Genomic DNA, 55,696 nt, shown 5'->3' on the forward strand with positions numbered 1-55,696 from the left:
GGGGGGGGGGGTGTGTGGGTTGGGGGGGGGTGGGTGGGGGGGGGGGGGGGGGTGTGTGGGGGGGGGGGGGGGGTGGGGGGGGGGGGGGGGGGCCGCCCCCCCCCCGACAGGTCCTACTGGTGGGCCTTCCAGTCGGCCTGCGCCGTGTTCAGCTGGTCGGCCAACGTGTCCAGGAAGTCCTTCGCGCTCATCTTGCCGAGGAGCACCTTCTGGAAGTTGGGCTCGTTGTCGGCCTTGGAGATGGTGTTCCAGTCGGGCAGGTAGTAGGGCAGTTGCACGATCTTGGTGCTGCTGCCGTTCAGTGCCTCCGCGGCCAGCCGGGTCGGCTCGGCCCGCTGGATCCACTGGTCCTTGGCGGCGTCGGTGTTCGCCGGCACCTGCCCCGCGGACTCGTTGAACCTGGAGTTCTCCGCCGCCGAGACGGCGAACTCGATGAACTTCCAGGCGGCCGCCTTGTTCTTGCCGGACTTGAAGAGGCTCAGACCGTCGACCGGGTTGGACACCTGCACGCGCGTGCCGTCGTCCTGGGTGGGGTTCGGGATGCCGCGGAACGCATCCGCGCCCAGCGCCTTCAGGTGGTCCTGGTAGGAGCCGAGGTTGTGGCTCAGCATGCCGATGGTGCCGCTGTCCCACTGCGCGACCATCTTGGTGAAGTCGTTGTTGACGTCGGCGGAGGGCGTGACCTTCTTGTACAGGGCGACGTATTTCGCCAGGGCCGCCACGTTCTTCGGGTCGTTGACGGTGGACCTCTCGCCGTTCCAGAACGAGGTGATGCCGGACTGTCCGTACGCGGCGTCCAGTGCCGGCGCGATGGATCCCTCACCGCCGCGGATGGTGAAGCCGAACTTGTTCTTCCCCTGGTCGCTGAGCTTCCCGGCGGCGTCGTAGAACTTCGACCAGGTGGTCGGCGCGTCCAGCCCGGCCGCCTCGAACAGGTCGGTGCGGTACCAGAGCGTGCCGTTGTTGGCGGAGGTCGGCACCTGGTAGAGCGTGTCTCCGCCGCCCGCGGCCCGGCTCACGTCGAGGAGGTTCTCGCTCAGCCTCCCCTTCAGTGGGCTCTTCCCGAGCCGGCTGTCCAGCGGCTCCAGCGCACCCTGGACGGCGACCTCGGCGAGCATCGCGGTGCCCACGCCGCCGACGTCGGGCAGCCCGCCGCCCTGGATCGCGGTGTCGTACTTGGACTGGGCGCTCGCCGCCGGGATCCCGACGTAGTCGACCTTGATGTCGGGGTACTTCTTCTCGAAGTCCGCGATGATCTGCTTCCAGATGTCCGTGCGGACACCGCCGTTGTTGTCCCAGAAGGTGATCTCGCCCTTGCCGGAACCCTCGGTGCCCTTGTCCCCCGCGCTGCCGCTGCCGTCGTCGCCGCAGGCGGTGGCGGTCAGCGCGAGCACCGACCCGAGCGCGACCGCCACGGCCGTGCGCCGGCCGCCACGGCTGCCGGTCCACGACCGGCCGGTCCTCGGTGTGCTGTTCCTCAGGGAGCTGGTCTTCATCGGTCGGCTCTCTTCTTCCGGTTCCAACAGGGCTGTGCGGTGGACGAGTTGTTCTGGACGGTCGGCACACGGCTGCTTCCGGAAGGGGCGTGCCCTTCCCTCCGCATCCGGCAAGCGCTTGCTACGGAGGTGCGTCATTGCGGCTCCCAACAGGCGGACGGACGACAGGAAGTGACTCTCAGCGGGTCGCGGTGACCCGGAACCGGGTGAACGTGGCGGCGCCGGCGTGCCCCCCGCCGTCCGGCGCGAGAGCGAAGAGCCCGAGCAGGGCGCCGACCCAGCGCCAGGGCGTCGCGGCGAAGACCTGCCCCGAGGGCTGCCTGCCGCCGCCGACGTCGCAGGAGAAGCGGCAGCGGGCGCCGGCACCGATCTCGATCCACAGCCGGGCCCGGCCGTCCGGCGCCTCGCACGCCGGGGCGGCGTCCCGCTCGGCCGTCCGCTGCTCCATGGGTGCGGCGGTCGCCCCGGGGGCGACCGGCTCGGCGAACCGGTGCACGAGCCGCACCGATCCGTCGGGCTCCCGCTGCAGCCCGATCCAGCGGTAGGCGTCGCCGAGCACCGCGAGCCCGGCGCGGGCACCCGGCTCCTCGCTGTCGAGACGCAGTGCGACCTCGACGGTGGCGGCCCCGCCGGGAAGCCGCTGGGTGAGGACGTGCGGCAGGGTGCGGAGGTCGTAGGGGTCGGGTACGTCGCACGGATCCTGCGGGTCGCGACGGTCGCGCACGCGGACGCAGCTGAGCCGGAGTCCGTCGCCGGAGTGCTGGGGCGCCCAGCCGTCCTGGGGATTGGCGGTCCACTGCCACTGACGTCCGAAGCGGCCTCCGGGGAAGTCGTCGTCGGTGGCGGGCGCGGACGGCGGCTGCGACGGCAGGTCCGGCTTCCGGTGGACGGCCACGGGGACGGCCGCGTCACCGAGGACGGGCCAGTCCTCGCCGCCGGCGCCGTCGCCGGCCCAGCGCATCGGCTGCAGATGGACCACTCGTCCGTAGGCGCCGCGCTGCTGGAAGTGCAGGAACCAGTCCTCGCCCGTCGCCGTGCGCACCCAGCCGCCCTGGTGCGGGCCGTTGACCGGGGTGTTCCCCTGCTCCAGCACCACCCTCTCCTCGTAGGGCCCGAAGAAGCCGCGTGAACGGAGGACGCCCTGCCAGCCGGTCTCGACTCCCCCGGCCGGCGCGAAGATCCAGAACCAGCCGTCGTGCCGGTAGGCCTTGGGGCCTTCGAGGGTGAACCAGCCGGGGATGCGGTCGGCGTCGACGATCACCTTGCCCTCGTCGAGCAGCCCGGTGCCGTCGGGACGCATCCGGTGTCCGGTGAGCCGGTTCTTCACGCCCGCGCGGGACTTGGCCCAGGCGTGCACGAGATACGCCTCGCCGCTCTCCTCGTCCCACAGGGGGCAGGCGTCGATGAGCCCCTTACCCTCCTTCACCAGGTGCGGAGGAGTCCAAGGGCCCCTGATCGCGGGCGCGTTGATCTGGAAGATGCCGTGGTCCGGATCGCCCCAGAAGATCCAGAAGCGGTCGTCGTGGTGACGCAGGGAGGGCGCCCACACCCCGCGGTCGTGCCGGGGCCGGCCGAACTCGGCGGCCGGTTCCAGGCGTTGGAGCGCGTGGCCGACGAGGGTCCAGTTGACCAGGTCGCGGGAGTGCAGCAGGGGCAGGCCGGGCGCGCGGCCGAAGCTGGACGCGGTGAGATAGAAGTCGTCGCCCACGCGGAGCACGTCGGGGTCGGACCAGTCGGCGTCGAGGACGGGGTTGCGGTAGGTGCCGTCACCCAGGTCGGCGGAGGGCAGGGCCATCAGGTGCTCACCGCCTTGCGCACCAGGGCCGCGGCTCCGGCCCGGTCGAGCGTGCCGTCGGCGACGACGGTGACGATCCGGCGTACGAGCGTGTCACCGGCCGCGACCGTGAGCCGGCTCCGGTGGGCGAGGGAGGAACCGACGCCCGGGTACTGGGCGGTGCGCACGAACCACGGGTCGCGGCGCGTCCCCACGGTCGCCCCGGCGAGGACCAGCGTCCAGCCGGCGCCGGCGAGCGCGAGCCACTCCGCGGGGCGGGCGTGCACGGCGTCCTCGCCCTCGGTGTCGGCGGTGAACACGCGCGGGGCGTCCGGTTCCTTGGGTGCCCGCCAGAAGAAGCCGCCGTATCCCGCGTCCGACCGTCCGTTGGTGGCCGGGCTGCCGAGGGAGAGCGCTCGCGCCGTGACGTTCGTGAGCGCGAAGGTGAAGTCCAACGCCCAGGCTGAGTCGGTGAGTTCGACGGCCAGGACCGTACGGCGTTCACTCATCAGCTCGGTGCCCGCGGCCGTCCAGCGCAGTTCCTCCACGAAGCCGCCGGGGCCGCTCTCCTGGAAGGAGGCGTGCCGCTGGGCGCCGTGGTTGTCGAGCTCGGTGGGTCCCTGGTCGCGGACGTAGGTGCGCCCGCCCCAGAAGTTGTGCCCCTCGACGTCGGGGACCGCGACCCCGACGCCGAGGTGGTGGGCGTGGTCGGCGGGACTCAGCTCGGTGACGGGCGTGCCGGCAAGGGTCGTGACGGGGTGGAGGTACGGGCGCGGGGAGAGCCGGGCGGGCAGTTCGGGCCGGGTGACATAGCGGCCGACGGGGCGGCCCGCGGCGCTCAGGACGAGCTCGGTGTCATTCATCCGGTGCTCACCTCTTTCGGGAGCGTCCAGGGGGCGCCCAGTTCGGAGTAGAGGGCGAGGGTGTCGGCTGCCGACGCGACGAGCGCGTCGATGCCGCGTACGGCACGGCGGTTCTCGCCGGGCAGCAGGTCCCAGGCGTCCGGCGGCAGCGCGACGGGCTCGGGCGCCCGCCGGACCGCTTCCAGGACCTTCATGAACGCGCCGGTCGACGCGGGCGGGACCAGGAGTTCGACGCCGTCCGTCAGATGTCCGACGAGGTTCTCCAGCAGGTCGGTACGGCCGTACACGATCTCCTCCGGGCCGTGCCCCGACCGCTGCACCAGGACCCGGTCCTGCTTGTACCAGAAGGTGATCCGGCCCCCCGTGCCGTGCACGACGACGTACGGTTCGCCCGGGTTCTCGGCGCAGAGCGTGGCCGCGACGGTGATGGCGCGCCCGGCGGTCGTCACACGCACGCACGAGGTGTCGTCGGACTCGATGTCGTTGGCGCGCAGCAGTTCCGTCACGACGCCGGTGACGTCCTCGGCCCGGGCCGAGCCGTCCAGGGCCAGGGCGGTGGCGACGGCGTGGGCCAGCGGGTTCGTCAGCACACCGTCGACCACGTCCGCACCGTCGAGCCGCCGCCTGCCCGCCCACGGCGCGCGCCGGTAGTACGCCTCGTCCCGGGCCCAGGCCCCCGCCGCGCCGATGCCGGTCACCCGGCCGAGCGCGCCCTGGGCGATCAGCTCCCGGACGGCGGGCACGGCGTGCGAGCCGAGTGACTGGAAGCCGATCTGGCAGGCGACGCCCGCGGCGGCGACGCCGTCGGCCATTCGCCGGAACTCGGCGTAGGACGGCGCGGGCGGCTTCTCCAGGAGCAGGTGGACACCGCGGCGCGCGGCGGTCAGCGCCAGGTCGGTGTGGGTGGGGATGGGCGTGCAGATCACCGCGATCGCGGCGCCGGTGACGTCGAGCAGGGCCCCGAGGTCGGCGGACTGCTCGACGTGCCGCCCGTCGAGTTCCTCCGTGCCGAGCGGGGTCAGCTCACACACGCCGGCCAGGCGTACGAGGCCCTCGCGCTGGAGCCGGCGGATGTTGTCCAGATGCCGGCGGCCGTGGCCGCGGGCACCGGCCAGGACGACGGGCAGCGGGAGTCCGGTGGCCCGCCGGGGCGCCGTGCCGCTCGCGGGCGTGCGCCGCTCCGTGTCTGCGTTCAACTGCCCGGTCCCGCCGGGCCGCGCCGCGGACGTCATCCCTTCACCGCCCCCGCGCTGAACCCGGTGATCAGCCACTTCTGGATGAACGCGAAGACGACGACCACGGGGACGGCGGCGATGATGCCGCCCGCGGCGAGCGCTCCCAGGTCGACACTGTCGGAGCTCATCAGGGTGTTGAGTCCCACCGGGATGGTCTGCTTGCTCTGGTCGCTGAGGAACATCAGGGCGAACAGGAAGTGGTTCCAGGCGTGCACGAAGGCGAACGAGCCGACGGCGATCAGTCCGGGTCGCAGCAGCGGCAGGACGACGATGCGAAAGGCGTCGAAGCGGTTGCAGCCGTCCACCCAGGCGGCCTCCTCCAGGGAGTACGGCACGTTCCGGATGAAACCGCTGATCAGGATCATCGACAGCGGCAGCTGGAAGACCGTCTCGGCGATGACCACGCTGGCCAGCGAGTTGATCATCTGGAGCTTGGCGAAGATCTGGAAGAGCGGGACCAGGAGCAGGGCGCCCGGTACGAACTGGGAGCAGAGCAGCGCCAGCAGGAAGCCGCGCTTGATCCTGAAGTCGAACCGGGCGAGCGCGTAGCCGCCGGCGAGCGCGACGAGGGTCGTCATCACCAGGGTGGCGACGGCGATGAGCACGCTGTTCTGGAAGTAGGTCCCGAAGCTGCGTTCGGTCCACACCTTGTCGAAGTGGTCGAAGGTCATGGGCCAGGGCACGAGCGAGGTCGAGCCGGCGGGGCGCAGCGCGAAGAGCAGGATCCAGTAGAAGGGGATCAGGGTGAAGAGGAGGTAGATGCCCAGCGGGACGTAGATGTGCCACCGGGGGACCTCGTCCCACGCGCGATGCCTGGTCCGCGCGTCGGGGCGGGGCGGCTCCTCCGCCGGCGGGGCGGGTGCGGCCGGGGCGATCGTCTCGGCGTCCTTGGTGATCACTTGTCCCCGCCTCCGAACTTGCTCAGCCGCAGATAGACGATCGAGCAGAACAGCAGAATCACGAACGCGACGGCGGTCAGGGCCGACGCGTAGCCGAAGTTGTGGGCGTCGACGCTGGTGTTGGCGATGTACAGCGGCAGGGTCGTCGTCTCCCCCGCGGGTCCGCCGCCGGTCAGGGTGTAGAGCAGGTCGACGTTGTTGAACTCCCACACCGCGCGCAACAGAGTGGACAGGATGATCGCGTCCTTGAGGTGCGGCAGGGTGATGTGCAGGAACTGCCGGACACGGCTCGCCCCGTCGACCTCGGCGGCCTCGTACAGGTCCTTGGAGACGGACTGGAGGTCGGCGAGGATCAGAATCGCGAAGAAGGGGACACCGCGCCACAGGTCGGCGACCACCGCCGCCGGGAAGACGGTGGCGGTGTCCGACAGCCAGCTCGTGCCGTACGAGCCGATGCCCGCGTCGGCGAGGTAACGGGTGATGCCCGTCTGGGAGTTGTAGAGCAGCACCCAGATCGCCGAGGTCAGCACCCCGGAGACGGCCCACGGCGAGAAGACCAGCGCCCGCCCGACGGCCCGTCCGACGAAGGTCTGGTTGACGATCAGCGCGAGTGCCAGGCCGAACAGCAGCTGGAGCCCCACCTCGACGACGACCCACTTCGCGCTGAAGGTGAGGGTGTCCCAGAACTGCGGGTCCGCGGTGAAGGCGTGCACGAAGTTGTCGAAGCCGGCGTATCCGTTGCGCCAGGGTTTGGTGGGGTTGTAGTTCTGCAGGCTGTAGTAGAAGACGCTGATGACGGGGTAGGCGATGAAGCCCAGCATCAGCAGCGCCGCCGGGGCGATCAGCAGATACGGGAGCCTGCGCGGGGTCGCGGAGGCACGGCGCCGCCGGGGTGGCGCAGGCGGTTTCGCCACGGCTGCGGCTTGGGCCATGACTGTTCTCCGTTCTGGCGGTGCCGTGGAGCGGTTGCCCGACCGACAGGAAGCGCTTGCTGTCTGCACAGAGGTCGGGCACCGCGGTCACGGTCTTCGGGATGTCGGCCGTTCGAGGTGCTGGGTCGTCCGAGGTGCTGGGCGGTTCGAGGTGCTGGGCGGTTCGAGATGCTGGGCGGTTCGGCGTGCCGGTTCGTTCGCTTCGCTGCTCGATGGTTCGCCGTGCGAGGAGGTGCGGGTGCGGAACGTCCGGGGCCGGCCGTTCGCGCTGTTCACCGTGCGTGGGCCGCCTCGGGGCGTGCGGCCGGGGGTCGTTCAGCCCGCGTACGGGTCCTGCACCGTGCCCGGCCGGGCCAGGAACGCGAAGTCGCAGCCGGTGTCCGCCTGGGTGATCTGGTCGGTGTAGAGCGCGCCGTAGCCGCGTTCGTACCGGACGGGGGGCGGCGTCCACTCCGCCCGTCTGCGCTCCAGCTCGGCGTCGTCCACGTCGAGCCGGAGTGACCGTGCCTCGACGTCGAGGCTGATCGTGTCGCCGGTCCGCACCAGGGCGAGCGGGCCCCCGACATGCGACTCGGGTGCCACGTGCAGCACGCACGTGCCGTAACTCGTGCCGCTCATACGGGCGTCGGAGATCCGCACCATGTCCCGGACGCCCTGCTTGAGCAGGTGTTCGGGGATGGGCAGCATCCCGTACTCGGGCATCCCCGGGCCGCCCTTCGGCCCGGCGCCCCGCAGCACCAGCACGCTGTCCGCGGTGATGCCGAGCGACGGGTCGTCGATGGTCCGCTGCATGGTGCGGTAGTCGTCGAAGACGACCGCGGGACCGCTGTGCCGGAGCAGGTGCGGCTCGGCGGCGATGTGCTTGATGACGGCGCCGTCCGGGCAGAGGTTGCCGCGCAGGACGGCCACCCCTCCCTCGGGCGCGACCGGATTGTCCCGGGTGCGGATGACGTCGTCGTCGTGCACCCGCGCGTTCGCCAGTTGCTCGCGCAGGCTGTCGTGGGACACCGTGGGCCGGTCCAGGTGCAGCAGATCGGTGATCCGCGACAGGAACCCCGGCAGCCCGCCGGCGAAGTGGAAGTCCTCCATGAGGTACGTGCGTCCGCCGGGCCGGACGTTGGCGAGGACCGGCACGGTCCGGGCGATCCGGTCGAAGTCGTCGAGCGTGAGGGTGACGCCGGCGCGTCCGGCCATGGCGATCAGATGGATCACGGCGTTCGTCGAACCGCCAAGACCGAGCACCGTGGTCACGGCGTCCTCGAAGGCGTCGGCGGTGAGGATGTCGCTCAACCGGCGGTCCCGGTGGACGAGTTCGACGATCCGGAGTCCGGCCGCGGCGGCCATCCGCTCGTGCCCCGAGTCGACGGCGGGGATGCTCGACGCGCCCGGCACGGTGACGCCGAGCGCCTCCGCCGCGGCCGTCAGGGTGGACGCCGTACCCATCGTCATGCAGTGTCCCGGTGACCGCGCGAGCCCGCTCTCCAGCTCGGCCATCTCGCAGTCGCCGATGAGCCCGGCACGCCGGTCGTCCCAGTACTTCCACATGTCGGTGCCGGAGCCGAGGACTTGGTTGCGCCAGTGGCCCGGGAGCATCGGCCCGGCCGGCACGAAGACCGTCGGCAGATCGACCGAGGCGGCCCCCATGAGCAGCGCGGGGGTCGACTTGTCGCAGCCGCCCATCAGCACCGCCCCGTCGACCGGGTACGACCGCAGCAACTCCTCGGTCTCCATGGCGAGGAGGTTGCGGTAGAGCATCGGGGTCGGCTTCTGGAAGGTCTCGCTGAGCGTGGACACGGGGAATTCGAGCGGGAACCCCCCGGCCTGCCACACGCCCCGCTTCACGGCCTGCGCGCGGTCGCGCAGGTGGACGTGGCAGGGGTTGATGTCGGACCAGGTGTTGAGGATCGCGATCACCGGCTTGCCGAGGTGTTCCTCCGGCAGGTAGCCCAGTTGGCGGGTACGGGCCCGGTGACTGAACGAGCGGAGCCCGTCGGTGCCGTACCACTGGTGGCTGCGGAGGTCCTCCGGCCGCTTCACAGGGGCCATCCGGCGGCTATGGCGGCGACCTCGGAACGCTCGCTCTCGGCCAGCGGCCGGCTCGGCGGGCGCACGTCGCGGCGGCACAGACCGAGCGAGGCCAGAGCCTCCTTGACGACGGTCACGTTGTTCGCGGAGGCGTTCGCCCCACGCAGTTCCTCGAAGCGGCGGATCTGCTCCCAGACCTTCATCGCGGCCGGGTAGTCGCCGGACCGGAGCGCTTCGATCATGTTCAGCGAGAGGGTCGGGGCGACGTTCACCAGGCCCGAGGTGAAGCCGGTGGCACCGGCCGAGAAGTACGAGGGCGCGTACGGCTCGGCGAGTCCGGCCACCCAGACGAACCGCTCCAGCCCGGCGTCCCGCGCGAAGGCGGCGAAGCGGGCGGCGTCGGGGACGGCGTACTTGACTCCGATGACGTTCGGGCAGGCGTCGGCGAGTTCGGTGAGCCGCTCGCCCGGGAGCAGCGGGTTGCGGATGTACGGCACGACGCCCAGGCCGGGTACGGCATCGGCGACGGCCCGGTGGTAGTCGACCCAGCCGCCTTCGGAGACGTAGGGATGGACGGGCTGGTGGACCATCACCATCCCGGCACCGAGGACGGCGGCGTGCTGGGCGGAGGCGACGGCGGTCGGCACGTCGTGGCCGACACCGGCCAGCACGACCGCCCGGTCACCGGCCTCCTCCACCGTCGACTCCAGGACGATCCGCCGCTCTTCGGGCGTGAGGGCGTAGAACTCGCCGGTGTTGCCGTTGGGGGTGAGGGTGCGGACTCCGCCGTCGATCAGCCGGCGCAGCAGGGCCCGGTGGGTGTCGCGGTCGATCGTGCCGTCCTCGGCGAACGGCGTCACCGGGATCGCCACGACCTCGGCGAGGGCCGTCCGCTGGGTCTCGAACGTCGCTGTCATTCCTGTCCGTCCTCCGCCCGGCCCTGCGGGAAGGCCCGTTGCACGAACGACGCGATGTGGGAGTGCAGCGCTCCGGCCGCACCGTCGGCGTCGCCGTCGAGCGCGAGCCGCAGGATCTCCCGGTGCTCGCTCGCCTCCCGTTCCCAGGACGGGTCGGCCGCCCAGGCGACCGCCGAGACGAGAGCCGCCTGGTCGCGGACCTCGTCGAGCATCCGGCCGAGCAGCGGATTGCCGCAGGGCACGTACAGGGCGCGGTGGAACTCCCGGTTGGCGAGGGAGCGTTCGGCGGTGTCGGTGGCGTCGTCGGCGCGGGTCAGCGCGTCCCGGGCGGCTTCGAGGGTGGCACCGAGGCGTACCGACCGGCGCAGCGCCTCGGGTTCGAGGAGCAGCCGCACGTCGTACACCTCGCGCGCCATGTCGGCGTCCACCATGCGCACCGTGACGCCCTTGTACTGGTTCATCACGACGAGCCCGGTGCCGGCCAGGGTCTTGAGCGCCTCGCGCACGGGTGTCTTCGAGACACCGAACTGTGCGGCGAGGTCGGTCTCGACCAGGGCCGCCCCCGGGGGCAACTGCCCCGTGAGGATGCGGTGTTTGATCCCGTCCAGCACGACCTGGGTGCGGGACGGGATCGGGGTGGGCGTGGGCACAGCCGTCATGCGCGCCTCTCGTATCTCACATATCGCGTCTCATATATGACGTACGAAGTACGACGCGTTGAAAGTAGGAGAGGCGCCTGGCCCCGTCAACACTTGCGACAGGAAAACCGGTTGGGGAATCCGGAACGAGCTGGGACGTCCGAAAAGTCGCGTCGCCGGCCCGCAGGGCGGGCCCGACGTCGGCGGGCAGGCGAGACGTCGCGGACGCGCCCTACGGAGTCCAGCCCGGGTCGCGGCCGCTGAGGCCGATCACGCGGTCCAGGAGGGGCGCGCCGTCGGGCACCGGGACCACGGGGCCGAAGATGCCTCCGCCGCCCGTCGGGTCCTCGGCCACGGCGCCGAGGAAGCTGTGCGCGGCCCGCAGGGCCGCCTCGTCGGGGACGTACTCACGGCCCGTGGCGCGGGCGAGGTCCCAGCCGTGCACGACCAGTTCGTCGGCGACCACGGCAGCCGCCACCGGGCCCGGCAGGGTCACTCCTCCCGCCCGGGTCGTGCCGGTCCAGGCCGCCGGGTCCCGCCAGGCGTCGGCGAGTTCGTCGAGCGCCTTCGGCAGGGCCTCGCGCCAATCGGGCCCGATGTCGGGCAGCGCGGAGTCGGGGGCGGTGTCGGTCGACGCGCCCAGGTCCTTCCGGGCGGCGTCGCGGAAGGCGACGGACAGGCCCGTCAGGTGTCCCAGGAGGTGGTGCACCGCGTAGTCCGGGCAGGGGGTGGCACCGTCGAGGTGGGCGTCCGTGACGCCCTCCGCGAGACGCGCCACGATCAGGGCCTGCGGCCCGAGGTCGAAGGTCTGGCCGGTCATCCGCTTCTCCTTGGTATGTACGTTGCCGGGGTCTCCGGGAACGTGGGTCCACTCCTGATGTGGACCCCGTCCGCACGCGGAACTCATCGGTTGCCGGCGACGGCCCCCCGCCCGGACCTCCCGGGAGCCGGCCGGACGCTCGACGCCGACGGGCCGCTCCGCCGTATGCAGCAGCGGCGCGGGCGGACGGCGGGGACGGGATCGAAGCTGAGCGTGCTCCGGCCTCCGTCCGACTCGGGAGAACCCCCATGCCTTCGTCACCCCTGTCCCGCCGCCCCCGGTTGCGTGTGCCGCTCGGCGCGCTGCTGGCCGCCGCCTGCCTGACCGGCGTCGTGTCCGCACCCGCGGACGCCACCGCGTCGACCGACCGTGACCACGACCGCGCGCTGCGCAAGCAGCTCGACGACCTGGTGCGCAGCCCCGGCGGGCCGCCCGGTGTCATCGCCGTCCTGCGCCGGGACGGCGACGCCCGCGTCGTGCGCGCCGGTGTGGCGGACATCGCGAGCGGCCGTCCGATCTCTCCCGACGACCACATGCGGATCGCCAGTACGGCGAAGGCGTTCAGCGGCGCCGTCGCGCTGCGCCTGGTGGACAAGGGCGCACTCCGGCTCGGCGACACCATCGGGCGCCGGCTGCCGTCCCTGCCGAAGAAGTGGCACGCGGTGACCCTGCGCCAGCTGCTGAACCACACCAGCGGACTGCCCGACTACACGCGGAGCCCCGAGTTCCTCCGGATCCTCACCGCCGATCCGCACCACCGCTTCGACTCACGGCGGCTCCTCGACTACGTGGCCGGCGAACCCCTGCTGTTCCGTCCGGGATCCCGGTACGCATACTCGAACTCCGACAACATCGCCGTCGCGCTGATGGCCGAGGCGGTGACCGGCAAGCGTTACGAGGATCTGCTGCGCGGCCTCGTCTACCGGCCTCTCGGCCTGCGCGACACGAGCCTCCCGCAGGGCTACCGGCTGCCCGAGCCGTACATGCACGGCTACGACGTCGAGCCTCCCAACCCTCCGGAGGACGTCAGCGAGGCGCTCAGCGCCTCGGGCGTGTGGGCTTCGGGCGGCATCGTCTCGACCCCGGCGGACATGACGCGTTTCGTCCGCGGCTACGCGAGCGGGTCCCTCATCTCGCCCGCCACCCTGCGCGAGCAGCGCCGCTGGGTCGACGGGGCCTCGGAGCCGGCGGGCCCCGGCAGGAACGCGGCGGGCGAGGCGATCTTCCGCTACACCACCCGCTGCGGAGTGGTCCTCGGCCACACCGGCAACTTCCCCGGCTACACCCAGCTGATCGCGGCGACGCCCGACGGCCGGCGGTCGCTCACGTTCTCCCTCACCACCCAGGTGAACAAGGAGACCAAGCCGGAACTGCTGGCGAAGCTGCGCAAGGTCGAGGAGGACTTCGTCTGCTCACTGCTGCGGGACTGAGGGCTCCGCGGCCCTCGGGATAAGGCAGTTGCCCGATCCCGGCGCGGTCGCCTTAGGACCACGATCACCTGCCATGACATGGACAGGAGCGCGTGTTCTGGGTGACCGCGACGCCGGCCTGTATCTGGCCGCGGTCGTCGTCTCCGGCTTCGGGACCTCGGCGATGTGGCTGGTGTCGGGCATCTGGGTGAAGGACCTGACGGGCTCGGACGGGCTGGCCGCGCTCTGCGTCTTCGCCCTCTGGGCGCCCACCCTGGCCGGTCCCGCGCTCGGCACCCTCGCCGACCGCACCCGCCGCCGCCCGCTGCTCCTCGGGACGAACCTCCTGCTGGCCGCCCTGCTGCCGGTGCTGTACGCGGTGCACGGCCGGGGCAGCCTGTGGATCCTGTTCGGGGTGCTCCTGGTCTACGGCGCCGTCGGCGTCGTCCAGGACGCCGCCGAGTCCGCCCTGCTGGCGACGGCGCTCGACGGGGTCCTCCTCGGGGACTTCAACGGCCTGCGCATGACGGCCAACGAGAGCATGAAGCTGCTGGCCCCGCTCGTCGGGGCGGGCCTCTACACGGCGTACGGCGGGCCCCGCGTCGCGCTGCTGGACGCGGTGACGTTCGCGCTGGCGGCGGGGGTGTACGCGCTGCTGCGGGTGCGTGAGACGCCGCCGTCGAGGGAGCCGGGGCCCACCGAGGGTCTGCGGGCCCGGACCGTGGAAGGCGTCCGTCATCTGCGGCGGCACCCAGGCCTGTGGCGGCTGGTGCTCGCCGGCGGGACGACCATGTTCTTCGCCGGGATCAACGGCGCCACGGTGTACGCGGTGGCCGAGGGGCTCGGTCACTCCCCCGCCTACGTCGGGCTGCTGTACGTCGCCCAGGGCGCCGGGTCCGTGGCCGTGGGGCTGCTGTCCGGGACGCTGTTGCGCAGGCTCGGCGAGCGGCGGTTCGCCGCCTGCGGGATCGCGCTCACCGCCGTCGCGGTCGTCCTGCGGGCCGTTCCCCTCGACGCGGTGGCGCTCGCCTGCAGCGCGGCGGTGGGGGTCGGGTTGCCGTGTGTGCTCGTCGCCGCGTTCACGGCTGTGCAGCGGGAGACACCGGCGGACCTGCTGGGGCGGGCGTCCGCGTCCCTGAACACGCTGCTGTACGCGCCCAACGCCGTCGGGCTCGCCCTCGGAGCGGGGCTGGTCGAACTCGTCGACTACCGGGTTCTGCTGCCCGTGCTGGGGGTGGCTCGGCTCGTGACGCTCGGGCCCCTCGTCCGGGGTGTTCCCGCGCCGGTCCGCGGGTGAGGGCACGGCGGTGTCGCGCCCTGTCCGCCCCTGCCCTTCCCCTCCCCCGGCTCTGCCCCGGACCCCACTCCCGGGACGCCGAAGGGGCAGGATCGCCCGCCCGAACCGTCCCGCCGGATCACCGGCGGGTCAGTGCTCGCCTCACCGTCTCCAAGTCGTGGTCCGATGCCAGACCCGCGTGATACAGGCGCAGTTCGGTCGCGCCCTGTTCAACTGCGTGGGCCGCGTCGGTGGCGAGGGTGTCGGGGTGACCGCCCATTCCGGACACCACGGTGAAGTTGGCGGCGAGGACCTGCCCGGGGGCGGCCGTCTCCGCGAACGGGGCGAGCAGGCCCGTGCCTCCGGCGCAGGGCACGACCACGCCGTCCGCCACGGAGAGGACGTGCCGCGGGTCGACACCGGCGTTGGCGCCGCAGTGGAAGGAGACGGGGTCGGCGTGCAGCAGGACCTGGAAGCCCGGGGGCGCGGCGGAGCGTACGGCCCGCACCGTCTCCTCCTGGAGCGAGCGGGCCACCGCGTCACGCCAGGCACGGGTGGCCGCGGCCGTCTCCGCCCCGAGGAGCTTCTCCACTCCGGCCCAGCCGCCGTCGGACGGGGCGCCCCGCCACACCGGGGCCAGCGCGCTCCGCACGAAGGACGCCAACTCCTCGGCGTCCAGGCCGTGTCGGTCGTACCCGTCGGCGCACGCGGCGCAGAAGCAGAGTGACATGAGGTAGTGGCCGGAGTCCCCGAGCGGGACGCCGCCGGTCTTGTCGTGGGCGTGCAGATGAGCGAGTCCGTACCAGCCGAGCGACTCCAGTTCCGTACCGGCGGCACCGGGGCGGACCGCGGCCTCCTTGGCCAGGCCGGTCAGGTAGGCGCGGGTGCCGGGCTGGGCGATGCAGGGGGCCCACGGGTAGCGGTCCCCGTAGGCGTTGACGACCGAGGTCGACGGATGGTCCTCCCCCATACGGGAGTTGTGCGCGAGGACGACCCAGGTGTGCACGTCGAGTCCGGCGGCGGAGAGCGCGGCTGCGGCCTCGCCGTACGCGTCACCGGGCGCCCAGTCCCCGGCCGGGTTGGGGCGCAGGGCGCGTTCCGCCCAGTGGTCCTCGTCCAACGGGTAGAGGACCGCGGCGTGTTCGGCCGTGACGACGCGGTGCCGGGGGTGGCGGGGGGTCAGCGCGCGCGTGGAGTGGTAGGCGGAGGCCAGCGTCACCTGTCGTACGCCGAGCGCGGCGGTCCTCGACGCGGCCTGCGGATCTCCGTTGACGTCCCACGGGTACAGGAACGCGGACGCCCTCACATCTCCTCCAGCAGCGCGTAACCGCGGTCGGTGAGCTGAGCGAGCTGCTTCACGTGGTCCTCGGTCGGCTCGTGCAGCGGGGGCCGTACCTCGCCGACGTCCAGTCCGCGCAGCCGGACCCCGGCCTTGACGAGGGCGACCGCGTAGCCGCGGCCCTGCGCCCGCAGGTCGACGAAGGGCCGGTAGAAGCCGTCCAGCAGCCGGTTCACCGTCGTGTCGTCCCCGGAGTTCAGCGCCCGGTGGAAGGCCAGGGCGATCTCGGGGGCGAAGCAGAAGACCGCCGAGGAGTAGAGCGTGATGCCCACGCCCCGGTAGGCGAGTCCGGTCAGTTCGGCTGTCGGCAGGCCGTTGAAGTAGAGGAACTCGCCGGGCACCTCGCTGCGGACGGCGCTCACGGTCCGCTGTATCAGGTCCAGGTCGCCGAGGCCGTCCTTGAAGCCGATGATCCCGTCGGTGCGGGCGAGTTCGACCACGCTCTCGGGGGTGAAGACGGCGTTGTCGCGCTGGTAGACGATGACGTCGAGCGAGGTGGCGGCGGCGACCTCCCGGTAGTGGCGCAGCAGGCCCTCCTGCCCGGCGACCACGAGGTAGGGCGGCATGGCGAGCAGCCCGTCGGCCCCGGCGGCCTCCGCGAGGCGTGCGTAGCGGACGGCGAGGGCGGTGCCGTATCCGGCGCCCGCGATCACCGGCACGCGTCCCGCGGTCGCCTCCACGGCGGCCCGCACGCACGCCTCGAACTCCTCGGGCGTGAGCGCGTGGAACTCGCCCGTGCCGCAGGCCGCGAAGACGGCCGCGGCTCCGGCCTCGACACCGCGCCGCACGTGCTCCCGGTAGACGTCGAGATCGACGGCGCCGTCGGGACCGTACGCGGTGACGGGGAAGAACAGCGGCCCGCTGGGGATTTTCAGCCGGGCGGCGAGAGGGGCTGACGTCACGGACTCTCCCTAAAAAGGTGCCCACCGAGTGCACGCTTCTGATCCACGTCTATATTTCTGAACGCGCCCACGCTAAGCCGCCACCTCCGGGCCGGTCAAGCGCGCAAACGCGCAACACGGAGGCGGATTTCCCCCGTCCGCGCGACACTTGACGCAGCGCGTCAGCGATCCTTAGCGTGTCCACGGATGTGAATCTCGTACACGAATACGATTGCCGGACGGACACCCCGCCGACCGCCCGACGGAGCCCCCGCCCCGGCACACCGGCCCGCACCGAGGAGACCCCCGCATGCCCGCTCCCCGCACCGTTCTGCTCACCGGCGCCGCCGGCGGACTCGGCACCCTGATGCGCGGACTGCTGCCGCGGTACGGCTACGGGCTTCGGCTGCTCGACATGCTCCCCGTCGAGGGCGAACCCGGTGCGATCACCGCCGACCTCGCGGACCGGGCGGCGCTGCGGGAGGCCGTACGGGGTGTCGACGCCATCGTCCACCTCGCGGGGATCTCCCTGGAGGCCTCCTTCGACAAGATCGTCCAGGCCAACATCGAGGGGACGTACAACCTGTACGAGGCGGCGCGCGAGGAGGGCGTACGCCGGATCGTCTTCGCCTCCTCCAACCACGCGGTGGGCTTCACCCCGCGCCCGCAGGGCGACGATCCGCTGATCCCGGTCGATACCCCGCGCCGCCCGGACACCTTCTACGGCCTGTCCAAGTCGTTCGGCGAGGACCTCGCCCAGCTCTACTGGGACAAGCACGGCCTGGAGACCGTCTCGGTGCGCATCGGCTCCTGTTTCGCCGAGCCCAGCAGTGTGCGCATGCTGTCGGTCTGGATGAGCCCCGAGGACGGCGCCCGGCTCTTCCACGCCGCCCTCACCGCCGAGGACGTGGGACACACCGTCGTGTACGGCTCCTCCGCCAACACCCGCCTGTGGTGGGACCTCTCGACGGCACGGGCCCTCGGCTACGAGCCGCGCGACGACTCCGAACCGTACGCCGAGAAACTCATCGCCGAGCAGGGCGATCTCGACCCGGACAACCCGGACCACGCCCACCTGGGCGGCCACTTCACCACGCACCCGCCGATCTGGCCGTACTGACACCGGCGGCCGTGGGCGAGACGGCGGGCGGGCACCGAACGGGCCCGCCCGCCTCCCTGTTCGGGCACGGACCCTGCCCGATCACACCCCTTCGCACGCTCCGCCCCAGGTCGACCGCCGGTGACGACGAGGCCGAACGGGCACAGCCGGGCAGGATCGGGCAGGCAACAGGCCTGGTCAGTGGCCGACACCCGCTGTAGAACTTCCCTCAAGGGCTCCACCGGGCCCGAACGGGCAGTGCGCGACGGAGCGCGAGGGAGCGGGTGAGGGCCATGACGGCGATGACGGCGGAAGAACGGCAGCGCGAGATCGTCCGGGTCGCGCGCCGCACGGGATCGGTCGACGTCACCGAACTCGCCGGCACCCTGGGCGTCGCGAAGGAGACCGTACGGCGCGACCTGCGCACCCTGGAGGACCACGGCCTGGTACGCCGCACGCACGGCGGCGCCTACCCCGTGGAGAGCGCCGGCTTCGAGACCACCCTCGCCTTCCGCACCACGAGCCACGTGCCCGAGAAGCGCCGGATCGCCGCCGCGGCGGCCGAACTGCTCGGGGACGCCGAGACCGTCTTCGTCGACGAGGGGTTCACCCCGCAGCTCATCGCCGAGGCACTCCCCCGGGACCGGCAGCTGACCGTCGTCACCGCCTCCCTCGCCACCGCGGGCGCGCTCGCCGAGGCCGAGAACACGAGCGTCCTGCTGCTCGGCGGCCGGGTCCGGCCGGGCACCCTCGCCACCGTCGACCACTGGACGACGAAGATGCTCGCCGGCTTCGTCATCGACCTGGCCTTCATCGGCGCCAACGGCATCTCCCGCGAACACGGCCTCACCACCCCCGACCCGGCCGTCAGCGAGGTCAAGGCGCAGGCGATCAGGGCGTCCCGGCGCACCGTCTTCGCCGGGGTGCACACCAAGTTCGGCGCCGTCAGCTTCTGCCGGTTCGCCGACATCAGCGCCCTGGAGGCGATCGTCACGAGCACGCTGCTCCCGGCGTCCGAGGCGCACCGCTACTCGCTCCAGGGCCCCCAGGTCCTCCGCGTCTGACAACCGAACGACCGCGCTCCACATCCATCCCCCCGGGGCACCCCCATGCCTCGCACCGCCCGTTGTCTCCCCATTCCTCCAGGAGTGATCCATGCGAACCCCGAGCCGACGGAGGCCGCGCGCACTGCTCGTCGCGGCCGCCGCAGGGACGCTGCTCACCCCGCTCCTCTCCGGCTGCTGGGCCGGGGCGGGCGGGGCGGGCTCCGGCGGGAACTCCATCAACGTCCTGATGGTGAACAACCCGCAGATGGTCGAGCTGCAGAAGCTCACCAAGGCCCACTTCACCAAGGACACCGGCATCAAGGTGAACTTCACCGTCCTGCCGGAGAACGACGTCCGCGACAAGATCAGCCAGGACTTCGCCAACCAGGCCGGCCAGTACGACGTCGCCACGCTGTCCAACTACGAGATACCCATCTACGCCCGCAACGGCTGGCTGCACGAGATGGACTCCTACGTCGCCGAGGACGGCGCCTACGACGAGCAGGACGTCCTCAAGCCCATGCGGCAGTCGCTGACCGCCGACGACGGCAAGCTCTACGGGCAGCCGTTCTACGGTGAGTCGTCCTTCCTCATGTACCGCAAGGACGTGTTCGCCGCGAAGGGCCTGAAGATGCCCGCGCACCCCACCTGGCAGCAGGTCGGCGACCTCGCGGCGAAGGCGGACGGCGCCGAGTCGGGAATGAAGGGCATCTGCCTGCGCGGCCTGCCCGGCTGGGGCGAGATCATGGCGCCGCTCACCACCGTCGTGAACACCTTCGGCGGCACCTGGTTCGACAAGGACTGGCAAGCGCGCCTGAACTCACCCGAGTTCGAGAAGGCCACCAAATTCTACGTGAACCTCGTCCGCGAGCACGGCGAGTCCGGCGCCGCCCAGGCCGGCTTCGCCGAGTGCCTCAACAACATGACGCAGGGCAAGACCGCCATGTGGTACGACGCCACCTCCGCCGCGGGCCTGCTGGAGGCCAAGGACTCCCCGGTCAAGGGCAAGCTCGGCTACGTACCCGCGCCGGTCGAGAAGACGGCGTCGTCCGGCTGGCTCTACACCTGGGCCTGGGGCATGCAGAAGGCGTCGCACAACTCCGACAAGGCCTGGAAGTTCGTCTCCTGGGCCTCCGGCAAGCAGTACGAGCAACTGGTCGGCGACACCGCCGGCTGGTCCGACGTACCGGCGGGCAAGCGCGCCTCGACCTACACCAACGCCGCCTACCGCAAGGAGGCCGCGGCCTTCCAGGACATGACCCGCGAGGCCATCGAGGGCGCCCGGCCCAAGGACCCCGGCGTCCAGCCGCGCCCCGCTCCCGGCATCCAGTTCGTCGGCATCCCCGAGTTCACCGACCTCGGCACCAAGGTCTCGCAGGAGATCAGCGCGGCCATCGCCGGACGCCAGTCCGTCGACGCGGCCCTGAGCAAGTCCCAGAAACTCGCCGAGAAGATCTCCAAGGAGTACGAGGGACGATGACCGCCACGACAACGGCCCGCGTGGCCGCGCCACCCGTACGCACCCTCGGACAACCGTCGGCCCGGCTGCGCGCCTGGGCCAGACGCGGACCGCTGCTCCCGGCCCTGATCTTCATGATCGTGGTGACCCAACTCCCGTTCGTCGCCACCCTGGTGATCTCGTTCTTCGACTGGAACGCGCTCTACCCGAAGGCCCGCCACTTCACCGGCCTCGGCAACTACTCGGACGTCCTGACCGACGCCGACCTGCGGCACTCCGTCTGGACGACGATCCTGCTGACCGTCACCGTCGTCCTGGTCAGCCTCGTCGTCGGTCTGGCCCTCGCCCTGCTCCTCGACCGGAAGTTCCGGGGCCGCGGCATCGTCCGCACGCTGCTGATCGCCCCGTTCCTGGTCGTCCCGGTCGCGGCGGCCCTGCTGTGGAAGCACGTGCTCTACAACCCCGAATACGGCCTGCTCAACGGGCTGTTGCACTACGTGGGCGGCCCTCAGCCCGACTGGATCTCGGGCACCCCGCTGCTCGCGGTCGAGGCCTCGCTCGTCTGGCAGTGGACGCCGTTCATGATGCTGATCCTGCTCGCCGGCCTGCAGAGCCGCGACCACCAGCAGATGGAAGCCGCCCAGGTCGACGGAGCGAGCAACTGGCAGGTCTTCCGCTACCTGACCCTGCCGCACCTGCGCCGCTACCTCGAACTGGGCGCGCTTCTCGGCTCGATCTACATCGTCCAGAACTTCGACGCGGTGTTCACCCTCACCTCGGGCGGCCTGGGCACCGCGAACCTGCCCTACACCGTCTACCAGAGCTTCTACCAGGCCCACGAGAACGGCCTCGCCTCGGCCGCCGGCGTCCTGGTCGTCATCGGCTCGATCATCATCGCGACCTTCGCCCTGCGCGTCGTGTCGTCCCTGTTCCGCGAGGAGGCGTCCCGCTGATGAGCAGCACCGCGACGAACGCCCGCCCCCGCCGCGCCAAGGGAGCCGGCCTGGGCCTGGCGGCCTGGGCACTCGGCATCGTGTTCTTCCTGCCCATCGCCTGGATGGCGCTGACGTCCTTCCACTCCGAGTCCGACGCGGCCAAGAACCCGCCCGCGTTCGGCGCCGCCCTCACCCTCGACGGCTACCGGGACTTCTTCGGCACGGGCGGCGGCGCGAGCCCCTGGCCCGCGCTCCTCAACTCCACGGTGGCATCGGTCGTCTCCACCCTGTGCGTACTGCTCCTCGCCCTCCCGGCGGCGTACGCGCTCTCCGTCCGCCCGGTGAAGAAGTGGACCGACGTCCTGTTCTTCTTCCTGTCGACCAAGATGCTCCCCGTCGTGGCGGGCCTCCTGCCGATCTACCTCTTCGCCAAGAACACCGGCATGCTGGACAACATCTGGCTGCTGGTCATCCTCTACACCTCCATGAACCTGCCGATCGCGGTGTGGATGATGCAGTCCTTCCTCGCCGAGGTCCCCGTCGCGGTGATCGAGGCGGCGCAGATCGACGGGGCCCGGCTGCCGACCGTCCTCGCCCGCGTGGTCGCTCCCATCGCCCTGCCGGGCATCGCCGCGACCGCCCTGATCTGCTTCATCTTCAGCTGGAACGAGCTGCTCTTCGCCCGGGTGCTCACGGGTGTGGTCGCCGAGACCGCCCCCGTCTTCCTCACCGGATTCATCACCAGCCAGGGCCTGTTCCTGGCCAAGGTGTGCGCCGCGTCGCTCGTCGTCTCCCTGCCGGTACTCGCCGCGGGGTTCGCCGCCCAGGACAAACTGGTCCAGGGCCTGTCGTTGGGAGCCGTGAAATGAAGGCCGCAGTCATCGAGTCCGTCGGCCGAGCCGTCGTCGCCGAGGTCCCGGACCCGACGCCCGGCCCCCGCGAGGTCGTGGTCGAGGTCGCCGCCTGCGGCCTGTGCGGGACCGATCTGCACATCCTCCAGGGCGAGTTCGCGCCCAAGCTGCCGATCGTGCCCGGCCACGAGTTCGCGGGCGAGATCGTCGGCGTCGGCACCCAGGTCACCGAACTCGCCGTCGGCGACCGGGTGGCCGTCGACCCGTCCCTGTACTGCTACGAGTGCCGTTACTGCCGTACGGGCCACAACAACCTCTGCGAACGGTGGGCCGCGATCGGCGTGACCACCGCGGGCGGCGCCGCCCAGTACGCGACCGCCCCCGTCGCGAACTGCGTGAAACTCCCCGAGCACGTCCGCACCCAGGACGCCGCCCTCGTCGAACCCCTCTCCTGCGCCGTGCGCGGTTACGACGTCCTGCAGTCCCGGCTCGGCGCCCACGTCCTGATCTACGGCTCCGGAACCATGGGCCTGATGATGCTGGAGCTCGCCAAGCGCACCGGTGCCGCGAGCGTCGACGTCGTCGACCTCAACGCGGAGCGTCTCGCCACCGCCCGGCAGCTGGGCGTCTCCGGGTCGGCGGCGAACCCCGACGAGCTGGACCGGCCGCAGGGCTGGGACCTGGTCATCGACGCGACCGGGAACGCCGCCGCGATCCAGGACGGCCTGGACCGGGTCGCCAAGGCCGGCACCTTCCTCCAGTTCGGCGTGGCCGACTACGCCACCCGGGTCACCATCGACCCGTACCGCATCTACAACCAGGAGATCACCATCACCGGCTCGATGGCCGTGCTGCACAGCTTCGAGCGCGCGGCGGAGCTCTTCGCCACGGGGGTCCTCGACCCGTCGGTCTTCATCAGCGACCGCCTCCCGCTGACCAGCTATCCCGGGGCCCTGGAGCAGTTCGCCTCGGGCGTCGGACGGAAGATCGTCGTCGTGCCCTGACCGGAGACCGGAGCGGCGGGGGCGCCCGCGGAGCCGCCCCCGCAACTCACTCTTGGGTAAGGGAACGGTAAAGCGCCTCCGCTCGTTACCCCAGTCATGACAGCTATGACCCCCGGCTCGAACATCCCTCTCCCCGTCTCGCGCGTGACGGTGGACGTCACCGCCCCGGTGCGGCTCGACGTGTCGAGCCTGCTGCTCACCGCCGACGGCAAGGTGCGCTCCGACGAGGACTTCATCTTCTACAACCAGCCCACCGGCCCCGGCGTGACCTACCGCTCCGGCGGCGGCACGGCGCCGGACGCGATCATCGTCGACACCGCCGCGGTCCCCCCGGGCATCGAGAAGATCGTCGTCACCGCGAGCCCGGACGCCGCGGGCCAGTCCTTCCAGGGCATCGAGCCCACCGCGACCATCCGCAACGCGGACGACAACGCGGTGCTGGCCACCTTCACCCCGCCCCAGCTGGGCACCGAGACGGCCCTGGTGATCGTCGAGGTCTACCTCCGCAACGGCGTGTGGAAGGCCCGCGCCGTCGGCCAGGGGTACGCGAACGGCCTGGCGGGCATCGCCACCGACTTCGGCGTGAGCGTGGAGGAGCCCGCTCCGGCCGCCCAGCCCGCCCCCGCACCGCAGGCCCCCGTGACGCCCCCGGCGCCGGCCGCGGACCCCCGCCTCTCCGCCCCGCCCGCCCCGGCCGCGCCCCCGGCGCCCCCCGCCGCGGCACCGGGCGCCGGCAAGATCAACCTCGACAAGGGCCGGGTCAGCCTCCAGAAGAACCAGACGGTGTCCCTGGTCAAGGGCGGCCGTCCCTTGCTCTCCCAGGTCCAGATGGGTCTCGGCTGGGAGCCCGCGTACCGCGGCAAGGACATCGACCTGGACGCCTCGGTCATCGCGTACGGTCCGCAGCGCAACCACATCGACAGCTGCTACTTCGGCAAGCTGTCGATCGTGAACGGCGCGATCAAGCACTCCGGGGACAATCTCACCGGTGAGGGCGGCGGGGACGACGAGGTGATCACCGTCGACCTCGGCCGTCTCCCGCAGGAGGTCACCGGCCTCGTCTTCACGGTCAACTCCTTCTCCGGCCAGAAGTTCACCGAGGTCGCCAAGGCCTACTGCCGCCTCATCGACGCCGCCAGCGGCGAGGAGCTCGTCCGCTTCGACCTCACCAACGCCGAGGCGCAGACGGGCGTGATGATGGCGAAGCTGGTCAAGCAGTTCTCCGGGGAGTGGGAGATGACCGCCATGGGCGAGTTCGTCAAGGGACGCACAGTCCGCGGCATGGTCAAGCCCGCGGCCCAGGCCCTCTGACCCCGGCCCCACCCCGGCAGGTCATCCCCCTCGACCCCGGGGTGGGTCCCCCGTCCCGGACCTTCTCGCGCCCCCTCCGACCCCACCGGCTCAGGGCCCGGACCCCGCTCCTCAAACGCCGGGGGGCTGAGTTTTCCTCCCGCCCCCGGCGTCCGGCGGGAGGGGGCGGGCCGGGGCCGGCCTCAGGCCACCGCCCACGGCCAGTCCGCGTCCCGCGCCGACTCCAGCAGCGGCACGACCCGGAACGCCGCGTCCGAGAGCCCGCCGAACACATGCCGGTTGCGACCGCCCCGGCCCGAGGGTCCGTGCCCCGCGCGGTACCCCGCGAGGTTCCACGTGTAGACCGGCACATCCGCCGGCACCTGCTCCGTCGGGTCACCGAACGAGCTGTGCGCGGCCTGCTCGTCGGTGACGACGAGCACCCGGTCGTGCGACCGGTAGTGCGCCCGCACCGCCTCACTCGTGTTCGTACCCCCCAGGTCCCCGAACCGCTCCAGTACCTTCAGCACCGACTCCCCAGCCCGGAACGGCACCCGCTTGTTGCTGGTGCCGAACTCGACGAGATCCGCGTCCGCAGCGCGCAGCGCCAGCGCCGTACCGAAGATCGCCGCCGCGTCGGCCCGGTTGAGCTCGGAGCGGTCGGACAGTCGCGAGTAGAACATCGAACCCGAGCGGTCGACGAGCACCAGCGTCCGCCCGGGCAGCGCGGGCACGTTGGCCAGCGAGTGCCCGAGCGCCTGCTCCAGGGGATACGCCCAGCGCAGCGACGGCGCGTGCTGGTACGCGGCCAGATACCGGAACGGGAACTGCCGCGAGCGCGCGACCTCCACCGGGTCGCTGATCTTCGCGGCGACCCGCGCCGCCACCTCGTCACTCACACCCGCCTCGTCGAAGTTCCGCAGGTTGCGGACGAGCGCCATCGAACCCATGGAGGGGATGACGGCCTCCCAGGCCGCCTTGTGCATGGGCCCCTGGAGCCAGCCGGCCAGTGCTTCCCAGGTCATGCCCGCGTCGGCGAGCCGCCGCGCGCCGTCCGGACCGGTGACCACCGCGCGCCGCTCGGCGGACGGCAGCGCCATCAGCTCGCGGTGGGCGACGAGCGCGGACAGTGACGTGGGGACCTCGGCCCGGTCCGGGTTGTGGCGCCGGTCCAGCGCGTACCGGAACAGGTCGCCCTGCCACGGCTTCGCCGGATCGGGCGCCGCGTGCACGAGGTTGAGGATGTCCCCGAAGCGGTAGCCCTTGGACGCGGTGTCGTACTTCAGCAGGGACTTGGCGCCGTAGAGACGGCGTACGGCGTCGGCGACGCCCCGCTTCACGGGCTTGGGCACGTTGCGGCCGTACCGGGAGGTCCAGTAGGCGAGCAGCTCGCCCGGCTCGTCGGGGCGGCGCAGTACGGAGTCGACGACCTGCCGGTTGGCGGGGCCGTCGGTGACTCCCGCGTCGAGGCGCGCCTTGACGTACTCGGCGGCGCCGACGATCGAGGCCGTGCGGAGATTGCCGTCGGCGCGCAGCCAGCCGAGCAGGGCCGCCGTCCACGACGGGTCGGAGACGGCCAGCTCCCGTACGAGCGCGGCGAACCGGTCGTCGCGGGCGGAGCCGGTCTCGTAGAAGGTCTGCTGCGAAACGAAGTTGCCGATCGCGAGCAGGAAGAGCTCGGAGCGCGCGTCGCGCTCGTGTCCCCGGCCGCCCTGGTGTGTGCGCAGGATGCGGCCGGTGGAGGTCACGCGCGAGGCGGGCTGTGTCTTCGCGGTGCGGATGTTGAAGCGTGCCATGGTGAATTCCCCCGAATTCAGAAGTGTTTCGGAGGGAGGCACAGAAAAGGGAGGGTGCCCGAGATCAGGAGTCGGCGACGGAAATTGCCAGATGCTCTACCGTTTGAGCTACACCGACCCGAAGTCGATGACGGGATTCGAACCCGCAACCGTCCGATCCAGAAGTAACCGTTGCCTGCGCACCGGGCACCCACCATGAGCTGCGCCTCCCGAGATCAAGTCGGCGGCGGCGTGGATTCTTTGGAAGAGAAGTAGCCGCAGCCCGCGCACCGGGAGGTGCATGAAGTTGTGGTGTCCAGAGTTCAGGTCGGCGGAACCGACGTAGGTGCTCCAACCCCTGAGCTACACCGGCGCGTTGTGCCGGTGACGGGACTCGAACCCGCGGCCGCCCCATTATCAGTGGAAGTAGGTCCTGCCTTCGCACCTGGACGTTCATCACTTTAGGCAGGCGGCCGCGATTCGGGCGAGCGAATTAAACGCCGGTGAATACGGCGGGAGTTCAGCCGCGCTTCTGCCGCTTCCAGGGCCCCGTGATGGCGACCATGATGCCCGGCACCTGGATGTTGGCGTAGAGGGTCCGGCCGTCGGGCGAGAAGGTGACGCCGGTGAACTCGCTGTACTCGGGGTCCTCGGCGGTGCCGATGTTGAGTTCGTTGCGGGCGATCGGGTACGTACGGCCGCTCTCGGTGGCGCCGAAGAGGTGCTGGACGCCTTCGCCGTCCTCGGCGATGACGAGGCCGCCGTACGGGGAGACGGTGATGTTGTCGGGCCCGTCGAAGTTTCCGTCGACGGACGGGTCCGGGTTCACGCCGATGAGGACCTTCAGCGTCAGGGTGCGGCGCGTGGGGTCGTAGAACCAGACGGCGCCGTCGTGGGCCTGGCCCGGGCTCTCGGTGCGGGCGTAGGAGGAGACGATGTAGATCCCGCCGTCGCCCCACCACATGCCTTCGAGCTTGCGGGCACGGGTGACCTGGCCGTCGGTGAACTGCTTGCGGACGGACACCGTCCTCGCGTCACGGTCGGGGACGTCGACCCAGTCCACGCCGTACACGGTGCCGATCTTCGAGGCGCGGGAGAGGTCGTCGACGTAACGGCCGCCGGAGTCGAAGCATTTGAAGGCCTGGAGCGAGCCGTCGGTGTCGCCGAGCGTACGAAGCTGTCCGTGGCCGTGCTCGAAGCCCTGCGGGGGCGTCCAGCGGTACAGCAGGCCGTTGGGGCCCGACGCGTCCTCGGTGAGGTAGAGGCGGCCGCGCTTGGGGTCGACGACGACGGCCTCGTGCGCGTAGCGGCCGAGCGCCTTGACCGGCTTGGGGTCGCGGTTGCGGCGGCGGTCCTCGGGGTCGACCTCGAAGACGTAGCCGTGGTCCTTGGTGAACCCGTTGGTGCCGGCCTTGTCCTCGGTCTCCTCGCAGGTGAGCCAGGTGCCCCAAGGGGTGTTGCCGCCCGCGCAGTTGGTGGCGGTGCCGGCGATGCCGACCCACTCGGCCACCTTGTCCCGGCGTACCTCGACGACCGTGCAGCCGCCCGCGGCGGCGGGGTCGTAGACGAGGCCCTCGGTGAGCGGCACGGGGTAGGGCCATTTGTCGCGCGGGCCGGCCAGTTCGTGGTTGTTGACGAGGAGGGTGGCGCCGCGCGGGCCGCTGAAGGTGGACGTGCCGTCGTGGTTGGAGGGGGTGAACTCGCCCGACTCCAGCCTGGTCTTCCCGCTGTGCGTGATCACGCGGTAGGTGAACCCGGCGGGCAGCGAGAGCAGGCCCTCGGGGTCGGTGACGAGCGGCCCGTAGCCGACGCCGTGTCCGTGCCCGTGCCGGTCCTCCGCGGATCCCGTGGCCTCGGTGTCCGTCTCGGTGGCCGCGAGCGCGTTGGGAGCGGTGGCGAGGGCGCCTACGCTGCCGACCAGGGCCACGCCTGCACCGGTGATCGCGGACTGTCTGGCGAAGTCCCTGCGGGTGAGCGACATGTGATGTCTCCTGTGACGGTGGACTCGGGCTGCCGTGGGGGCCGGGTGGCGACCTCGTACGCGGCCACACCGTCCCGCCCCCGCCTGAACGCGAGTTGAACGCGCGCCGACTTCAGGGGTCCCGCTTCCATGAATCCACCCACCCGGCGCATCCGGAACACGCAGCTCCGCGCCGGAGCCGCCCCGGAAGGGGATGCTCCCGCACGCCCTCCCGCGGCGACCCGGCCGCTCGTCCCGTCCCACGAGACCCCGAATCCGCACCGGAACAGGGCCTCGTATCGGCGCCGTCGCCCGGTGCGGAGCGTGCCGGGCAACCACGGGTCCGACGTCGGGGCGGCGGGCCTCGCCCGTGGGGACCCCCGGCCGGTAGGGGCGCTCCGACGCGGTGGCCGCGGACCGGACCGGTGCCCGGCCGCCCGGCGGGGGCACCCGGGCCCGGTCGTCATCCCGCTTGCTGCGACCGCGCCTTGAACGCCGCCTTGCGGGCTTCCTTGGCGATCTTCTTGTCGGGGTGCAGGCGCCCCATCGCTTCGAGGACGTCCGGGGTGGCCGGGTGGCCGACGCGCCAGGCGGTGTCGAAGAAGCCGCTGTGCTGCTGGGCCAGTCCCTCCACGAGGGCCTGGAGCTCGTCGGAGTTCCCCTCGGCGGCGAGCTGGGCCGCGACCGTGTCGATGGTGAGCCAGAAGACGAGGTCCTCGGACGGCGGGGGCACGTCGGGGGCGCCGTTCTCGGAGAGCCAGACGCGGGCGAGGCCCCCCAGCTCGGGGTCCTCCAGCACGGCGCGCAGCGCGGGCTCGGCCTCCGCGCCGACCAGGGAGAGCGCCTGCTGGCAGTGCAGGCGGCGCAGCGGCGCGCCCGCGTCGGCGCCGCGGGCCGCGGACAGCAGTTCCTGGGCGGCGGGCAGGGCGTCGCGCCGGGCGAGCCACTGCTCGATCTCGGCCTGCGCGGCGGCCGGCGGGAATCCGGCCGTGCCGTCGAGGAGCGTGTCGGCGCCCTTGTCCGCGAGGTCGCCGACGGCGGGGGCGTCGAAGCCTGCCTCGGCCAGTCGCGCGCGCAGTCCGTAGAGGCCGAGCGGGGTCAGCCGGACGACGCCGTAACGCGCGATGTCGCTGTCGTCGACGGGGGCGGCCGGCTCCTCGTCGGCGTCGGCCATGAGTGCCTCGTCGACGGGCTGGAAGGCGACGAGTCCGATGGGCTCCAGCAGCCGGAACTGGTCGTCGAGCCGCATCATGGCGTCCGAGACCTGCTCCAGGACGTCGTCGGTGGGCTCCCCCATGTCGTCGGGCACGATCATGGAGGCGGCGAGCGCGGGCAGCGGCACCGGGACCTCGCCGGCCGTGTCCTCGCCGACGGTGAGCAGGTACAGGTTGCCGAGCACTCCGTCGAGGAACTCGGCCTCCGCCTCGGGATCCCAGTCCAGGGAGGAGAGGTCGATCTCGCCGCTCTCGTCCATGGCGTCGACGAGGTCGTCCAGGTCGGGCACGCTCGCGTCGGCGAGGACGGTGTCGAGGGCCCCGAGCCACACGGCGAGGACGTCCTGCGGGGCCCCGGAGGTGAGCACGGCGAGGTCCTCGCCCGCACCGACGGTCCCCTCCTCCTCGTCGAGGACCTCGACGAGGCCGGTGTCGACCGCCACCCGCCAGGCCTCACTGGCGAAGGCCGCCGCGTCGTCGCCGGTGAGGGCGAGGACCTCGGCGGCCTCGGGGAGCTGTTCCTCGACGAGTTCGCCGCCCGCTCCGACCCGGGTGGCGGGGCCGGCCCAGCGGGCCAGGCGCGCGGCCCGGGAGAGCAGGGGCGCCGCGAGCGCGTCCCGCGCCAGCTGGGCCTCGGAGAGCAGCCGCACCGGCGGCAAGGAGCTGTCTGACATCGGCTGGTTCTCCTCCGAACAACCACGACAAGCAGGGCAAGCGGTTCAGGCGGGCTGCCGCCCGAGGCCGCGCCGGGCGGTGGGGCCACCGTCGGCCGCGACGGGCGCCGGACCTCGCAGGGCGTTCCCGGACCCGAGGATCCGAAGTCCGCCGGGGACGTCCGTGCCAACAGCTCAGCCTAGACGGATTTCCACCCATGCCGCCCGGTTCATGTCCCTGACACCTCCAGGACACCGCTGAAACCTTGACAACTCCCCACGCCACACACGAGATTGACGCGCGTAGAAGTTCAACGGCCGTGCGGACCGCCCACTTCTACGCGCGTCACCGGCCCGGAATCGGGCCGCGCTCCGTCCAGCACAACCCACCCTCGTCCCGGCGCCCAAGAACGCCCCCGGAGGACTCCCTTGCCGAGCAAGAGAACGTCGCGCATCGGCGCGCTGACCGTTGCCGCCGTCTGTTCCACCCTTTCCGCCGTGGTGCTCACCACTCCGGCCCACGCGGACTCCGTCCGCATCCACGACATCCAGGGCACCACCCGGACCTCCCCGCTGGCGGGCAAGGCGGTCACGGACGTGTCCGGCGTCGTCACCGGCGTGCGGACCTACGGTTCGTCCAAGGGTTTCTGGTTCCAGGACCCCGACGCGGACGACAACCCGGCCACCAGTGAGGGCGTCTTCGTCTTCACCAGCTCGACCCCGAAGGTCGCGGTCGGCGACGCCGTCACCGTGACGGGCACCGTCTCGGAGTACGTCCCGGGCGGCGCCTCCACCGGCGGCCAGTCGGTGACGGAGATCACCAAGGCGACGGTCACCGTGGTCTCCAGCGGCAACGCCGTCCCGGCCGCGACGGTCGTCGACGCCCGGTCCGTACCGAACGCGTACACCACCGCCGGCGACGCCGCGGCGGCCGGCTCGGTCAACGGCCTCACCCTGGAGCCGAAGAAGTACGCCCTGGACTACTACGAGTCCCTCGAGGGCATGGCCGTCCAGGTCGCCGACGCCCGCGTGATCACCGCCACCGACCCGTATACGGAACTGTGGGTCACGGTGAAGCCGCACGAGAACGACACCCGCCGCGGTGGCTCGCTGTACGGCTCGTACACCTCCCAGAACACCGGACGGCTGCAGATCCAGTCGCTCGGCGCGACGGCCGACTTCCCGACCGCGAACGTCGGCGACGAGCTCACCGGCACCACGGCGGGACCGCTCGACTACAACCAGTTCGGCGGCTACACCCTCGTCGCGAACCAGCTCGGGAGCCTGGAGAAGGGCGGCCTGGAGCGCGAGACCACGCACAAGCAGGCGCGGGACGAGCTGGCGGTGGCGACGTACAACGTCGAGAACCTGGACCCGGCCGACGCCACGTTCGACGCCCACGCGTCCGCGATCGTGAACAACCTTCAGTCGCCCGACGTCGTGTCCCTGGAGGAGATCCAGGACAACAACGGCGCGACGGACGACGGCACGGTCGCCGCCGACCTGACGGTGAACAAGCTGATCGACGCGATCGTCGCGGCGGGCGGCCCGAAGTACGACTGGCGCTCCATCGACCCGGTGAACGACCAGGACGGCGGCGAGCCCGGCGGCAACATCCGCCAGGTCTTCCTCTTCAACCCCGAGCGGGTCTCCTTCACCGACCGCGCGGGCGGTGACTCGACGACCGCCGTCGGGGTCACCAAGACGCACGGCAAGGCGCAGCTCACCGCGTCCCCGGGCCGCGTGGACCCGGCGAACACGGCCTGGGCGAACAGCCGGAAGCCGCTCGCGGGCGAGTTCGTCTTCCGTGGCCGCACGGTGTTCGTGATAGCCAACCACCTGAACTCCAAGGGCGGTGACCAGGGGCTGACCGCGCAGTACCAGCCCCCGACGCGCAGCTCGGAGGTGCAGCGGCACGCCCAGGCGACCGCGGTGAACGGCTTCGTCAAGGAGATCCTGAAGGCGCAGAAGAACGCCGACGTCGTCACGCTCGGCGACATCAACGACTTCGAGTTCTCCGACACGGCCAAGATCCTGGAGGGCGACGGCGAACTCTGGTCGGCGATCAAGTCGCTGCCGAAGAGCGAGCGTTACACGTACGACTACCAGGGCAACGCCCAGGTCCTCGACCAGATCCTGGTCAGCCCCGCGATCCGCAAGGGCTGCGACCTGAAGTACGACAGCGTCCACATCAACTCGGAGTTCTCCGACCAGATCAGCGACCACGACCCGCAGGTGCTGCGGTTCCGTCCGTAGTCGCTCGGGTGCGCGAGAGCCCGGCCCCGTCGTCCGGGGGGCCGGGCTCTTCGCCGTCCGGAGGCCGTGCGCCGCGCGCCGGAGGCTGCGGGCCGGCCGGCCCGCAGCGGGTCAGCCGGTGAAGACGCCGTCCAGCCAGCCCTTCCAGGCGTGCTCGTCGGCCTTGGCGTCGGCGCCGGGCGCGAAGTCGTGGACGCTGATGCCGACCGGCGCGCCCCAGTGGTCGCGTCCGAAGAAGCGGATGAGGGCGTCGTCGGTGCGCAGGCCGACGAAGTACGGGTTGCGGTAGTCGACCACGGCGTCGAAGGCCTCTCCGCCCGGGCCCTGGGCGCGCACCGGGGTGCCCGCGGCGGTGTCGTCCGTGAGGCCGAGCGCCCGTCCCACCGCGGCGAAGGAACCGGCCGCCGTGGACGCGCCGGGTCCGTCGAAGGTGGCGAAGGCGACGGGACGGCCGGCGAAGCGGGTCACGTACTCGCGCAGGGTGTGCAGGTAGAAGTCGGTGTGCTTGCCGGCTCCGTCGTACTGGTTGTCCCAGTCGTCGGTGAAGATGCCACTGTGCACGTAGCGCACCCAGGAGCTGCGGCCCTCGCCCCGGGCCTCGATGGTGTGGTCGATCTGGTTGAGGCTCTGCCCCGGGAAGCCGACGTCCTCGGTGCGCACGCTCAGCCGGTGCGGCGGGTCCCAGGCGGTGATGGTGCTGCCGAAGGGCCCCGCGCCGCCCTCGCGGGCCTCGTACTCCATCGGCCAGAGCCAGCCGCCACTGCCGTCGGTGATCGCCTCCCACACCTGCTGGGGCGTGGCGTCCACCTCGTACTCGCGGGCGATCTCGAATTGCTGGGACATGGTGATGGCTCCTGGGTCGTCAGCGGGCGGTCTCGGGCCTCGCGGGGCCTTCGTCCACGGGGTCGGGTCCGGTCTCGGTGTCGGGCCCGGCGAGGGCTTCGGCTCCATCCGCGGTCACGGCGTCGGCCGCCGCTTCGGGACGGACCGTGGGGTGGACGGCGACGACGATCCGGTGCGGGCGCCCGCCTGCCGCGTCCCCGTCGTGGTACTTGCTGATGAGCGCGCCCACACCGGCCGTCAACTCCTCTATGAACGCGGCTCGTTCGGCGGCGGACGCGAAGGTCACCTCGCCGTCCAGGGCGTAGGTGGCCAGTCGCTTGCGGGCCTTGGTCGCGCCGGTGATCAGCATGCCCACGTCCCGGACGAGCCGGGCCCCGAGCGCGAGCAGCCAGCGGGCCGACAACTGGTCCCGGAATCGGTCCGGATCGGGCTGCACGGCGGCGAGCGCGAGCGGCGAGATGACGTACGACGCGGCGGTCGCGCGCATCAGCCGTTCGGTGACGTTGCCCTTGCGGCGCTCGCCCGCCAGCTCGACCAGGCCGTGCCGCTCCAGCGTCTTGAGGTGGTAGTTCACCTTCTGCCGGGGCAGTCCGACCTTGCCGGCCAGCATGGCTGCCGACGCGGGGCCGGCGGCCAGCTCGGCCAGCAACCGGGCCCGGATGGGGTCCAGCGAAACGGCGGCGGCCCCGGCGTCCTCGATCACGGTCACGTCCAACATGACTCCACTCTCCCACCGACTACTTTTTTTGTCCAGACGGGTGAAATGGTCGGTGGTTCGCCCGGGAACCCCTGTCCCCGGTCTCTCCGACCGCTCCCACGGGGGCACTCGTCGACTTCCGTGGGCTCCCGGGTGGCTTCAGCGGCGGGATTCGGGCAACCCGCCGGACATGGACGAGAAGCGACCGGAATCGAAGCAGCGAGCTCTTCCGGACACGGGGGCGGACGCGGACGCGGACGCGGACGCGGGCGCGGGCACGGACACCCGCACGGATCCACGCCCGGACCCCGGGACGGACACGGCGGGACGGGCCGACAAGGACGGCCCCGCCAGACTGACCGCACGATCGTGGTGGGCCGTGTCGTGGCGCACGGCGAAGGAGTTCCAGGACGACGAACTCTCGGACCGGGCAGCCGCGTTGACGTACTACGGCGTCCTGTCCCTGTTCCCCGCCCTCCTCGTTCTGGTGTCCCTGCTGGGCGTCATGGGCCAGCGCGTCACCAACCGCCTCCTCGACAACATCGGCGACCTGGCCCCCGGGCCCGTCCGCCAGATCCTGCAGGACGCGGTGACGCAGCTGGGTGACAGCGGCGGTACGGGCAGCGTGCTCGCGATCGTCGGACTCTGCGCGGCGCTGTGGTCCGCGTCCGGCTACGTCGGCGCCTTCATCCGCACCTCCAACGCGGTGTACGACCTGCCGGAGGGCCGCCCGGTCTGGAAGGTCACGCCCCTGCGGCTGGCGCTGACCGTCACGTTGATGCTGCTGCTCAGCGCGAGCGCGGTCATCGTCGTGTTCACCGGTCCCCTGGCCGAGCGCGCCGGCACCGCCATCGGGCTCGGCGACGCGGCGATCACGGTGTGGTCGGTCGCCAAGTGGCCCGTCCTGCTGGTGTTCGTCCAGCTGATGATCGCGCTGCTGTACTGGGCCGCCCCCAACGTCCATGGCCACGGCTTCCGTTGGTTCAGTCCGGGGAGCGTCATCGCCACCCTGATCTGGCTGGCCGCGTCCGCGGGCTTCGCCGTCTACGCCGCCGGCTTCGCCTCGTACAACAAGACGTACGGGGCTCTCGCGGGCGCCATCATCTTCCTGGTGTGGCTGTGGCTCACCAACCTGGCCATCCTGCTGGGCCTGGAGTTCGACGCGGAACTCGCCCGCCAGCGGGCCATCGGCAGCGACGGCCGGCTGCCCACCGAGGAGCCCTACGTCGAACCGCGCGACACCCGTAAGTGGCCCCCGCGCCTGCGGGCCCTGCGGGCCGCCCGGGAAAAGGTGGACACGGGTGTCGTCCCGCTCGGCAAGGGCGGCCCTGAACGGGACGCAGCCGGGAGGGCGTGACGCCTCCGGGCCCAGCGACGCACAGCCGCGGGTCGGCACCACGCCGGCCCGCGGATCCATGGGGCCGCGGGTGTCCACGGGTCCATGCGTCCGCGGGTCCATGGGTCCACGGGTGTCCACGGGTCCATGCGTCCGCGGGTCCATGGGTCCGCGGGTGTCCGCGGGTCCATGCGTCCGCGGGTGTCCACGGGGCCGCGGGTGGTCGATGGGGCTGCAGCTGGTCGATGGCGCCGCCTCCGCCCACCGGCCGCCCATCACCCACCGCCCTCAAACCTCCGCCCTCGCCCTCCGGCTGCCGGCTGCCGGCTGCCGGAGCCCGGACAAGCGCGCGGGGCAGACGTGATGCGGCGGCGAACCGGAGTCCGGTTCGCCGCCGCATCGCTCCCCTCCAGCCCCTCAGGCGGTGGTCAACGGCGCCCTCGACGACCGTTGTGCCGCCTGCGGAGCAGGCTCACGGCGAGCACCGCACCGGCGCCCGCGCTCGCGAAGAGCGCCGGGCGGGGGGTGCGGCGCCCGGCCTCGACGACCGAAGTGGCCACGGTGCGCAGCGGCTCCGGGACACTGTCCTGAACATTCCGACCGGCCTCGACGGCCTTCTCCTGGGCCACCCGACCCGCCCGGGCCGCCCTGTCCTGGACGACGTCCCCCGCCTGGACCGCCTTGTCCCGCACCGCGTGTCCGGCCTCCACGGCACCCTCCTGCGCGGCCTGGCCGGCCTCGGTCGCCGTGTCCTTCATCCGGACCGTGACCGTGTCGGCCTGCTCCTTGAGTTCGGCCGCGTGGGCCCGGGCGCGGGACGTGACGTCCTTCCCGGCCTCCGGCTCCTTCGCCTCGGCGTCGAGCCGGCTCCTGGTCCGTTCGATCTGGCGCCGCAGTTCCTCCGGGCCGTCGGCGCCCGTGGCGCCGGCCGGGCCGATCGTGCCGGCCGGGCCGATCGTGCCGGCCGGGCCGATCGTGCCGGCCGGGCCGGCGGACCTCCCCACGCCGCCGGCCGCCCCCGTGACCGGGGTACCCGCGGCGTCCGGGCCCGTGACCGCGCCCTTCCCGTCGTTCTCCGTCATCGGTGTGCCCTTTCCTCGAACTGGTCGTGGTCGTTGGGGTCCTGACATCGCCGGGCATGCGCGCGGAGCGGACCGGCGGCGACCGCCGTGACGTCAACCGCCCTCGCCCACCGCGGCATCGGCCTCCCCCGAGTGGGCACGGTTCGCGCCCACAGGGGCGTCGGCTTCGTCCACGCGGAGGGCGGCGGCGTCCACGCGGGCGGCGCCGGAGAGGGCGCGGCGGCTCCCATCACGGACCCGGTCGGCGACCCGGCAGGGCCGTCGCCGGACGCGGCGCCGAGCGGCCGGCCGCCGCGTCCGGCACATCCGGGCCGCCCCGCCGACTCGTGCCCGGCGGGGCCCGCTTCCTGCCGTACCGGCGAGCGCGGGACACGAGCGGTCCGGCCCGTGGGACCGTCCACGGACGGCCACCCGTGCCTGCTCGGCACGGGGTTGCGGTCCAGGGTCCTTGCCACGGTCGTCCCGCCTCCTCTCGCTCGCGGGGGCTCGGGTACCCGGAGCGGGCCGCGCTACCCCTGCGGACCCCGATCTTCGACTCCGGCCAACCGGCCCTGGAAACAGTCGAGTCGGGCCCGAGGCAGAGCGGCCTCCGCGACCAGCCGACGGCCGATGACGCCCCGGTTCGGCACCAGCGCCCGGACGTCACAGGAACGGCCCCGACGCCTCACCCGCATCACCCTCCCCATTGATTAGCATTCATTGCCGATACCTCGTAGAAGAATTAAGTGGAGCTTCACCATCGAGCGTCCGACACTCCTTCCATGAACGATCCGACGACCACTCCCCCGACCCTCGCCGCCACTCCTCTCCCGGCGACCCTCCCGCCGTCCCGGCCGGACACCCCTTTCGGGCGGGCCCTCTGCGCGATGGTCACGCCCTTCACCGACGCGGGCGCACTGGACGTCGACGGCGCGCAGCGGCTCGCCGAACGGCTGGTGGCCGGAGGCTGCGAAGGCCTGGTCCTCTCCGGGACGACGGGAGAGTCGCCGACGACCACGGACGCCGAGAAGGCCACGCTCGTGCGCGCGGTGCGGGAGGCCGTCGGTGGCCGGGCGTCGATCGTCGCGGGGGTGGGGACCGCCGACACCCGGCACACGGTGGAGCTGGCGCTGGCGGCCGAGAAGGCGGGCGCGGACGGCCTGTTGGTGGTCGCGCCGTACTACAGCAGGCCCCCGCAGGACGCGGTCGCGGAGCACTTCCGGGAGATCGCGGACGCATCGGGCCTGCCTCTCGTGCTGTACGACATCCCGGGGCGCACCGGCACCCGGATCGAACCGGAGACGATGATCCGGCTGGCCGGTCACCCGCGGATCGTGGCGGTCAAGGACTGCGCGTACGACCTCCTCGGCACCCAGAAGGTGCTGGCTCGGACGGAGTTGGCGTACTACGCGGGCTGCGACGAGCAGGTGCTCCCCCTCTACGCACTCGGCGCGGCCGGATGCGTCAGCACCGTCGCGAACGTGGTGCCGCGTCAGTTCCGTTCACTGCTGGACCTGTTCGACGCCGGTGACACCCCCGGCGCGGCCCGCCTCCAGCGGCGACTGCTCCCGCTGATCGACCGCATGATGTCGGCGGGCCTGCCGGGCGCGGTCACGGCGAAGTCGCTCCTCGACCGCCTCGGCCTGCCCGCGGGCCCTCTCCGCCCCCCGCTGCGCCCCGCCGACCGTGAGACGGCCGACGGGCTGCTTGCCACGTATCGGCAACTGGTCAGCGCGTGCTGAAGACAGGGTTCCAGCGACCCGGATAGTCGGCGCTGGCCTTACGGAAGTCGCTCAGTGGTACGACCTTGTCCGTACCGATGGTGACCAGCAGCAGCTGGTTGTGGAACTCCCCCTTGCCAGAGCATCGCTTGGGGTCGCAGCCCCACGCGATGAGCCGCTTGTCGTCGGCCCAGGACAGGAGTTGCTGTACCGGCACGGTGTCCACCTGCTTGCCGGTGCGCGGGTCCATGATCGCGGCGGCGACGACCGGACCGCGGCCGGCGAAGTCACCGGCGGCGAGCTTCCCGTTGGGCGAGAGACCGGCCTCCACGGAGACGGAGACCTTTTCGTCCGCGGGCCAGGCGGCCTTCTCGCCGTTCAGGCCGTAGTACTGGCGGAAGGGCTTCACCGGAGTGTTCGTGTGGACGAGCGTGCCGTCGTGGCTCCAGCCGAAGTCCTCGCGGGAGTTCCCCGGCCATCCCGACTCGTCCGTCTCGTACGGCGCTTCGTGCCAGTCCGCCTTGCCCGACTCCACGTCCACGACCGCGAACCCGGTACGGCTCGGCACGGGCCCGGGAATGTCCTTGCCGTTCACGTTCTGCCGATGGTCCGCGAAGCCGCGGTCGGGGTTCTTCGCATAGGTCGTCGCCACGAGCTTCTTGCCGTCCGGCGAGAAGGCGACGCCGGCGACACCCCGGTCCACCGTGATCCATCGGTCGACCTTTCCGGTGATCAGGTCGAGCAGCCCGATGCGCTTGGCCGGCAGTTCACCCTCCAGCACCGCGGCGGTGCGGGAGCCGGGCGCGACGTCCAGGAAGGCCCACTTGGCCTTCTTGTAGGTGCCCGACTTCTGGTCGAGGAGCCCGTACCGGCGCGCGAAGACGTTGTCACCGTTCGGCTGGTGAACGGTCTTGGTGATGTAGAAGGCGGAGAGCACCGTGTTCCCGGCCGCGATCAGGGTCTTGGGCGGCGACTGGTCCGGGTGGCCGATGATGTCGCTCTTGTTCATCTCGCTCGCCGGCCGGACGTCGTCCCCTCCCCCAATAAGGCGGGGTACGCCCACCGCGACGGCGATCGCGGCGACGGTGGCCACGGCGACGGACGCGATCCTGCCGGTGCGGCGGCGCCGTACGGCCAGGACGCGTTCGGCGAAGTACGGGGGTGCGGGCACGCTGTCCGCGGCCTGCTCGCGGAAGGCGGCGGCCACCAGTTCATCGACGTTCACGGACGCACCTCCACGGGCGAGTTGTGGCGGGACGGCTGCTGCTCTGCCCCGGCCGGGCCCAGCGCCGCGAGTGCGGGCGCGAGGGTGCGCAGCCGAGCCAGTGAGCGGTGCGTCGTGGACCGTACGGTCCCCACGGAGCACCCCAGGATCCGGGCCACGTCGGCCTCCGGAAGGTCCTCGAAATAGCGCAGGACGAGCACGGTGCGCTGCCGGACGGTCAGCCGGGCCAGCGCTCCCCGCATCACGAGGCGCAGTTCGGCGGCGGACGCCGCGTCCGTTGCGGTGCTCGCCTCGGGCGTCTCGGCGACGCTCAGTTCGCGCCGCGGCCACTTCAGCCGCCAGCGGCTGATCTGCTGCCGGTAGAGCACCCGGCGTACGTACGCCTCCGGTTCCTCGACCCGGTTCCAGTGGCCCGCCACCTTGATCAGCGCGTTCTGCAGCAGGTCCTCGGCGGTGTGCCGGTCGCCGCCGCTGAGGAGCACGGCCGTCTTCAGCAGCGCGGACGACCGGCTCGCCACGAACTCCTTGAAACTCTCCTGCGCTGCGGCATCCATCGTCACCTTCTCTTCCCCGGCGGGCGCTGCACCCGTCCCCTGTGCTCCCTGTGACGCGCGTGGCCGCCCGTCACTATGCCTCCGCCGGGCGAGAATTTCCCGGGCCCCCGGCGGCGGGGGTTCGTGGTGGGACCGCGGCGGCGCGGGACGTGGAATTCCCGAGGCCTGGCGGCGTCCCTGTCGTACCGTGTCGAGGTGAGCCGCCCCCTGCTGTTCCTCGACGTCGACGGTCCCCTCAACCCGTACGCGGCCCAGAAGGAGCGCCGGCCCGAGGGATACACGACGATCCGGGTGGCCCTGGAACCGGGCCGGCCACTGCGTGTCTGGCTGCACCCCGGCCACGGCAGCGTGCTCCTCGGCCTCGGCTACGACCTGTGCTGGGCGACCACGTGGATGGACGCCGCCAACCGCTGGATCGCTCCCGTCGTCGGCCTTCCCGAACTCCCCTACGTCGACTTCACGGGCGCCCTGTTCGTCGAGCGCCCCGACGGCGTCCACTGGAAGACGGAACGCATCGTGGAGTACGCGGCCGGCCGGCCCTTCGCCTGGGTGGACGACGAACAGAGCCCGGCGGACGACGACTTCGTGTCCGTCCGCCATCCCACGCCCGCGCTCCTGCGGCACGTGAACCCCCGACTGGGTCTGCGCGCGGGCGACTTCGACGCCCTGAGGGAGTTCGCCGCCACCCTGGCCGCCGAGGCGTAGGAGACCGGGCACGGGACCGGGTGACCCCCGGACGCGGTCGAGGCCCTCCCGCGACGACGGGAGGGCCTCGACCGCACATCAGGCGGCACCGGCATGGAGCCGGTGACCGGTCGTCAGTTGTGGCTGTGCAGAACCTCGTTCAGGCCGCCCCACACCGCGTTGTTCGGGCGGGCCTCGACCTTGCCGGTGACCGAGTTGCGGCGGAACAGGATGTTCGAGGCGCCGGACAGCTCGCGGGCCTTGACGATCTCACCGTCGGGCATCGTCACGCGCGTGCCGGCCGTGACGTACAGCCCGGCCTCGACGACGCACTCGTCGCCGAGCGCGATGCCGACTCCGGCCTCCGCACCGACGAGGCAGCGCTCGCCGATGGTGATGCGGACGTTGCCGCCGCCGGACAGGGTGCCCATGGTGGACGCGCCGCCGCCGATGTCCGAGCCGTTGCCGACCACGACACCGGCCGAGATGCGGCCCTCGACCATGGAGGTGCCGAGCGTGCCCGCGTTGAAGTTCACGAAGCCCTCGTGCATGACCGTCGTGCCCTCGGCGAGGTGCGCGCCGAGGCGGACCCGGTCGGCGTCGGCGATCCGGACGCCCTTCGGCGCGACGTAGTCCGTCATGCGCGGGAACTTGTCGATGGAGGTCACCTGGAGGTGCAGGCCGCCGGCGCGGGCGTTCAGCCGGACCTTCTCGATGTCGTCGACGGCGACGGGGCCGAGCGAGGTCCACGCGACGTTGGTGAGCAGGCCGAACAGGCCGTCCAGGTTCTGGCCGTGCGGCTTGACCAGGCGGTGCGAGAGGAGGTGCAGGCGCAGGTAGGCGTCGTGCGCGTCGAGCGGCTTGTCGTCGAGGGACGCGATGACCGTACGGACCGCGACCACCTCGACGCCGCGACGGGCGTCCGGGCCGATCGCCTGGGCGGCGCCCTCGCCGAGCAGTTCGACGGCCCGCTCGGCGGACAGCCGCTCGGTGCCTGCCGGGCCGGGCTCGGCGGACAGTTCGGGCGCGGGGAACCAGGTGTCGAGAACGGTGCCGTCGGCGGTGAGGGTGGCGAGCCCGGCGGCGACGGCGCCGGTGGTACGAGAAGCAGTCGTGTCGGTCATGGGTGAAACCTAACGTGGCGCGGGCCGCCCGGGCGAACCGGTGCGCGGGGCGTCTCCGTTACCGGGCGCCCCAAAGGCACCGCGACCGCACCCGCCGCCGAGCACCCGTCGGCCGGCAGTCGGCCGGCCCGGCAGGACTCCCCGCGGTCCGAGCCCGTTCGGCCCGCCTCCGCTCACGGCAGGACCCGCGCCAGCACCTCCCGCGCGTACCCCTCCTCGTACGCCGTGCCGGTCAGCAGGACCTGGAGGCAGATGCCGTCCAGCAGGGCGACGAGGGCGCGCGCGGTCACCGGATCCGTGCGGCGGGACAGCGGTTCGACGAGGCTGTCGATCCACTCGGCGGCGACCGGGCGCAGGGCGGGCCGGCGAAGGGCGGCGAGGTACAGCTCGTACTCCAGCTCCACGCCCGTGCGGTCGCCCGCCAGCCACTCGCCGATCAGCCCGGCGAGTTCGACGGCCAGGTCGGTGCGGGTGTCCTCCAGGGCACCGCGCGCCGCGAGCACCTTGGCGAAGCCCTCGTTCGCCTGGCGCAGCGCGGCGACGAGGAGTTCGTCGAGGGTCTTGAAGTGGTAGGTGGTGGAGCCGAGCGGCACATCGGCCTCGGCGGCGGCGGAGCGATGACTGAGCCCCGCGATGCCCTTGGCCCCGACGACGCGGATCGCCGCGTCGATGATCCGCTGCCGCCGCTCCGGGTCGTACCGCCGCGCCATCAGTGGCCGCCGTCCGCGGGTCTGCGGGCGGCCATCAGTGCGCCCCGCCCAGGTTGAGCAGGACGACCCCGCCGATGATCAACACGATGCCGGCGGCCTTCGCGGCCGTGAGCCCCTCGCCGAGGAACAGCGCGCCGATCGCGGCGATGGCGGCGGTGCCGACGCCGGCCCAGATCGCGTAGGCCGTGCCGACGGAGACGGTCTTCAGGGTCTGGGCCAGCAGCGCGAAGGCGACGACGTACCCGAGGACGGTCAGCAGCGAGGGCCAGAGCCTGCTGAAGCCCTCCGTGTACTTCATCGCGGTGGTCGCGCCGACCTCCGCCGCGATGGCTCCCGCGAGCAGTACGTATCCCATGCGTACAAGGGTACACATCGATGCGTACGACCGTACACATGTCGGGTCCATCAATCCCATGGGCGCCGCGCGCACCAGCGGATATCGTTCGCGATCACAGTGGGGGGCGGAGTCGCCAGGACTCCCGGGACGATGGAGCGCACGAGGTATGTCGGACAGATCCGGGTGGGGGCCGCAGGGGCCGCAGGGAACGTATTTCGGTGCGCCGGGCGGCTGGGGCTGGACGCCACCGCCACCACCGCCCAAGCCGGGCGTGATACCGCTGGCTCCGCTGGGGGTGGACAAGGTCCTGAGCGGCGCCTTCATCACGATGGGCCGCTACGCGAAGCCGTTGTTCGGGGTTGCCGGCCCGGTCTACCTGGGACTCGGGATCCTCCTGGCCGGCGCCGGGACCTTCGCGTACAGCGCGGTGGCGGACCACGTCCACCGGCTCACCGAGGCGCACGGCACGGCGCACTGGTCGGACGTCAGGCCCCTGCTGGTGGCGTTCGGCCTCGTCTGGGCCCTCGCCGTGGTGACGATGCCGCTGGCCAACGCCGTGGTGCAGACGGCCTGCGTGGCGACCCTGCACGAGGCGGTGCTCGGCCGGCGCGCCCGGGTCGCCGCGGTGTGGCGGCGCACGCGGCAGCGGATCCCGTCGGTGCTCGGCGTGACGGTCCTGTCGGGCCTGGCCGTGCTGCTCCCCGTCGTCGTGGGCGTGGTGCTCCTCGTCGTCACGATCGCCCTGTCGGCCGGCTCGTCGCTGCCCGTCGTGGTCTTCTTCCTGTTCGGGCCTGTCGCCGCCGCGGCGGCGGTGTGGCTGTACGTGCTGTTCTCGTTCGCCCCCGCTGCCGCCGTCCTGGAGGACGCCTCGCCCGTGACGGCGATGCGGCGGTCCGTCCGGCTGGTGCGCGGGGCCTGGTGGCGCACGTTCGGCGTCTCGCTGCTCGGCCTGGTCATCGTGACGACGCTGGCATCGCTGGTGCGGATGCCGTTCATGTTCACGATGCCGCTCTTCTCCTCCTACGATCCCGCGGCGGCGCCTCCGGCGGACGCCGCGGAACTGTTCGACGACGTGCTGCCCGAGCTGTTGCCCTATCTGGCGGTCACTCTGGCCACGACGTTCCTCACCCAGCTCCTGTCGGCCGTGTTCCAGCCGCTGGTGACGACCCTGCTCTACATCGACCGGCGCATCCGCCGGGAGGGCCTCGCGGACATCCTGGCGCGCGTGGCCGCCACACCGAGCGCTCCCGCCGCTCCCGCCGCTCCGGGTGCCCCCGGCCCGGACGGCCCGTGACTTCCCCGGGGAGCGCCCCGGGACAGGGGTCCGTGAAACGCGCGAGGGGGCGACACCCGAAGGTGTCGCCCCCTGCGAAGTACCGGAGTAACCGGGGCCTACGAGGTACCGGAGTACCGGACCTACGAGGTACCGGAGTCTCAGACGTTGAAGCCGAGCGCCCGGAGCTGCTCGCGGCCGTCGTCCGTGATCTTGTCCGGGCCCCACGGCGGCATCCAGACCCAGTTGATGCGCAGTTCGTTGACGAGGCCGTCCGTGGCGGACTTGGCCTGGTCCTCGATGACGTCGGTGAGCGGACAGGCCGCCGACGTCAGGGTCATGTCGATCGTCGCGATGTTCGCGTCGTCGATGTGGATGCCGTAGATGAGGCCGAGGTTGACGACGTCGATGCCCAGCTCGGGGTCGACGACGTCGTACAGCGCCTCGCGGACTTCCTCCTCCGAGGCCGGCTTCGTCGTCAGGCTCTCGCCCGATGTCACAGTGTTCTCGCTCATGCCGTCTTCCTCACAGCCTTCTCCGGCTCGTCGCCCAGCGCCTGGGCCGTCGCGTCCTTCCACGCCATCCAGCTCAGGAGGGCGCACTTGACCCGAGCCGGGTACTTGGAGACACCGGCGAACGCGACCGCGTCCTCCAGCACCTCCTCCATGGCGTCGTCGGGCTCGATCCGGCCCTTGGACTGCATCAGCTCCAGGAAGGTCTCCTGGATCTTCTGCGCGTCGGTGAGTTCCTTGCCGACGAGGAGGTCGTTCAGTACGGAGGCCGAGGCCTGACTGATCGAGCAGCCCTGACCCTCGTACGAGATGTCCTCGATCCGCTCGCCGTCGTACTTCACCCGCAGCGTGATCTCGTCACCGCAGGTGGGATTGACGTGGTGCACCTCGGCGTCGCCGTCCCGGAGACCGCGCCCGTGCGGGTGCTTGTAGTGGTCCAGGATGACTTCCTGGTACATCGAATCCAGCTTCACGTTCTCAGCCAGCCCCTCAGCCGAAGAAGTTCCGTACGTGCTCCAGACCGTCGACCAGAGCGTCGATCTCGGCCGGCGTGGAGTACAGGTAGAACGACGCTCGCGTGGTCGCAGGAATTCCGTACCGCAGGCAGACCGGACGGGCGCAGTGGTGACCGACCCGGACCGCGATGCCCTGCTCGTCGAGGACCTGGCCCACGTCGTGCGGGTGGATGTCGCCCAGCGTGAACGAGATCGCCGCGCCGCGGTCCTCGGCCGTGGTGGGGCCGATGATCCGCAGTCCGGGGACGTCCGCGAGCCGCTTCACCGCGTACTCGGTGAGGGCGTGCTCGTGGGCGAGGATCTTGTCCATGCCGATGGACGAGAGGTAGTCGATCGCCGCGCCGAGACCGACCGCCTGCGCGATCGGCGGTGTGCCCGCCTCGAACTTGTGCGGCGCCGGCGCGTACGTCGACGAGTGCATCGACACGGTCTCGATCATCTCGCCGCCGCCGAGGAACGGCGGGAGGTCCTCGAGGAGCTCCTGTCGTCCCCACAGGACGCCGATGCCGGTCGGGCCGCACATCTTGTGGCCGGTGAAGGCCACGAAGTCGGCCTGGAGGGCCTGCACGTCGAGCGGCATGTGCGGGGCGGCCTGCGACGCGTCGATGAGGACCAGCGCACCGACCTCCTGGGCGCGGCGCACTATCGCCTCGACCGGGTTCACGGTGCCCAGGATGTTCGACACCAGCACGAAGGAGACGATCTTCGTCTTCTCCGTGATGACCTCGTCGATGTTCGACAGGTCGAGACGGCCGTCGTCGGTGAGGCCGAACCACTTCAGCTTCGCGCCGGTGCGCTGCGAGAGCAGCTGCCACGGAACGATGTTGGAGTGGTGCTCCATCTCCGTGATGACGATCTCGGTCTCGTGGTCGACACGGTAGGGCTCGTCGGCCCAGCCGAGCATGTTGGCCACGAGGTTGAGCGACTCGGAGGCGTTCTTGGTGAAGATCACCTCGTCGCGGCTCGGGGCATTGATGAACGCGGCGACCTTGTCGCGCGCGCCCTCGTACAGCGCCGTGGCCTCCTCGGCGAGCACATGCACACCGCGGTGGACGTTGGCGTTGTAGCGCTCGTAGTACTCGTTCAGGGCGTCCAGGACCTGGCGCGGCTTCTGCGAGGTCGCCGCGTTGTCCAGGTACACCAGCTTCCTGCCGTCGTGGACCTGTCGGTCCAGGATGGGGAAGTCCTTGCGGATCGCCTCGGTGTCGAGGAGGCCCGGCAGCTGTGTCACGCGGATACGCCACCCTTCGCGTCGGCTGCGTCCTGCTTCGCGTAGGACTCGTAGCCCTCGTTCTCCAGCTTGTCGGCGAGCTCGGCGCCACCGGACTCGACGATACGGCCGCCGGAGAAGACGTGGACGAAGTCGGGCTTGATGTAGCGCAGGATGCGCGTGTAGTGGGTGATGAGCAGGGTGCCCACGTCGCCCGACTCACGGACGCGGTTGACGCCCTCGGAGACGACGCGCAGGGCGTCGACGTCGAGGCCGGAGTCGGTCTCGTCGAGGATCGCGATCTTCGGCTTGAGCAGCTCCAGCTGGAGGATCTCGTGGCGCTTCTTCTCACCGCCGGAGAAGCCCTCGTTGACGTTGCGCTCGGCGAAGGAGGGGTCCATGGAGAGACGCTCCATGGTCTCCTTGACCTCCTTCACCCACGTCCGCAGCTTGGGGGCCTCGCCGCGGACGGCGGTGGCGGAGGTGCGCAGGAAGTTCGAGACGGAGACACCGGGGATCTCGACCGGGTACTGCATCGCCAGGAACAGGCCGGCGCGGGCGCGCTCGTCGACGGACATCTCCAGGACGTCCTCGCCGTCGAGCGTGACGGTGCCGCCGGTGATCGTGTACTTGGGGTGACCCGCGAGCGAGTAGGCGAGGGTCGACTTGCCCGAGCCGTTGGGGCCCATGATGGCGTGCGTCTCGCCCTGCTTCACGGTCAGGTCGACGCCCTTGAGGATCTCCTTCGTGGCGTTGTCGGCCTCGACGGTGACGTGCAGGTCGTGGATTTCAAGCGTTGCCATGGGTTCCTCAGGACTCCTGGTTGAGGGAGACGAGCACGTCGTCCCCTTCGATCTGTACGGGGTATACGGGGACGGGGCGCGTCGCGGGAAGGCCGGACGGCTTGCCGGTGCGGAGGTCGAAGGCGGAGCCGTGCAGCCAGCACTCGATCTGACAGTCCTCCACCTCGCCCTCGGAGAGCGAGACGTTCGCGTGCGAGCAGATGTCGTTGATCGCGAACACCTCCCCCTCGGTCTTCACGACCGAGACCGGCGTGCCGTCGAGTTCCACCCGTTTCGGGGTGTCCTCCTCCAGCTCGCTCAGCCCACAGGCCCGAACAAAGCGGGCACGGTCGAAGGTGCCGGGCATCAGAGCGACGCCTCCAGCTCCTCGTCGATCTTCGCGAGAAGGCGCTCTTCGATGTCGTCGACGCCGATCTGCTGGACCAGTTCGGCGAAGAAGCCGCGGACCACCAGACGGCGGGCCTCCTCGGCCGGGATGCCGCGGGCCATCAGGTAGAAGAGCTGCTCGTCGTCGAAGCGGCCGGTCGCGGAGGCGTGGCCGGCGCCGACGATCTCACCGGTCTCGATCTCCAGGTTCGGCACCGAGTCGACCCGGGCGCCGTCGGTCAGAACCAGGTTGCGGTTCATCTCGTACGTGTCCGTGCCCTCGGCCTTGGCCTCGATGAGGACATCGCCGATCCACACCGCGTGGGCGCCCTCACCCTGCAGCGCGCCCTTGTACATGACGTTGGACTTGCAGTGCGGGGTGTTGTGGTCGACCAGGAGACGGTGCTCCTGGTGCTGGCCGGCGTCGGTGAAGTAGAGGCCGAACAGCTCGGCCTCGCCACCGGTGCCGGCGTAGGCGATCCGCGGGTGCAGCCGGACGAGGTCGCCGCCGAAGGTCAGCACGAAGGACTTGAAGGTCGCGTCCCGCCCGATGAGGGCATTGTGCTGGCCCACGTGCACGGCACGGTCGTCCCAGTCCTGGACGGAGACGACGGTCAGCTTGGCGCCGTCGCCGAGGATGTACTCGACGTTGGCGGCGAGGACCGCGTCACCGGTGTGGTCGATGACGACGACGGCCTCGGCGAAGGCTCCGAGCTCGACGACCTGGTGGCCGTAGGCGGTGCCCCCCTCGCCGTGCACGACGATGCGGATCGGCTCGGTGAGGACCGTCTCCTTGGGGACGGTCACGACGGAGGCCGTCTCGAAGGACGCGTAGGCCTGCGCGGCCACGCGGTCCACGGGCGTGCCCGCCCTGCCGAGCCGCTCGTCGTCACGGCCGACGGTCTCCACGGTGACGCCGTCGGGGGTGCCGATGGCGACCTTCACGGCGCCGGCGGTGGCGACCGCCGTGCCGTCGTGCAGCCCGCGCAGGCGCTCCAGCGGGGTGAACCGCCACTCCTCCTCGCGGCCGTGGGGGACGGGGAAGTCCGCCACGTCGAAGGAGGGGGGCGCGCTCATGCGCGTGGCGACGGTCGACTCGGCGGCCACCGCGATCTGGCCGGCGGTGGTGGATCCCACCGGGATGTTAAGGGCCTCAGCCATGGCTGTCGGTCTGCTCTCTTCCTACGTCAGGTTTCGCTGGCTGCTGGTGAGGAGGGCGGTCTAGCCGACCGAGCCCTCCATCTGCAGCTCGATCAGCCGGTTGAGCTCGAGGGCGTACTCCATGGGGAGTTCCTTGGCGATGGGCTCGACGAAGCCGCGCACGATCATCGCCATCGCCTCGAACTCCGTCAGACCACGGCTCATCAGGTAGAAGAGCTGGTCCTCGGAGACCTTGGAGACGGTCGCCTCGTGGCCCATGGACACGTCGTCCTCGCGGACGTCCACGTAGGGGTAGGTGTCCGAGCGGGAGATGGTGTCGACGAGCAGCGCGTCGCACAGCACGTTCGACTTGGAGCCGTGGGCGCCCTCACCGATCTCGACGAGGCCGCGGTAGGACGTACGGCCGCCACCGCGCGCCACCGACTTCGACACGATGTTCGAGGAGGTGTTCGGCGCCATGTGGACCATCTTGGAGCCGGCGTCCTGGTGCTGGCCCTCGCCCGCGAAGGCGATGGACAGGGTCTCGCCCTTGGCGTGCTCGCCCATCAGGTAGACGGCCGGGTACTTCATGGTGACCTTGGAGCCGATGTTGCCGTCGATCCACTCCATGGTCGCGCCCTCGTACGCCACGGCGCGCTTGGTGACCAGGTTGTAGACGTTGTTCGACCAGTTCTGGATGGTCGTGTAGCGGCAGCGGGCGCCCTTCTTCACGATGATCTCGACCACCGCGGAGTGCAGGGAGTCCGACTTGTAGATCGGCGCCGTGCAGCCCTCGACGTAATGGACGTAGGCGTCCTCGTCGACGATGATCAGCGTCCGCTCGAACTGGCCCATGTTCTCCGTGTTGATACGGAAGTAGGCCTGGAGCGGGATCTCGACGTGCACGCCCTTCGGCACGTAGATGAAGGAGCCGCCGGACCACACCGCGCTGTTCAGCGACGCGAACTTGTTGTCGCCGACCGGGATGACCGTGCCGAAGTACTCCTTGAAGAGCTCCGGGTGCGTCTTGAGAGCGGTGTCGGTGTCCAGGAAGATGACGCCCTGCTCCTCCAGGTCCTCGCGGATCTGGTGGTAGACGACCTCGGACTCGTACTGCGCGGCCACACCGGCGACGAGGCGCTGCTTCTCCGCCTCCGGGATGCCGAGCCTGTCGTACGTGTTCTTGATGTCCTCGGGCAGGTCCTCCCAGGACTCCGCCTGCTTCTCCGTGGAGCGCACGAAGTACTTGATGTTGTCGAAGTCGATGCCCGACAGGTCCGAACCCCAGTTGGGCATGGGCTTCTTCTCGAAGAGGCGCAGGCCCTTGAGGCGGAGCTTGGTCATCCACTCCGGCTCGTTCTTCTTGCCGGAGATGTCACGGACGACGTCCTCGTTGATGCCGCGCTTGGCAGAGGCGCCGGCCGTGTCGGAGTCGGCCCAGCCGTATTCGTACTTGCCCAGGCCCTCGAGTTCGGGGTGAGCAGTCTCCGTGGGGAGCGTCATGCGGGGTTCCTCCCGGCCGTGCTTGCAGATGCGTTATGAGCTGTGTGGGAAATCTTGGGGATGAACGTCGTGCACACACCGTCGCCGTGGGCGATGGTGGCCAGCCGCTGCACGTGCGTGCCGAGCAGCTGGGAGAAGAACTCCGTCTCCGCCTCGCACAGCTGCGGGAACCGCTCGGCGACATGAGCGACCGGGCAGTGGTGCTGGCAGAGCTGCTCCCCGACCGGTGCGCTGCGCGCCGTAGCAGCGTACCCGTCGGCGCTCAGCGCCCTGGCCAGGGCTTCGGTGCGCTCCTCGGGCGGCGCGGCCTCGATGACCTCGCGGTAGACCTCGGCCTGTGCGGCGATCCGGGCGCGGGCGAAGGACAGGATGGCCTCGTCGCCGCCCTCGCGCTCGGCGATCCAGCGCAGGGCGTCCTCGGCGAGCTTGTCGTAGGACTGGTCGAAGGCGTCCCGGCCGCAGTCGGTCAGGGCGAACACCTTGGCGGGGCGGCCGCGCGTACGCGCTCCGTAGACCCGCTGCTCGCGCGGCTGCACGACATCGTCGGCGACGAGCGCGTCGAGGTGACGGCGCACGGCGGCCTGGGTCAGTCCCAGCCGGCCCGCGAGGTCGGTCACGGTCGACGGGCCGTGGTCCAGGATGGACCGCGCGACCCGGTTGCGCGTCGAGCGCTCTCCGGTCGCGAGCTCCTCCTGCCGGGCCCCCGTGGGGGTCTCCCGAGCCTCGCCAACGTATTTCACAACACCATTGTTGCGTAATTCCTCAGAGCCTGACAACCCACCCCCTGCGCGGTGGACGGTGCGCTGCATCACTTAGGTATACCTAAACTGACCTGCGCGAACGATCTTTGATCGATCAATTCGGTGGCGCCGTGACCGCCTCTCGGGGAGACTCCGGAACCATGTCGACACCCCCTCCGACCGGCCCACTCGTCACCCGGGACAGCCTGGCCGCGGACCTGCGCACCCTCGGTGTACGGGCGGGCGAGACGCTCCTCGTGCACACCTCGCTCAGTTCCCTCGGATGGGTCAACGGCGGGCCCGTCACCCTCGTCCAGGGACTGCTCGACGCGCTCGGCCGGGACGGAACGCTGGTGGTGCCGACGCAGTCCGGCGACCTCTCGGACCCGGCCCTGTGGAGCAATCCGCCGGTTCCCGAGGACTGGTGGCCGACCATCCGGGCGACCATGCCCGTCTACGACCCCCGGGTGACGCCCTCCCGCGGCGTCGGGGTGATACCCGAGACCGTCCGGACCTGGCCCGGCGCCCTGCGCAGCGCCCACCCCGAGACCTCGTTCGCGGCATTGGGCCCGGGCGCGGCGCGGATCGTCGAGGGGCACGCCCCCGACTGCCGGCTCGGCGAGCGCAGTCCGCTGGCGCGCCTGGAGGCCGGCGGCGCCCGCGTCCTCCTCCTCGGCGCGGGCTACGACACGTGCACCAGCTTCCACCTGGCCGAGTACCGGGTGCCCTCGCCCGTCGTCGAGGTCGGACGCCCGTCGGCCGAGGGCTGGCGGACGGTGCGCGAGGTGTCGATCACCTCCGAGCTCTTCGCGGAGCTGGGCGCCGACTTCGAACGGGACCGTCCGGTCGTCCGGGGCACCGTGGGCGCGGCCGCCGCACGGCTGTTCCCGGTGGCCGACGCGGTGGCGTACGCGGAGCGCTGGCTCCCGCTGCACCGGCCGCGCGACCTGTACGTCGAGGTCGCCTCCGCCCCCGGCGGTTCCGGGTCGCGGCGGCGTCCCTAGACTTGCGCCTCATGCGAAGCGAGCCCGTGGTCCAGGTCCAGGCCCTGGTGAAGCGGTACGGAACGAAGACCGCGGTGGACGGCCTCGACCTGGTGGCCACGGCGGGCGTCACCGCCGTACTCGGACCCAACGGCGCCGGCAAGACGACCACGGTCGAGACCTGCGAGGGGTACCGGAAACCGGACTCCGGCACGGTACGCGTCCTCGGCCTCGACCCGGTCGGACAGTCCGGGCAGCTGCACACCCGCATCGGCGTGATGCTCCAGTCCGGCGGCGTCTACTCGGGCGCCCGCGCGGACGAGATGCTCCGCCACGTCGCGAAGCTGCACGCCCACCCGCTGGACGTGGACGCGCTCATCGAGCGGCTCGGCCTGGAGGGCTGCGGGCGCACGACGTACCGGCGGCTGTCGGGCGGCCAGCAGCAGCGCCTCGCGCTCGCCATGGCGGTCGTGGGGCGGCCCGAGCTGGTCTTCCTCGACGAGCCGACAGCGGGCCTCGACCCGCAGGCCCGCCGCGCCACCTGGGACCTCGTGCGCGACCTGCGGTCGGACGGCGTCTCCGTCATCCTCACCACCCACTACATGGACGAGGCCGAGCAGCTCGCCGACGACGTCGCGATCATCGACGCCGGCAAGGTCATCGCCCAGGGCTCGCCCGAGGCGCTGTGCCGCGGCGGCGCCGAGAACACCCTGCGCTTCAGCGGCCGGCCCGGACTCGACGTGGGCTCCCTGCTCAAGGCCCTCCCGGCGGACTGCACGGCGGCCGAGCTGACCCCGGGCGCCTACCGGATCGGCGGCAAGGTCGACCCCCAGCTGCTGGCGACGGTGACGTCCTGGTGCGCCCAGCACGGCGTGATGCCGGAGAAGATCTCGGTGGAACGCCACACGCTCGAGGACGTCTTTCTGGAGCTGACCGGCAAGGAGCTGCGTTCGTGAACAGGAGCCCACAGCACGACGGCCGGGGGTCCGGGGCCTGTCCCCCGGGACGGCACAGCCTGGAGATGACCGGCAAGGAGCTGCGTTCGTGACCACCGCCGGTACGTACACCCCGAAGCCGGAGGCCGCACCGCTGCCCCGGATGATCGGCGCGCAGGCCGCGCTGGAGACGAAGATGCTGCTCCGCAACGGCGAGCAGCTCCTCCTGACGGTCGTCATCCCGACCCTGCTGCTCGTGCTGTTCAGCACGGTCGACATCGTCGACACCGGCGCGGGCGAGGCGGTCGACTTCCTCACGCCGGGCATCCTGGCGCTCGCCGTGATGTCCACCGCGTTCACCGGACAGGCGATCGCCACGGGCTTCGAGCGGCGCTACGGCGTCCTGAAGCGGCTGGCGGCCTCTCCGCTCCCCCGCTGGGGCCTGATGACCGCGAAGACGGCGTCGGTGCTGGTCACGGAGATCCTCCAGGTGATTCTGCTGACCGTGATCGCCTTCGCGCTGGGCTGGTCACCGCACGGCAACCCGCTCGCCGTGCTCCTCCTGCTGGTCCTCGGCACGGCGGCCTTCTCGGGCCTCGGACTGCTGATGGCGGGCACCCTCAAGGCCGAGGCGACGCTGGCCGCGGCCAACCTGGTGTTCCTGCTGTTCCTGGTGGGCGGCGGGGTGATCGTGCCGATGGACAAGTTCCCGGCCGGCGTCCAGGACGTACTGGGCCTGCTGCCCATCTCGGCGCTCTCCGACGGGCTGCGGGACGTGCTCCAGCACGGTGCCTCGATGCCCTGGGCCGACCTCGGGATCCTGGCCGTCTGGGGGGTCGTGGGGCTCGGCGCCGCCGGGAAGTTCTTCCGCTGGGAGTAATCGGGTGGACTCCGGTGAACCGGACCCTCGTGAAAGCGTGCACAAGCGGCCCCCTACGATGGTGCGCGTGCCGAACCTGACCCGAGCCGACGCCCTCAGCGCGGTGCGCAACCCGCTCGCCCTCATCGCCGAACGCTGGACCCCGACGACCCGCACGGTGCGGCGCGCGGCGCTCGCCGCGCTCGTCATGTCGGTCGTCATCGTGGTGACCGGCGGTGCCGTCCGGCTCACCGGCTCCGGCCTCGGCTGCCCGACCTGGCCCAAGTGCACCGACGACTCGCTCACGGCGACCAGCGCGATGGGCTTTCACGGCGCCATCGAGTTCGGCAACCGCATGCTGACGTACGTGCTGTGCGCGGCCGTCGGGTGGGCGATCATCGCCGCACGCTCGCAGAAGCCGTGGCGGCGTGGCCTGACCCGGCTCGGCTGGGCGCAGTTCTGGATCGTCATGAGCAACGCGGTGCTCGGCGGCATCGTCGTCCTGGTCGGCCTGAACCCCTACACGGTCGCCGCCCACTTCCTGCTGTCCACCGCCCTGATCACGGTCGCCGCGCTCATGTGGCAGCGCACCCGCGAGGGCGACGGGGAACCGCGTCCGCTGGTCGGCAAGTCGGTGCAGCAGCTCGTGTGGTTCCTGGTCGTCGCGGCCGTCCTGCTCATCGCGGTCGGCACGGTCGTCACCGGTGCGGGTCCGCACGCGGGCGACTCGAGCGAGGTCGACCGGATGCACGTGACCTGGGAGAACGTCGCCAAGCTGCACGCCGTGCTGGCGTGGATCGTGGTGACGCTGACGTTCGCGCTCTGGTTCGTCCTCAAGGCGGTCGACGCGCCCCGCGGTCCGCTGCACCGCACCCGGGACCTCTTCCTGATCCTGCTCTCCCAGGGGGTCATCGGCTACGTGCAGTACTTCACCGACCTGCCCGAGGCCCTGGTCGCCCTCCACATGCTGGGCTCCTGCCTGGTGTGGATCGGGGTCATGCGCGTCCTGCTGGCCCTGCGCGAACGCCCGGAGATCGTGGCGGACGTCCCCGGTCCGGCGACGGAATCGGCCCTCACGCGCGCGTAGCGGTGCCGTAGGCCGCCACCAGCGAGTCGATGGCGGGCCCCAGGTAGCTCCTCGTGCGTTCGGCCCGGCGGTCCGTCCAGGCCGGGGCGGCCGGCGCGGGCTCCTCGTAGCGGCGTCGCGTGATGTCGTCGACGACGTCCTGTGGCGCCCCGAGTCCGGGGAGCAGGTCGAGTGCCTCCCGCTTGGTGATCAGCCGCCCCTCCCGCAGCGTGGCCGTCGCCCGCGCGTGCGTGATCGTGCCCAGGTCGACCCACACGTCCTGCCGCCACAGCCGGGCCTTGTCCACGGCGGGGCGCCAGAACTCCTTCTGGTCCCTGACGACGAAGGCGCGCAGCTCGCTCCCCGGAACGGGCGGCAGCAGCCCCTCCGGCGGCCTGCCGTGCAGGACGCGGCCGAAGGTGTGCAGCTCGCAGCGGGTGACCGGGGTGACGGGCCGGCGCATCGGGCCGTCGTGCGCCCAGGTGAGATGCGACCGCCCGGCGCCGGCCGCCGTCGCGGGTGTCAGGTAGCTGCAGTGCAGCTTGCGGGCCAGTGGCTCCTCGGCCCGGAGCCGGCGATGCAGCCCGACCAGCGCCCGGGCGGTGGACAGCCGGAACGCGTCCTCCTCCAGTACGGCGATCAGATCGAGGTCGCTGCGTCCCTCGCGGTAGTCGCCGCCGGCCAGCGAGCCGTGCGCCCAGACGGCGACCGGGTCCAAGGCGCCCAGCCCGCCGAGGAAACGGTCGAGCAGACGGGCCGTGGCTTCGTCGGTCATCCGCACAGTCTGGCCCCCGGCGGCGCGCCGGTGAAGGGCGCCGTCCGCCGCACGGCGCCGCTGCCGGGCCCCTGCGTCACTCCAGGGCGTACACCCGCCGGGCGTTCCCCGCCGCGATCAGGCCCGCGACCCGCTGGGCGTCGGCCAGCGACCAGGCGCCCTCGGCGACCCAGGTGCCGAGGACCCGGGCGAGCGCCTCGCGGAAGAGGCGGGCGCCGATGACGTGGAGTTCGGGCAGGCCGTGGGCGCCGCTGGAGAAGAGCAGCTTGCCGAAGGGGGCCAGTTCCAGGATCTCGGCGAGGACGGCCGCCGCCCGTGCTCCGGTTCGGACCAGGGCGGCGCCCAGATCGGCGTACACGTGCGGGAAGATCCCGGCGAGGTGCGCCGCGTGCCGGTGGTACGGGTAGCCGTGCAGCAGGACCAGGTCGGTGCCGAGTCCCGCGGTGGCGCGGGCGAAGTCGGTGAGCAGGACGGGGTCGGTGCGGTCGATGCGCAGGCCGGGCTCACCAAGTCCGGCGTGCAGTTGCAGCGGCAGGCCCGAGGCGACCGCGATCCACAGCAGATGGCGCAGCAGGACTGGATCGGAGAGCGGGCCGCCCACCCGGCGGCCGGCCAGCCAGCGGCCCGCCGCCCCCCGGACCTCGCCGGGCCCCGGTGGTTCGGGCGCGAGCGCCAGAC

General features: G+C 71.6%; 51 protein-coding genes and 1 tRNA gene (1 of these 52 only partly in view). 18 read left to right on the forward strand and 34 right to left on the reverse strand.

Features of this window, described 5'->3' with window-relative positions; all coding sequences use genetic code 11:
- Positions 1-113: 113 nt before the first annotated feature.
- The 10 genes from ACIRQH_RS38510 to ACIRQH_RS38555 form a co-directional block, all read right to left on the reverse strand.
- A complete protein-coding gene (locus tag ACIRQH_RS38510; protein WP_404230025.1) occupies positions 114-1,496 on the reverse strand; it encodes an ABC transporter substrate-binding protein in 1,383 nt (460 codons plus the stop codon).
- Between the two features lie 178 nt (positions 1,497-1,674).
- Positions 1,675-3,291, reverse strand: coding sequence for a family 43 glycosylhydrolase (locus ACIRQH_RS38515; RefSeq protein WP_404230028.1), 1,617 nt, complete (start codon positions 3,289-3,291; stop codon positions 1,675-1,677).
- Positions 3,291-4,133, reverse strand: a complete 843-nt coding sequence (locus ACIRQH_RS38520; RefSeq protein ID WP_388881384.1) for a PmoA family protein — start codon at positions 4,131-4,133, stop codon at positions 3,291-3,293. Before ACIRQH_RS38520 ends, ACIRQH_RS38515 begins: the two co-directional genes overlap by 1 nt.
- Positions 4,130-5,260: a Gfo/Idh/MocA family protein gene (locus ACIRQH_RS38525; RefSeq protein ID WP_404230075.1), complete on the reverse strand. Its 1,131-nt coding sequence runs from the start codon at positions 5,258-5,260 to the stop codon at positions 4,130-4,132. Before ACIRQH_RS38525 ends, ACIRQH_RS38520 begins: the two co-directional genes overlap by 4 nt.
- A gap of 101 nt (positions 5,261-5,361) precedes the next feature.
- A complete protein-coding gene (locus ACIRQH_RS38530; protein WP_358822091.1) occupies positions 5,362-6,267 on the reverse strand; it encodes a carbohydrate ABC transporter permease in 906 nt (301 codons plus the stop codon).
- Positions 6,264-7,199: a sugar ABC transporter permease gene (locus ACIRQH_RS38535; protein ID WP_358822092.1), complete on the reverse strand. Its 936-nt coding sequence runs from the start codon at positions 7,197-7,199 to the stop codon at positions 6,264-6,266. Before ACIRQH_RS38535 ends, ACIRQH_RS38530 begins: the two co-directional genes overlap by 4 nt.
- Positions 7,200-7,514: 315 nt before the next feature.
- Positions 7,515-9,245, reverse strand: coding sequence for an L-arabinonate dehydratase (araD, locus tag ACIRQH_RS38540; protein ID WP_388881379.1), 1,731 nt, complete (start codon positions 9,243-9,245; stop codon positions 7,515-7,517).
- Positions 9,233-10,141: a dihydrodipicolinate synthase family protein gene (locus tag ACIRQH_RS38545; RefSeq protein WP_388881376.1), complete on the reverse strand. Its 909-nt coding sequence runs from the start codon at positions 10,139-10,141 to the stop codon at positions 9,233-9,235. The genes araD and ACIRQH_RS38545 overlap by 13 nt, the downstream gene beginning before the upstream one ends.
- Positions 10,138-10,800, reverse strand: coding sequence for a GntR family transcriptional regulator (locus tag ACIRQH_RS38550; RefSeq protein ID WP_388881373.1), 663 nt, complete (start codon positions 10,798-10,800; stop codon positions 10,138-10,140). Before ACIRQH_RS38550 ends, ACIRQH_RS38545 begins: the two co-directional genes overlap by 4 nt.
- A 211-nt stretch (positions 10,801-11,011) precedes the next feature.
- Positions 11,012-11,599: a TIGR03086 family metal-binding protein gene (locus ACIRQH_RS38555; protein ID WP_358822096.1), complete on the reverse strand. Its 588-nt coding sequence runs from the start codon at positions 11,597-11,599 to the stop codon at positions 11,012-11,014.
- Between the two features lie 248 nt (positions 11,600-11,847).
- Here ACIRQH_RS38555 and ACIRQH_RS38560 point away from each other — a divergent pair, with 248 nt between their 5' ends.
- The gene (locus ACIRQH_RS38560) at positions 11,848-13,029 is read left to right on the forward strand and encodes a serine hydrolase domain-containing protein (protein ID WP_388881370.1); all 1,182 of its coding nucleotides are present in this window, start codon (positions 11,848-11,850) and stop codon (positions 13,027-13,029) included.
- Between the two features lie 73 nt (positions 13,030-13,102).
- On the forward strand, positions 13,103-14,305 hold the full coding sequence (locus ACIRQH_RS38565; protein WP_388881367.1) for an MFS transporter: 1,203 nt from the start codon (positions 13,103-13,105) through the stop codon (positions 14,303-14,305).
- 118 nt (positions 14,306-14,423) lie between these two features.
- Here the strand turns inward: ACIRQH_RS38565 and ACIRQH_RS38570 are convergent, their stop codons facing one another.
- Together ACIRQH_RS38570 and ACIRQH_RS38575 are read right to left on the reverse strand one after the other, a co-directional pair.
- Positions 14,424-15,590, reverse strand: coding sequence for a hypothetical protein (locus ACIRQH_RS38570; protein WP_388881364.1), 1,167 nt, complete (start codon positions 15,588-15,590; stop codon positions 14,424-14,426).
- Positions 15,587-16,525: a 5-dehydro-4-deoxyglucarate dehydratase gene (locus tag ACIRQH_RS38575; protein ID WP_388881361.1), complete on the reverse strand. Its 939-nt coding sequence runs from the start codon at positions 16,523-16,525 to the stop codon at positions 15,587-15,589. Before ACIRQH_RS38575 ends, ACIRQH_RS38570 begins: the two co-directional genes overlap by 4 nt.
- Positions 16,526-16,814: 289 nt before the next feature.
- On the opposite strand from ACIRQH_RS38575, the gene ACIRQH_RS38580 reads away from it, so the two are divergent.
- The 7 genes from ACIRQH_RS38580 to ACIRQH_RS38610 all read left to right on the forward strand — a co-directional run bounded on the left by ACIRQH_RS38580 (position 16,815) and on the right by ACIRQH_RS38610 (position 24,209).
- Positions 16,815-17,624 (forward strand): NAD-dependent epimerase/dehydratase family protein, encoded by an 810-nt coding sequence (locus ACIRQH_RS38580; protein ID WP_404230033.1) that lies wholly within the window; start codon positions 16,815-16,817, stop codon positions 17,622-17,624.
- A 272-nt stretch (positions 17,625-17,896) separates the two neighbouring features.
- Entirely contained in the window at positions 17,897-18,667 is a 771-nt protein-coding gene (locus tag ACIRQH_RS38585) for a DeoR/GlpR family DNA-binding transcription regulator (RefSeq protein ID WP_355876475.1), read from the forward strand.
- Between the two features lie 91 nt (positions 18,668-18,758).
- A complete protein-coding gene (locus ACIRQH_RS38590) occupies positions 18,759-20,129 on the forward strand; it encodes an ABC transporter substrate-binding protein (protein WP_388881355.1) in 1,371 nt (456 codons plus the stop codon).
- On the forward strand, positions 20,126-21,061 hold the full coding sequence (locus ACIRQH_RS38595) for a sugar ABC transporter permease (RefSeq protein ID WP_358822103.1): 936 nt from the start codon (positions 20,126-20,128) through the stop codon (positions 21,059-21,061). The genes ACIRQH_RS38590 and ACIRQH_RS38595 overlap by 4 nt, the downstream gene beginning before the upstream one ends.
- Complete coding sequence (locus ACIRQH_RS38600) at positions 21,061-21,912, forward strand: carbohydrate ABC transporter permease (RefSeq protein WP_358822104.1); 852 nt, start codon at positions 21,061-21,063, stop codon at positions 21,910-21,912. Before ACIRQH_RS38595 ends, ACIRQH_RS38600 begins: the two co-directional genes overlap by 1 nt.
- A complete protein-coding gene (locus ACIRQH_RS38605) occupies positions 21,909-22,898 on the forward strand; it encodes a zinc-dependent alcohol dehydrogenase family protein (protein ID WP_388934273.1) in 990 nt (329 codons plus the stop codon). The genes ACIRQH_RS38600 and ACIRQH_RS38605 overlap by 4 nt, the downstream gene beginning before the upstream one ends.
- A 105-nt stretch (positions 22,899-23,003) precedes the next feature.
- Entirely contained in the window at positions 23,004-24,209 is a 1,206-nt protein-coding gene (locus ACIRQH_RS38610; protein ID WP_358822111.1) for a TerD family protein, read from the forward strand.
- Between the two features lie 182 nt (positions 24,210-24,391).
- Here the strand turns inward: ACIRQH_RS38610 and ACIRQH_RS38615 are convergent, their stop codons facing one another.
- The 4 genes from ACIRQH_RS38615 to ACIRQH_RS38630 all read right to left on the reverse strand — a co-directional run bounded on the left by ACIRQH_RS38615 (position 24,392) and on the right by ACIRQH_RS38630 (position 29,811).
- Positions 24,392-25,984 (reverse strand): TROVE domain-containing protein, encoded by a 1,593-nt coding sequence (locus tag ACIRQH_RS38615; RefSeq protein WP_404230038.1) that lies wholly within the window; start codon positions 25,982-25,984, stop codon positions 24,392-24,394.
- A 361-nt stretch (positions 25,985-26,345) separates the two neighbouring features.
- Positions 26,346-26,415: transfer RNA gene (locus ACIRQH_RS38620), tRNA-Ile, on the reverse strand.
- Positions 26,416-26,483: 68 nt separating this feature from the next.
- Positions 26,484-27,944 carry an alkaline phosphatase PhoX gene (locus tag ACIRQH_RS38625; RefSeq protein WP_388881347.1) on the reverse strand — a complete coding sequence of 487 codons (1,461 nt, stop codon included), beginning with the start codon at positions 27,942-27,944 and terminating at the stop codon, positions 26,484-26,486.
- A gap of 442 nt (positions 27,945-28,386) precedes the next feature.
- Positions 28,387-29,811, reverse strand: a complete 1,425-nt coding sequence (locus ACIRQH_RS38630; RefSeq protein WP_388881344.1) for a hypothetical protein — start codon at positions 29,809-29,811, stop codon at positions 28,387-28,389.
- 408 nt (positions 29,812-30,219) lie between these two features.
- Here ACIRQH_RS38630 and ACIRQH_RS38635 point away from each other — a divergent pair, with 408 nt between their 5' ends.
- Positions 30,220-32,046: an endonuclease/exonuclease/phosphatase family protein gene (locus ACIRQH_RS38635; protein WP_404230041.1), complete on the forward strand. Its 1,827-nt coding sequence runs from the start codon at positions 30,220-30,222 to the stop codon at positions 32,044-32,046.
- 111 nt (positions 32,047-32,157) lie between these two features.
- On the opposite strand, the gene ACIRQH_RS38640 is transcribed toward ACIRQH_RS38635, so the two are convergent.
- Together ACIRQH_RS38640 and ACIRQH_RS38645 are read right to left on the reverse strand one after the other, a co-directional pair.
- Entirely contained in the window at positions 32,158-32,889 is a 732-nt protein-coding gene (locus tag ACIRQH_RS38640; protein WP_388881340.1) for an SRPBCC domain-containing protein, read from the reverse strand.
- Positions 32,890-32,908: 19 nt separating this feature from the next.
- Positions 32,909-33,607 carry an ArsR/SmtB family transcription factor gene (locus tag ACIRQH_RS38645; protein ID WP_388881337.1) on the reverse strand — a complete coding sequence of 233 codons (699 nt, stop codon included), beginning with the start codon at positions 33,605-33,607 and terminating at the stop codon, positions 32,909-32,911.
- A 169-nt stretch (positions 33,608-33,776) separates the two neighbouring features.
- Here ACIRQH_RS38645 and ACIRQH_RS38650 point away from each other — a divergent pair, with 169 nt between their 5' ends.
- Positions 33,777-34,943, forward strand: a complete 1,167-nt coding sequence (locus ACIRQH_RS38650; RefSeq protein ID WP_404230044.1) for a YihY/virulence factor BrkB family protein — start codon at positions 33,777-33,779, stop codon at positions 34,941-34,943.
- A gap of 407 nt (positions 34,944-35,350) precedes the next feature.
- Here ACIRQH_RS38650 and ACIRQH_RS38655 read toward each other — a convergent pair whose 3' ends face one another.
- On the reverse strand, positions 35,351-36,004 hold the full coding sequence (locus ACIRQH_RS38655) for a DUF3618 domain-containing protein (RefSeq protein ID WP_404230047.1): 654 nt from the start codon (positions 36,002-36,004) through the stop codon (positions 35,351-35,353).
- Positions 36,005-36,765: 761 nt separating this feature from the next.
- Here ACIRQH_RS38655 and dapA point away from each other — a divergent pair.
- Positions 36,766-37,725, forward strand: coding sequence for a 4-hydroxy-tetrahydrodipicolinate synthase (gene dapA / locus ACIRQH_RS38660; protein WP_404230048.1), 960 nt, complete (start codon positions 36,766-36,768; stop codon positions 37,723-37,725).
- On the opposite strand, the gene ACIRQH_RS38665 is transcribed toward dapA, so the two are convergent.
- Both ACIRQH_RS38665 and ACIRQH_RS38670 read right to left on the reverse strand, forming a co-directional pair.
- Positions 37,712-38,929, reverse strand: a complete 1,218-nt coding sequence (locus ACIRQH_RS38665; protein ID WP_404230051.1) for a WD40 repeat domain-containing protein — start codon at positions 38,927-38,929, stop codon at positions 37,712-37,714. The genes dapA and ACIRQH_RS38665 overlap by 14 nt on opposite strands.
- Complete coding sequence (locus ACIRQH_RS38670) at positions 38,926-39,483, reverse strand: SigE family RNA polymerase sigma factor (RefSeq protein WP_404230054.1); 558 nt, start codon at positions 39,481-39,483, stop codon at positions 38,926-38,928. The genes ACIRQH_RS38665 and ACIRQH_RS38670 overlap by 4 nt, the downstream gene beginning before the upstream one ends.
- Before the next feature lie 195 nt (positions 39,484-39,678).
- Between ACIRQH_RS38670 and ACIRQH_RS38675 the strand changes: the two genes are divergently transcribed.
- On the forward strand, positions 39,679-40,188 hold the full coding sequence (locus tag ACIRQH_RS38675; RefSeq protein ID WP_358822155.1) for a hypothetical protein: 510 nt from the start codon (positions 39,679-39,681) through the stop codon (positions 40,186-40,188).
- Positions 40,189-40,301: 113 nt separating this feature from the next.
- Here the strand turns inward: ACIRQH_RS38675 and dapD are convergent, their stop codons facing one another.
- From dapD to ACIRQH_RS38690, 3 genes are all read right to left on the reverse strand, one after another.
- Entirely contained in the window at positions 40,302-41,291 is a 990-nt protein-coding gene (gene dapD, locus ACIRQH_RS38680; RefSeq protein WP_358822154.1) for a 2,3,4,5-tetrahydropyridine-2,6-dicarboxylate N-succinyltransferase, read from the reverse strand.
- Between the two features lie 173 nt (positions 41,292-41,464).
- Positions 41,465-42,001: a TetR family transcriptional regulator gene (locus ACIRQH_RS38685; protein WP_358822153.1), complete on the reverse strand. Its 537-nt coding sequence runs from the start codon at positions 41,999-42,001 to the stop codon at positions 41,465-41,467.
- A 34-nt stretch (positions 42,002-42,035) separates the two neighbouring features.
- On the reverse strand, positions 42,036-42,356 hold the full coding sequence (locus ACIRQH_RS38690; RefSeq protein ID WP_358822152.1) for a multidrug efflux SMR transporter: 321 nt from the start codon (positions 42,354-42,356) through the stop codon (positions 42,036-42,038).
- Between the two features lie 148 nt (positions 42,357-42,504).
- On the opposite strand from ACIRQH_RS38690, the gene ACIRQH_RS38695 reads away from it, so the two are divergent.
- On the forward strand, positions 42,505-43,632 hold the full coding sequence (locus ACIRQH_RS38695; RefSeq protein WP_388934282.1) for an oxidoreductase: 1,128 nt from the start codon (positions 42,505-42,507) through the stop codon (positions 43,630-43,632).
- Between the two features lie 140 nt (positions 43,633-43,772).
- Here the strand turns inward: ACIRQH_RS38695 and ACIRQH_RS38700 are convergent, their stop codons facing one another.
- From ACIRQH_RS38700 to ACIRQH_RS38735, 8 genes are read right to left on the reverse strand one after another with little or no spacing between them, the layout of a single operon-like run.
- Complete coding sequence (locus ACIRQH_RS38700) at positions 43,773-44,126, reverse strand: metal-sulfur cluster assembly factor (protein ID WP_081223759.1); 354 nt, start codon at positions 44,124-44,126, stop codon at positions 43,773-43,775.
- Positions 44,123-44,596 (reverse strand): Fe-S cluster assembly sulfur transfer protein SufU, encoded by a 474-nt coding sequence (sufU, locus tag ACIRQH_RS38705; RefSeq protein WP_388877548.1) that lies wholly within the window; start codon positions 44,594-44,596, stop codon positions 44,123-44,125. The genes ACIRQH_RS38700 and sufU overlap by 4 nt, the downstream gene beginning before the upstream one ends.
- Positions 44,597-44,612: 16 nt before the next feature.
- On the reverse strand, positions 44,613-45,869 hold the full coding sequence (locus ACIRQH_RS38710) for a cysteine desulfurase (protein ID WP_355876403.1): 1,257 nt from the start codon (positions 45,867-45,869) through the stop codon (positions 44,613-44,615).
- On the reverse strand, positions 45,866-46,651 hold the full coding sequence (gene sufC, locus ACIRQH_RS38715; RefSeq protein ID WP_358822149.1) for a Fe-S cluster assembly ATPase SufC: 786 nt from the start codon (positions 46,649-46,651) through the stop codon (positions 45,866-45,868). Before sufC ends, ACIRQH_RS38710 begins: the two co-directional genes overlap by 4 nt.
- 7 nt (positions 46,652-46,658) lie before the next feature.
- Positions 46,659-46,997 (reverse strand): non-heme iron oxygenase ferredoxin subunit, encoded by a 339-nt coding sequence (locus ACIRQH_RS38720; RefSeq protein WP_404230060.1) that lies wholly within the window; start codon positions 46,995-46,997, stop codon positions 46,659-46,661.
- Positions 46,997-48,178 (reverse strand): Fe-S cluster assembly protein SufD, encoded by a 1,182-nt coding sequence (gene sufD / locus ACIRQH_RS38725; RefSeq protein WP_358822147.1) that lies wholly within the window; start codon positions 48,176-48,178, stop codon positions 46,997-46,999. Before sufD ends, ACIRQH_RS38720 begins: the two co-directional genes overlap by 1 nt.
- A 60-nt stretch (positions 48,179-48,238) precedes the next feature.
- Positions 48,239-49,660: a Fe-S cluster assembly protein SufB gene (sufB, locus tag ACIRQH_RS38730; RefSeq protein ID WP_358822146.1), complete on the reverse strand. Its 1,422-nt coding sequence runs from the start codon at positions 49,658-49,660 to the stop codon at positions 48,239-48,241.
- On the reverse strand, positions 49,657-50,400 hold the full coding sequence (locus ACIRQH_RS38735) for a metalloregulator ArsR/SmtB family transcription factor (RefSeq protein ID WP_358822145.1): 744 nt from the start codon (positions 50,398-50,400) through the stop codon (positions 49,657-49,659). Before ACIRQH_RS38735 ends, sufB begins: the two co-directional genes overlap by 4 nt.
- Positions 50,401-50,561: 161 nt before the next feature.
- Here ACIRQH_RS38735 and ACIRQH_RS38740 point away from each other — a divergent pair, with 161 nt between their 5' ends.
- From ACIRQH_RS38740 to ACIRQH_RS38755, 4 genes are all read left to right on the forward strand, one after another.
- The gene (locus tag ACIRQH_RS38740) at positions 50,562-51,404 is read left to right on the forward strand and encodes an aminoglycoside N(3)-acetyltransferase (RefSeq protein WP_388934285.1); all 843 of its coding nucleotides are present in this window, start codon (positions 50,562-50,564) and stop codon (positions 51,402-51,404) included.
- Between the two features lie 11 nt (positions 51,405-51,415).
- On the forward strand, positions 51,416-52,339 hold the full coding sequence (locus tag ACIRQH_RS38745) for an ABC transporter ATP-binding protein (RefSeq protein WP_358822143.1): 924 nt from the start codon (positions 51,416-51,418) through the stop codon (positions 52,337-52,339).
- Between the two features lie 142 nt (positions 52,340-52,481).
- A complete protein-coding gene (locus ACIRQH_RS38750; protein WP_358822161.1) occupies positions 52,482-53,198 on the forward strand; it encodes an ABC transporter permease in 717 nt (238 codons plus the stop codon).
- Positions 53,199-53,256: 58 nt separating this feature from the next.
- Positions 53,257-54,264 carry a COX15/CtaA family protein gene (locus ACIRQH_RS38755; RefSeq protein WP_358822142.1) on the forward strand — a complete coding sequence of 336 codons (1,008 nt, stop codon included), beginning with the start codon at positions 53,257-53,259 and terminating at the stop codon, positions 54,262-54,264.
- Here ACIRQH_RS38755 and ACIRQH_RS38760 read toward each other — a convergent pair.
- On the reverse strand, positions 54,251-55,018 hold the full coding sequence (locus ACIRQH_RS38760) for a nucleotidyltransferase domain-containing protein (RefSeq protein ID WP_358822141.1): 768 nt from the start codon (positions 55,016-55,018) through the stop codon (positions 54,251-54,253). The two genes, ACIRQH_RS38755 and ACIRQH_RS38760, sit on opposite strands and share 14 nt — an antisense overlap.
- A gap of 76 nt (positions 55,019-55,094) precedes the next feature.
- A protein-coding gene (locus ACIRQH_RS38765; protein WP_358822140.1) for an amidohydrolase family protein crosses the window boundary here: on the reverse strand, positions 55,095-55,696 show its 3' portion. Its footprint extends 505 nt past the window's final position; the window shows 602 of its 1,107 coding nt (coding positions 506-1,107); its start codon lies off the right edge, out of view; its stop codon occupies positions 55,095-55,097.

The sequence above is a fragment of the Streptomyces sp. NPDC102279 genome (assembly GCF_044766365.1).
Taxonomy (GTDB): Bacteria; Actinomycetota; Actinomycetes; order Streptomycetales; family Streptomycetaceae; genus Streptomyces.

Bases quoted from the DNA above. Each gene is read 5' to 3' on its own strand.
- ACIRQH_RS38510 (WP_404230025.1), bottom strand. From the start codon at position 1,496: ATGAAGACCAGCTCCCTGAGGAACAGCACACCGAGGACCGGCCGGTCG.
- ACIRQH_RS38515 (WP_404230028.1), bottom strand. From the start codon at position 3,291: ATGGCCCTGCCCTCCGCCGACCTGGGTGACGGCACCTACCGCAACCCC.
- ACIRQH_RS38520 (WP_388881384.1), bottom strand. From the start codon at position 4,133: ATGAATGACACCGAGCTCGTCCTGAGCGCCGCGGGCCGCCCCGTCGGC.
- ACIRQH_RS38535 (WP_358822092.1), bottom strand. From the start codon at position 7,199: ATGGCCCAAGCCGCAGCCGTGGCGAAACCGCCTGCGCCACCCCGGCGG.
- araD (WP_388881379.1), bottom strand. From the start codon at position 9,245: ATGGCCCCTGTGAAGCGGCCGGAGGACCTCCGCAGCCACCAGTGGTAC.
- ACIRQH_RS38545 (WP_388881376.1), bottom strand. From the start codon at position 10,141: ATGACAGCGACGTTCGAGACCCAGCGGACGGCCCTCGCCGAGGTCGTG.
- ACIRQH_RS38550 (WP_388881373.1), bottom strand. From the start codon at position 10,800: ATGACGGCTGTGCCCACGCCCACCCCGATCCCGTCCCGCACCCAGGTC.
- ACIRQH_RS38555 (WP_358822096.1), bottom strand. From the start codon at position 11,599: ATGACCGGCCAGACCTTCGACCTCGGGCCGCAGGCCCTGATCGTGGCG.
- ACIRQH_RS38560 (WP_388881370.1), top strand. From the start codon at position 11,848: ATGCCTTCGTCACCCCTGTCCCGCCGCCCCCGGTTGCGTGTGCCGCTC.
- ACIRQH_RS38565 (WP_388881367.1), top strand. From the start codon at position 13,103: ATGACATGGACAGGAGCGCGTGTTCTGGGTGACCGCGACGCCGGCCTG.
- ACIRQH_RS38580 (WP_404230033.1), top strand. From the start codon at position 16,815: ATGCCCGCTCCCCGCACCGTTCTGCTCACCGGCGCCGCCGGCGGACTC.
- ACIRQH_RS38585 (WP_355876475.1), top strand. From the start codon at position 17,897: ATGACGGCGATGACGGCGGAAGAACGGCAGCGCGAGATCGTCCGGGTC.
- ACIRQH_RS38590 (WP_388881355.1), top strand. From the start codon at position 18,759: ATGCGAACCCCGAGCCGACGGAGGCCGCGCGCACTGCTCGTCGCGGCC.
- ACIRQH_RS38595 (WP_358822103.1), top strand. From the start codon at position 20,126: ATGACCGCCACGACAACGGCCCGCGTGGCCGCGCCACCCGTACGCACC.
- ACIRQH_RS38600 (WP_358822104.1), top strand. From the start codon at position 21,061: ATGAGCAGCACCGCGACGAACGCCCGCCCCCGCCGCGCCAAGGGAGCC.
- ACIRQH_RS38605 (WP_388934273.1), top strand. From the start codon at position 21,909: ATGAAGGCCGCAGTCATCGAGTCCGTCGGCCGAGCCGTCGTCGCCGAG.
- ACIRQH_RS38610 (WP_358822111.1), top strand. From the start codon at position 23,004: ATGACCCCCGGCTCGAACATCCCTCTCCCCGTCTCGCGCGTGACGGTG.
- ACIRQH_RS38615 (WP_404230038.1), bottom strand. From the start codon at position 25,984: ATGGCACGCTTCAACATCCGCACCGCGAAGACACAGCCCGCCTCGCGC.
- ACIRQH_RS38625 (WP_388881347.1), bottom strand. From the start codon at position 27,944: ATGTCGCTCACCCGCAGGGACTTCGCCAGACAGTCCGCGATCACCGGT.
- ACIRQH_RS38630 (WP_388881344.1), bottom strand. From the start codon at position 29,811: ATGTCAGACAGCTCCTTGCCGCCGGTGCGGCTGCTCTCCGAGGCCCAG.
- ACIRQH_RS38640 (WP_388881340.1), bottom strand. From the start codon at position 32,889: ATGTCCCAGCAATTCGAGATCGCCCGCGAGTACGAGGTGGACGCCACG.
- ACIRQH_RS38645 (WP_388881337.1), bottom strand. From the start codon at position 33,607: ATGTTGGACGTGACCGTGATCGAGGACGCCGGGGCCGCCGCCGTTTCG.
- ACIRQH_RS38650 (WP_404230044.1), top strand. From the start codon at position 33,777: ATGGACGAGAAGCGACCGGAATCGAAGCAGCGAGCTCTTCCGGACACG.
- ACIRQH_RS38655 (WP_404230047.1), bottom strand. From the start codon at position 36,004: ATGACGGAGAACGACGGGAAGGGCGCGGTCACGGGCCCGGACGCCGCG.
- dapA (WP_404230048.1), top strand. From the start codon at position 36,766: ATGAACGATCCGACGACCACTCCCCCGACCCTCGCCGCCACTCCTCTC.
- ACIRQH_RS38670 (WP_404230054.1), bottom strand. From the start codon at position 39,483: ATGGATGCCGCAGCGCAGGAGAGTTTCAAGGAGTTCGTGGCGAGCCGG.
- dapD (WP_358822154.1), bottom strand. From the start codon at position 41,291: ATGACCGACACGACTGCTTCTCGTACCACCGGCGCCGTCGCCGCCGGG.
- ACIRQH_RS38685 (WP_358822153.1), bottom strand. From the start codon at position 42,001: ATGGCGCGGCGGTACGACCCGGAGCGGCGGCAGCGGATCATCGACGCG.
- ACIRQH_RS38690 (WP_358822152.1), bottom strand. From the start codon at position 42,356: ATGGGATACGTACTGCTCGCGGGAGCCATCGCGGCGGAGGTCGGCGCG.
- ACIRQH_RS38695 (WP_388934282.1), top strand. From the start codon at position 42,505: ATGTCGGACAGATCCGGGTGGGGGCCGCAGGGGCCGCAGGGAACGTAT.
- ACIRQH_RS38700 (WP_081223759.1), bottom strand. From the start codon at position 44,126: ATGAGCGAGAACACTGTGACATCGGGCGAGAGCCTGACGACGAAGCCG.
- sufC (WP_358822149.1), bottom strand. From the start codon at position 46,651: ATGGCAACGCTTGAAATCCACGACCTGCACGTCACCGTCGAGGCCGAC.
- ACIRQH_RS38720 (WP_404230060.1), bottom strand. From the start codon at position 46,997: ATGCCCGGCACCTTCGACCGTGCCCGCTTTGTTCGGGCCTGTGGGCTG.
- sufD (WP_358822147.1), bottom strand. From the start codon at position 48,178: ATGGCTGAGGCCCTTAACATCCCGGTGGGATCCACCACCGCCGGCCAG.
- sufB (WP_358822146.1), bottom strand. From the start codon at position 49,660: ATGACGCTCCCCACGGAGACTGCTCACCCCGAACTCGAGGGCCTGGGC.
- ACIRQH_RS38740 (WP_388934285.1), top strand. From the start codon at position 50,562: ATGTCGACACCCCCTCCGACCGGCCCACTCGTCACCCGGGACAGCCTG.
- ACIRQH_RS38745 (WP_358822143.1), top strand. From the start codon at position 51,416: ATGCGAAGCGAGCCCGTGGTCCAGGTCCAGGCCCTGGTGAAGCGGTAC.
- ACIRQH_RS38750 (WP_358822161.1), top strand. From the start codon at position 52,482: ATGATCGGCGCGCAGGCCGCGCTGGAGACGAAGATGCTGCTCCGCAAC.
- ACIRQH_RS38755 (WP_358822142.1), top strand. From the start codon at position 53,257: ATGGTGCGCGTGCCGAACCTGACCCGAGCCGACGCCCTCAGCGCGGTG.
- ACIRQH_RS38760 (WP_358822141.1), bottom strand. From the start codon at position 55,018: ATGACCGACGAAGCCACGGCCCGTCTGCTCGACCGTTTCCTCGGCGGG.